The 54664-nt window shown below is 69.2% G+C and carries 60 protein-coding genes and 2 pseudogenes (2 of these 62 cut by a window edge); 35 read left to right on the top strand and 27 right to left on the bottom strand.

Features of this window, described 5'->3' with window-relative positions:
• Together G6N56_RS03880 and G6N56_RS28755 are read left to right on the top strand one after the other, a co-directional pair.
• Nucleotides 1-308, top strand: partial view of an SRPBCC family protein gene (locus tag G6N56_RS03880; RefSeq protein ID WP_085257195.1) — the 3' portion only. Its footprint begins 187 nt before the window's first position; 308 of the gene's 495 nt are visible here — the last part of the coding sequence; its start codon lies beyond the left edge, outside the window; it ends in the stop codon at nt 306-308.
• Between the two features lie 268 nt (nt 309-576).
• A pseudogene (locus G6N56_RS28755) lies at nt 577-1071 on the top strand (Fur family transcriptional regulator); the annotation flags it as partial.
• Between the two features lie 312 nt (nt 1072-1383).
• On the opposite strand, the gene G6N56_RS03870 reads toward G6N56_RS28755, so the two are convergent.
• Nucleotides 1384-1785 (bottom strand): hypothetical protein, encoded by a 402-nt coding sequence (locus G6N56_RS03870; protein WP_142280733.1) that lies wholly within the window; start codon nt 1783-1785, stop codon nt 1384-1386.
• A 32-nt stretch (nt 1786-1817) separates the two neighbouring features.
• Between G6N56_RS03870 and G6N56_RS03865 the strand changes: the two genes are divergently transcribed.
• Together G6N56_RS03865 and G6N56_RS03860 are read left to right on the top strand one after the other, a co-directional pair.
• Nucleotides 1818-2279, top strand: coding sequence for an Rv1352/Rv1906c domain-containing protein (locus tag G6N56_RS03865; protein ID WP_085257192.1), 462 nt, complete (start codon nt 1818-1820; stop codon nt 2277-2279).
• 16 nt (nt 2280-2295) lie between these two features.
• A complete protein-coding gene (locus G6N56_RS03860) occupies nt 2296-3267 on the top strand; it encodes an FAD-dependent oxidoreductase (RefSeq protein WP_085257191.1) in 972 nt (323 codons plus the stop codon).
• Here the strand turns inward: G6N56_RS03860 and G6N56_RS03855 are convergent.
• Together G6N56_RS03855 and G6N56_RS03850 are read right to left on the bottom strand one after the other, a co-directional pair.
• Nucleotides 3254-3646: a phage holin family protein gene (locus tag G6N56_RS03855; RefSeq protein ID WP_085257190.1), complete on the bottom strand. Its 393-nt coding sequence runs from the start codon at nt 3644-3646 to the stop codon at nt 3254-3256. The genes G6N56_RS03860 and G6N56_RS03855 overlap by 14 nt on opposite strands.
• Before the next feature lie 46 nt (nt 3647-3692).
• On the bottom strand, nt 3693-4757 hold the full coding sequence (locus G6N56_RS03850) for an amidohydrolase family protein (protein WP_085257189.1): 1065 nt from the start codon (nt 4755-4757) through the stop codon (nt 3693-3695).
• A 161-nt stretch (nt 4758-4918) separates the two neighbouring features.
• Between G6N56_RS03850 and G6N56_RS03845 the strand changes: the two genes are divergently transcribed.
• Nucleotides 4919-6115, top strand: coding sequence for an MFS transporter (locus tag G6N56_RS03845; protein WP_408632685.1), 1197 nt, complete (start codon nt 4919-4921; stop codon nt 6113-6115).
• 2 nt (nt 6116-6117) lie between these two features.
• On the opposite strand, the gene G6N56_RS03840 is transcribed toward G6N56_RS03845, so the two are convergent.
• Nucleotides 6118-7395 carry a competence/damage-inducible protein A gene (locus G6N56_RS03840; RefSeq protein WP_085257187.1) on the bottom strand — a complete coding sequence of 426 codons (1278 nt, stop codon included), beginning with the start codon at nt 7393-7395 and terminating at the stop codon, nt 6118-6120.
• A gap of 34 nt (nt 7396-7429) precedes the next feature.
• Nucleotides 7430-7741: an MTH1187 family thiamine-binding protein gene (locus G6N56_RS03835; protein WP_085257186.1), complete on the bottom strand. Its 312-nt coding sequence runs from the start codon at nt 7739-7741 to the stop codon at nt 7430-7432.
• Nucleotides 7742-7781: 40 nt separating this feature from the next.
• On the opposite strand from G6N56_RS03835, the gene dtd reads away from it, so the two are divergent.
• The 3 genes from dtd to G6N56_RS03820 are packed head-to-tail and all read left to right on the top strand — an operon-like array spanning nt 7782 to nt 9974.
• On the top strand, nt 7782-8213 hold the full coding sequence (gene dtd / locus G6N56_RS03830; protein ID WP_085257185.1) for a D-aminoacyl-tRNA deacylase: 432 nt from the start codon (nt 7782-7784) through the stop codon (nt 8211-8213).
• Between the two features lie 55 nt (nt 8214-8268).
• A complete protein-coding gene (locus G6N56_RS03825) occupies nt 8269-9180 on the top strand; it encodes a class I SAM-dependent methyltransferase (protein WP_085257184.1) in 912 nt (303 codons plus the stop codon).
• Nucleotides 9177-9974 (top strand): HAD-IB family hydrolase, encoded by a 798-nt coding sequence (locus G6N56_RS03820; protein WP_085257183.1) that lies wholly within the window; start codon nt 9177-9179, stop codon nt 9972-9974. The genes G6N56_RS03825 and G6N56_RS03820 overlap by 4 nt, the downstream gene beginning before the upstream one ends.
• Before the next feature lie 16 nt (nt 9975-9990).
• On the opposite strand, the gene G6N56_RS03815 is transcribed toward G6N56_RS03820, so the two are convergent.
• Nucleotides 9991-11016: a zinc-binding dehydrogenase gene (locus tag G6N56_RS03815; RefSeq protein WP_085257182.1), complete on the bottom strand. Its 1026-nt coding sequence runs from the start codon at nt 11014-11016 to the stop codon at nt 9991-9993.
• On the bottom strand, nt 11004-12962 hold the full coding sequence (locus tag G6N56_RS03810) for a flavin-containing monooxygenase (protein ID WP_085257181.1): 1959 nt from the start codon (nt 12960-12962) through the stop codon (nt 11004-11006). The genes G6N56_RS03815 and G6N56_RS03810 overlap by 13 nt, the downstream gene beginning before the upstream one ends.
• 328 nt (nt 12963-13290) lie before the next feature.
• On the opposite strand from G6N56_RS03810, the pseudogene G6N56_RS03805 reads away from it, so the two are divergent.
• The 3 genes and pseudogenes from G6N56_RS03805 to G6N56_RS03795 all read left to right on the top strand — a co-directional run.
• Nucleotides 13291-13443, top strand: a pseudogene (locus tag G6N56_RS03805) (PE family protein); the annotation flags it as partial.
• A 70-nt stretch (nt 13444-13513) separates the two neighbouring features.
• Nucleotides 13514-13978, top strand: a complete 465-nt coding sequence (locus G6N56_RS03800; RefSeq protein ID WP_085257180.1) for a hypothetical protein — start codon at nt 13514-13516, stop codon at nt 13976-13978.
• Between the two features lie 149 nt (nt 13979-14127).
• The gene (locus G6N56_RS03795) at nt 14128-15258 is read left to right on the top strand and encodes a nitronate monooxygenase (protein WP_085257179.1); all 1131 of its coding nucleotides are present in this window, start codon (nt 14128-14130) and stop codon (nt 15256-15258) included.
• Between the two features lie 6 nt (nt 15259-15264).
• On the opposite strand, the gene G6N56_RS03790 is transcribed toward G6N56_RS03795, so the two are convergent.
• Genes G6N56_RS03790 through G6N56_RS03780 form a run of 3 tightly spaced genes read right to left on the bottom strand, consistent with a single transcriptional unit; the run spans nt 15265 to nt 16252 of the window.
• Complete coding sequence (locus tag G6N56_RS03790) at nt 15265-15489, bottom strand: Rv1893 family protein (protein ID WP_085257178.1); 225 nt, start codon at nt 15487-15489, stop codon at nt 15265-15267.
• 56 nt (nt 15490-15545) lie between these two features.
• Nucleotides 15546-15836 (bottom strand): hypothetical protein, encoded by a 291-nt coding sequence (locus tag G6N56_RS03785; RefSeq protein ID WP_085257177.1) that lies wholly within the window; start codon nt 15834-15836, stop codon nt 15546-15548.
• An 11-nt stretch (nt 15837-15847) separates the two neighbouring features.
• Nucleotides 15848-16252: a hypothetical protein gene (locus tag G6N56_RS03780; RefSeq protein ID WP_085257176.1), complete on the bottom strand. Its 405-nt coding sequence runs from the start codon at nt 16250-16252 to the stop codon at nt 15848-15850.
• A gap of 302 nt (nt 16253-16554) precedes the next feature.
• Here G6N56_RS03780 and G6N56_RS03775 point away from each other — a divergent pair, with 302 nt between their 5' ends.
• From G6N56_RS03775 to G6N56_RS03760, 4 genes are all read left to right on the top strand, one after another.
• Nucleotides 16555-17826: a cytochrome P450 gene (locus tag G6N56_RS03775; RefSeq protein ID WP_085257175.1), complete on the top strand. Its 1272-nt coding sequence runs from the start codon at nt 16555-16557 to the stop codon at nt 17824-17826.
• Between the two features lie 9 nt (nt 17827-17835).
• Nucleotides 17836-18849: an alcohol dehydrogenase catalytic domain-containing protein gene (locus G6N56_RS03770; protein ID WP_085257174.1), complete on the top strand. Its 1014-nt coding sequence runs from the start codon at nt 17836-17838 to the stop codon at nt 18847-18849.
• Between the two features lie 13 nt (nt 18850-18862).
• On the top strand, nt 18863-19411 hold the full coding sequence (locus tag G6N56_RS03765) for a YceI family protein (protein WP_085257173.1): 549 nt from the start codon (nt 18863-18865) through the stop codon (nt 19409-19411).
• A gap of 93 nt (nt 19412-19504) precedes the next feature.
• Nucleotides 19505-20437 carry a class I SAM-dependent methyltransferase gene (locus G6N56_RS03760; protein ID WP_085257172.1) on the top strand — a complete coding sequence of 311 codons (933 nt, stop codon included), beginning with the start codon at nt 19505-19507 and terminating at the stop codon, nt 20435-20437.
• 16 nt (nt 20438-20453) lie between these two features.
• Here the strand turns inward: G6N56_RS03760 and G6N56_RS03755 are convergent, their stop codons facing one another.
• Nucleotides 20454-21575 (bottom strand): DUF7159 family protein, encoded by a 1122-nt coding sequence (locus tag G6N56_RS03755; RefSeq protein ID WP_085257382.1) that lies wholly within the window; start codon nt 21573-21575, stop codon nt 20454-20456.
• Nucleotides 21576-22116: 541 nt separating this feature from the next.
• On the opposite strand from G6N56_RS03755, the gene ag85B reads away from it, so the two are divergent.
• Nucleotides 22117-23109 carry a diacylglycerol acyltransferase/mycolyltransferase Ag85B gene (ag85B, locus tag G6N56_RS03750; protein ID WP_085257171.1) on the top strand — a complete coding sequence of 331 codons (993 nt, stop codon included), beginning with the start codon at nt 22117-22119 and terminating at the stop codon, nt 23107-23109.
• A 71-nt stretch (nt 23110-23180) separates the two neighbouring features.
• Here ag85B and G6N56_RS03745 read toward each other — a convergent pair whose 3' ends face one another.
• A complete protein-coding gene (locus G6N56_RS03745) occupies nt 23181-23819 on the bottom strand; it encodes a lipoprotein LppJ family protein (RefSeq protein ID WP_232069204.1) in 639 nt (212 codons plus the stop codon).
• A 77-nt stretch (nt 23820-23896) separates the two neighbouring features.
• Between G6N56_RS03745 and G6N56_RS03740 the strand changes: the two genes are divergently transcribed.
• From G6N56_RS03740 to G6N56_RS03695, 10 genes are all read left to right on the top strand, one after another.
• Nucleotides 23897-24475, top strand: a complete 579-nt coding sequence (locus G6N56_RS03740; protein WP_085257380.1) for a chorismate mutase — start codon at nt 23897-23899, stop codon at nt 24473-24475.
• A gap of 103 nt (nt 24476-24578) precedes the next feature.
• Nucleotides 24579-25016, top strand: a complete 438-nt coding sequence (gene rpfC, locus G6N56_RS03735; protein WP_085257170.1) for a resuscitation-promoting factor RpfC — start codon at nt 24579-24581, stop codon at nt 25014-25016.
• Nucleotides 25017-25051: 35 nt separating this feature from the next.
• Entirely contained in the window at nt 25052-25525 is a 474-nt protein-coding gene (locus G6N56_RS03730; protein WP_163645080.1) for an SRPBCC family protein, read from the top strand.
• Between the two features lie 6 nt (nt 25526-25531).
• A complete protein-coding gene (locus tag G6N56_RS03725; RefSeq protein WP_085257169.1) occupies nt 25532-26365 on the top strand; it encodes an SDR family oxidoreductase in 834 nt (277 codons plus the stop codon).
• A gap of 10 nt (nt 26366-26375) precedes the next feature.
• The gene (locus tag G6N56_RS03720) at nt 26376-26798 is read left to right on the top strand and encodes a lipoprotein LpqH (RefSeq protein WP_085257168.1); all 423 of its coding nucleotides are present in this window, start codon (nt 26376-26378) and stop codon (nt 26796-26798) included.
• 37 nt (nt 26799-26835) lie between these two features.
• Complete coding sequence (locus tag G6N56_RS03715; RefSeq protein ID WP_085257378.1) at nt 26836-28164, top strand: cytochrome P450; 1329 nt, start codon at nt 26836-26838, stop codon at nt 28162-28164.
• Between the two features lie 131 nt (nt 28165-28295).
• A complete protein-coding gene (locus tag G6N56_RS03710) occupies nt 28296-28568 on the top strand; it encodes a FeoA family protein (RefSeq protein ID WP_085257167.1) in 273 nt (90 codons plus the stop codon).
• Complete coding sequence (gene feoB / locus G6N56_RS03705; RefSeq protein ID WP_085257166.1) at nt 28565-30502, top strand: ferrous iron transporter B; 1938 nt, start codon at nt 28565-28567, stop codon at nt 30500-30502. Before G6N56_RS03710 ends, feoB begins: the two co-directional genes overlap by 4 nt.
• 2 nt (nt 30503-30504) lie before the next feature.
• Nucleotides 30505-31065, top strand: coding sequence for a NifU family protein (locus tag G6N56_RS03700; protein WP_085257377.1), 561 nt, complete (start codon nt 30505-30507; stop codon nt 31063-31065).
• Nucleotides 31066-31097: 32 nt separating this feature from the next.
• Nucleotides 31098-31556, top strand: a complete 459-nt coding sequence (locus G6N56_RS03695; RefSeq protein WP_085257165.1) for a nuclear transport factor 2 family protein — start codon at nt 31098-31100, stop codon at nt 31554-31556.
• 97 nt (nt 31557-31653) lie between these two features.
• On the opposite strand, the gene G6N56_RS03690 is transcribed toward G6N56_RS03695, so the two are convergent.
• The 8 genes from G6N56_RS03690 to bfr all read right to left on the bottom strand — a co-directional run bounded on the left by G6N56_RS03690 (nt 31654) and on the right by bfr (nt 39600).
• Nucleotides 31654-32088, bottom strand: a complete 435-nt coding sequence (locus tag G6N56_RS03690) for an SRPBCC family protein (RefSeq protein WP_085257164.1) — start codon at nt 32086-32088, stop codon at nt 31654-31656.
• Nucleotides 32088-32930: a lysophospholipid acyltransferase family protein gene (locus G6N56_RS03685; protein WP_085257163.1), complete on the bottom strand. Its 843-nt coding sequence runs from the start codon at nt 32928-32930 to the stop codon at nt 32088-32090. Before G6N56_RS03685 ends, G6N56_RS03690 begins: the two co-directional genes overlap by 1 nt.
• Before the next feature lie 31 nt (nt 32931-32961).
• Nucleotides 32962-34056, bottom strand: a complete 1095-nt coding sequence (locus G6N56_RS03680; RefSeq protein ID WP_085257162.1) for an amidohydrolase family protein — start codon at nt 34054-34056, stop codon at nt 32962-32964.
• Between the two features lie 6 nt (nt 34057-34062).
• A complete protein-coding gene (locus G6N56_RS03675) occupies nt 34063-35427 on the bottom strand; it encodes a type I glutamate--ammonia ligase (protein WP_085257161.1) in 1365 nt (454 codons plus the stop codon).
• Between the two features lie 42 nt (nt 35428-35469).
• Nucleotides 35470-36351 (bottom strand): TIGR03854 family LLM class F420-dependent oxidoreductase, encoded by an 882-nt coding sequence (locus tag G6N56_RS03670; protein ID WP_085257160.1) that lies wholly within the window; start codon nt 36349-36351, stop codon nt 35470-35472.
• 109 nt (nt 36352-36460) lie between these two features.
• Entirely contained in the window at nt 36461-36955 is a 495-nt protein-coding gene (locus tag G6N56_RS03665; RefSeq protein WP_085257159.1) for a carboxymuconolactone decarboxylase family protein, read from the bottom strand.
• A gap of 42 nt (nt 36956-36997) precedes the next feature.
• Nucleotides 36998-39085: an MDR family MFS transporter gene (locus G6N56_RS03660; RefSeq protein ID WP_085257376.1), complete on the bottom strand. Its 2088-nt coding sequence runs from the start codon at nt 39083-39085 to the stop codon at nt 36998-37000.
• A 35-nt stretch (nt 39086-39120) separates the two neighbouring features.
• Nucleotides 39121-39600: a bacterioferritin gene (bfr, locus tag G6N56_RS03655; RefSeq protein ID WP_085257375.1), complete on the bottom strand. Its 480-nt coding sequence runs from the start codon at nt 39598-39600 to the stop codon at nt 39121-39123.
• Nucleotides 39601-39930: 330 nt separating this feature from the next.
• Between bfr and G6N56_RS03650 the strand changes: the two genes are divergently transcribed.
• Nucleotides 39931-40110: a (2Fe-2S)-binding protein gene (locus G6N56_RS03650; protein ID WP_085257158.1), complete on the top strand. Its 180-nt coding sequence runs from the start codon at nt 39931-39933 to the stop codon at nt 40108-40110.
• 12 nt (nt 40111-40122) lie between these two features.
• Here G6N56_RS03650 and G6N56_RS03645 read toward each other — a convergent pair whose 3' ends face one another.
• From G6N56_RS03645 to G6N56_RS03630, 4 genes are all read right to left on the bottom strand, one after another.
• Nucleotides 40123-40875: an enoyl-CoA hydratase/isomerase family protein gene (locus G6N56_RS03645; protein WP_085257157.1), complete on the bottom strand. Its 753-nt coding sequence runs from the start codon at nt 40873-40875 to the stop codon at nt 40123-40125.
• Between the two features lie 104 nt (nt 40876-40979).
• Nucleotides 40980-41423 (bottom strand): TIGR03618 family F420-dependent PPOX class oxidoreductase, encoded by a 444-nt coding sequence (locus G6N56_RS03640; protein ID WP_085257156.1) that lies wholly within the window; start codon nt 41421-41423, stop codon nt 40980-40982.
• Between the two features lie 9 nt (nt 41424-41432).
• Nucleotides 41433-42134: an EthD domain-containing protein gene (locus tag G6N56_RS03635; protein ID WP_085257155.1), complete on the bottom strand. Its 702-nt coding sequence runs from the start codon at nt 42132-42134 to the stop codon at nt 41433-41435.
• Nucleotides 42135-42161: 27 nt separating this feature from the next.
• Nucleotides 42162-43097 (bottom strand): hydrogen peroxide-inducible genes activator, encoded by a 936-nt coding sequence (locus G6N56_RS03630; RefSeq protein ID WP_085257154.1) that lies wholly within the window; start codon nt 43095-43097, stop codon nt 42162-42164.
• Between the two features lie 108 nt (nt 43098-43205).
• Here G6N56_RS03630 and G6N56_RS03625 point away from each other — a divergent pair, with 108 nt between their 5' ends.
• Genes G6N56_RS03625 through G6N56_RS03615 form a run of 3 tightly spaced genes read left to right on the top strand, consistent with a single transcriptional unit; the run spans nt 43206 to nt 45661 of the window.
• The gene (locus G6N56_RS03625) at nt 43206-43793 is read left to right on the top strand and encodes a peroxiredoxin (protein ID WP_085257153.1); all 588 of its coding nucleotides are present in this window, start codon (nt 43206-43208) and stop codon (nt 43791-43793) included.
• Nucleotides 43794-43803: 10 nt separating this feature from the next.
• Entirely contained in the window at nt 43804-44340 is a 537-nt protein-coding gene (locus tag G6N56_RS03620) for an alkylhydroperoxidase, AhpD family (protein WP_085257152.1), read from the top strand.
• A gap of 10 nt (nt 44341-44350) precedes the next feature.
• A complete protein-coding gene (locus G6N56_RS03615; protein WP_085257151.1) occupies nt 44351-45661 on the top strand; it encodes an alpha-amylase family glycosyl hydrolase in 1311 nt (436 codons plus the stop codon).
• Here the strand turns inward: G6N56_RS03615 and G6N56_RS03610 are convergent.
• The gene (locus G6N56_RS03610) at nt 45658-46095 is read right to left on the bottom strand and encodes a DUF1810 domain-containing protein (protein ID WP_085257150.1); all 438 of its coding nucleotides are present in this window, start codon (nt 46093-46095) and stop codon (nt 45658-45660) included. The two genes, G6N56_RS03615 and G6N56_RS03610, sit on opposite strands and share 4 nt — an antisense overlap.
• A gap of 36 nt (nt 46096-46131) precedes the next feature.
• Between G6N56_RS03610 and G6N56_RS03605 the strand changes: the two genes are divergently transcribed.
• From G6N56_RS03605 to G6N56_RS03585, 5 genes are all read left to right on the top strand, one after another.
• Nucleotides 46132-47394: an alpha-hydroxy acid oxidase gene (locus G6N56_RS03605; RefSeq protein WP_085257149.1), complete on the top strand. Its 1263-nt coding sequence runs from the start codon at nt 46132-46134 to the stop codon at nt 47392-47394.
• A gap of 175 nt (nt 47395-47569) precedes the next feature.
• Nucleotides 47570-49891, top strand: coding sequence for an endopeptidase La (gene lon / locus G6N56_RS03600; RefSeq protein ID WP_085257148.1), 2322 nt, complete (start codon nt 47570-47572; stop codon nt 49889-49891).
• Nucleotides 49892-49973: 82 nt separating this feature from the next.
• Nucleotides 49974-50306 (top strand): TfoX/Sxy family protein, encoded by a 333-nt coding sequence (locus G6N56_RS03595; protein WP_085257147.1) that lies wholly within the window; start codon nt 49974-49976, stop codon nt 50304-50306.
• A 134-nt stretch (nt 50307-50440) separates the two neighbouring features.
• Complete coding sequence (locus G6N56_RS03590) at nt 50441-51076, top strand: endonuclease (protein ID WP_085257146.1); 636 nt, start codon at nt 50441-50443, stop codon at nt 51074-51076.
• On the top strand, nt 51073-51798 hold the full coding sequence (locus tag G6N56_RS03585) for a DUF72 domain-containing protein (RefSeq protein ID WP_085257145.1): 726 nt from the start codon (nt 51073-51075) through the stop codon (nt 51796-51798). Before G6N56_RS03590 ends, G6N56_RS03585 begins: the two co-directional genes overlap by 4 nt.
• Before the next feature lie 4 nt (nt 51799-51802).
• On the opposite strand, the gene G6N56_RS03580 is transcribed toward G6N56_RS03585, so the two are convergent.
• Entirely contained in the window at nt 51803-53884 is a 2082-nt protein-coding gene (locus tag G6N56_RS03580) for an NAD(P)H-binding protein (RefSeq protein WP_085257144.1), read from the bottom strand.
• Between the two features lie 128 nt (nt 53885-54012).
• Nucleotides 54013-54664 carry the final stretch of an acetyl-CoA acetyltransferase gene (locus G6N56_RS03575; RefSeq protein WP_085257143.1) on the bottom strand. It continues 842 nt past the right edge of the window, so the window shows 652 of its 1494 coding nt (coding positions 843-1494); the start codon falls outside the window, past its right edge — the gene reads right to left on this strand; the stop codon is at nt 54013-54015.

The raw sequence follows: 54664 nt of genomic DNA, 5'->3' as shown, positions 1-54664 counted from the left end.
TGCCCAAGTACCTGTTGTCCCGCGGGAGGGCCCGGTCGTGGGAGACGGTGACAGAGGCCCAGATCAACAGGCTATCGCGGTACGTGGCGGTCGGTGCGCCGCTGTGGTCGCGGGCGGAGGGCTACCACGAGCTGGAGGAGCAGGCAGACGGAACCACCGTGCTCACCTTCCATGAGACCTACCACGCCTACAACCCGGTGCTGCGCTTCTTCCTCGAACGCCCCGTGCACGCCAAGATCTCCCGCGACAACCTCGAAACGTACGAGCACGCGCTCGGTTACGCTGGCCGGGTACGGCGGCTGACCTGAGTCTTGTTGGCTGGCAATGTGTTTCGCTAGTCCGCCAGACGCGCCGCGGCCCCTGCCGCTCGACACGGCGTAAGGGCCGTGGACCCGGTCAGGGGTGTTATGACCGGCGGTCATTTGACGGGTGCGTAAAACCCGAAGCTATTTCAGTGAAAGTGCAACGGCCAGAGTCGATCGGCCCTAGCCTTGGCTGCGCCATAAAACTATTTTCTTCGTATGATTCTCATGCCTGCGGCAGCGCCGGCGCGTTCCATGACATGCATTCCATGACATGAAGGAAGGGGACGTAGCTTTGACCGGCTCCAGAAAAGATTGGGCTTTCGTGCAGGCGTCCTCGGTCGCGGATTACTCAGCACGGTTGCGCACCGCCGACCTCCGCGTAACCCGCCCGCGAATCGCAGTGCTGCACGCGGTACACACGCATCCGCACTCCGACACCGAAACGGTCATCCGGCTGGTGCGCGACGGGCTGCCGGACGTGTCCCGGCAAGCCGTGTACGACGTGCTGAATGCGCTGACCAGTGTGGGTTTGCTTCGCCGGGTCCAGCCCTCGGGTTCGGCCGGGCGTTACGAGACCCGAGTGGGTGACAACCACCATCACGTGGTCTGCCGTACGTGTGGGGCGATTGCGGATGTCGACTGTACCGCCGGTGAGGCGCCCTGCCTGACCGCTTGCGCGGCGAACGGCTTCGAGGTCGATGAGGCCGAGGTCACTTTTTGGGGCCGCTGTCCGGGCTGTGGGGCTTCCGACGGGTCGCGAGCCAACGGCGCCCCCGATGCCCTCACGCAACTTCATGAAGAAGTCTCGTGCCCGGCCGACAACCGCCCCGCGCCGCACCGCAACGGCCATTCGCTCCCGACGTCACCGGCTGCGCCGGAGGGATGGCATTCCCCCGTCCCACTCGCAGCCATCACCGTTTTGAAGGCGGCGGGAATTGGTACCGGCGGGCTGGGAGCCAACGCCGGGTGGGCTCGCTACGACATCGCCGACCCGACCGTGGCCGGTAAAGCGCCCCACACCGAGCCCTCCACTCCGCGCTGGGGCGATGTTGATGTGACATGAGTTGCTCGCGCGCGCTCAGGCGAGCGCGGCCAGCAGGGCCACTACGGCGCCGACGCCCGCCACCACCGCGGCGAGCACGCACAGCGACCCGAGCGCGGTGAGCCGGTCGTCGCGACTGGCCTCCTTGTCGAGCATGACGCCCGCGATGCGCGGCATCCCACGGAAGACGTCCGACCATGCGACCCGGGAGCCGGCCCGTTTGATCCCGGTGGGGTCGTCTTTGGTGCGACGCTGCGGGGCGACCCCGGCGCCGTTCGCGTAGGCGACCCACCCGACGACGAACAATCCCGCGCCGACGACGGCGAGCACCACGGCCAGCCACAACATTGCGCTGAAATACCCGCCGGCCGGTGAGCGGAAACCGCGCGACCCTCGCTCGATGCGCCGTCGCTGCCGCTCCCCGAAGCGAGGGTGCACCGAGCCGCTCCACCCCGGTACGCTGATGTTTTATGTGGTCGAGGGCAGTGCTGGCGGCAAGAGTGGCCGTCGCGGGGGCGATCGTCGCGGTCTGGGCCGGGGCGGCGGGCGTGGCCGGTGCGGATCCGGAACCCTCGCCGGCGCCGGACGCCCCGAAGACGACCATCGACCACGACGGCACCTTCGCGGTGGGTACCGACATCGCGCCCGGCATCTACAGCACGGCGGGGCCGGCCGGCACCGGCACCTGCTACTGGAAGCGGCTCGGCAACCCCGACGGAAACCTCATCGACAACGCCATGACGAAGAAGTCGCAGGTGGTGCAGATCGAGGCGACCGACAAATCCTTCAAGACTTCGGGCTGCCAGCCCTGGCAGCTGACCCCCGACGCCGTTCCGCCGTCCACCACACCGCCGCCGGGCGTGCAGGGCACCCTCGGCATCCTCAACGGGCTGCTTGGCGGCCAGAACGGCCAGCAACCGCCCCACTCCTGACGGGAGCCCCGCCCTCGTGCCCGCTGCGCAACAGGTCGTCGTGGTCGGCGCCGGCGTCAGCGGCTTGACGTCGGCCGTCTGTCTGGCCGAGGCGGGCCGGCCAGTGCGGGTGTGGTCCGCGGCCGTCGGCTCGCGGACCACCTCTGCGGTGGCAGGCGCGGTGTGGGCACCCCCGCGTCCGGGCTCCGCAAAGACGCTCGAGTGGAGTGAGCACTCCCTGCGGGTCTTCGGCGAGCTGGCCGACGACCCCGGCACCGGCGTGCGGATGGCCCCGGCGTTGATTGCCGGCGGATTGCTCGGGGCCGAGGCGAAATGGTCCGGGGCCGACCTGATCCCCGACTTGCGCCCGGCCGACCCGGCCGACATACCCGAGGGCTTCGACGGCGCGCATCGCGCCACCCTGCCCATGATCGACATGCCGCAGTACCTCGGCTACCTGACGCGGCGGCTGGCCGCGGCGGGATGCGAGATCGAGCCGCACGAGGTGCGGTCGCTGGAGGAGGCCGCCGCCGCTGCGCTCGTCGTGGTCAACTGCGCAGGCCTCGGCGCCCGCGCGCTCACGGGTGATCGCACGCTGCGGCCCGTCTTCGGCCAGCACGTGGTCCTGACCAATCCCGGCCTGCGGCAACTGTGCCTGGAGATGCACCACGGCTCCGAATGGGTCTGCTACTTCCCCCACCCCCAGCGCGTGGTGTGCGGCGGGATCGGCATTCCCGGCCGCTGGGACACCACCCCGGACCCCGACATCAGCGAGCGGATCCTGCAACGGTGCCGGCGGATCGAGCCCCGTCTCGGCGACGCCGACACGATCGAGACGATCACGGGGTTGCGCCCGGACCGTCCGTCGGTGCGGGTGGAGGCGGAGCCGCTCGGGCCGGCCTGGTGCGTCCACAACTACGGACACGGCAGCAACGGCGTCACCTTGTCGTGGGGCTGCGCCCGCTACGTGGCGCGGCTCGTCGAAGAACGGCCCGCTAGCGGCGGCTGACGTCGCGGACGATCAGCGACAGCACCCAGCTCACGATCGACAAGACGATCGCGGCCCAGATGGCGGTCCACCAGAAGTGGTCGATCTGCAACCCCCAGTGGGTGGTGTGAGTCGTGATCCAGGCGGTGATCCACAACATCAGCGCGTTGACGACAACGTGGAACAGGCCCAGGGTCAGGATGTAGAGCGGGATCGACAGGAGCTGGACCACCGGCTTGATAAACGCGTTGACCAGCCCGAAGATGACGGCCACGACGAAGATGATGCCGACCCTCTGTAGCTTCGTGTCGCCGCCCACGAAGCTCATGCCGTGCACGAAGAGTGTGACCAACCACAGCGCGAAGCCGGTCAATGCGGCGCGGATCAGAAAAGGGCCCATGTCGGAAGATCCTGCCACTCGGATCGCGTTGAGGTGAGAGTCGCGCTCAGTTCAGGTTGTAGAAGCGCTGCGCGTTGCGCCCGCCGATCTTCTCGCGGGCGTCCTCGCTGATGTCGGCGCGGGTGCGCAGGTGCTTGGTGCTCTCCGGCCATTCGCCGTCCCAGTGCGGGTAGTCGCTGGCGAACATGATGAAGTCGGCGCCGAGGACGTCGATCACGCCGGGCAGGATCGGTTCCTCCGGTTCGCACGTCACCCAGATGTTGCCCGCGCCGAGGTACTCGTGCGGGTCGCGCCGCCAGCCGTGTTCGACCCAGTCCCCGCGTTTTTCGTAATGCTCGTGCAGGCGGTCGATGAAGAACGGGACCCAGCCCGCCCCGGCCTCCAGGAACGCGACGCGCAACTGCGGATGCCGTTCGAAGACGCCGCCGGAGACCAGCGCGGTCATGGCCGTCATCTGGTCGAACGGGAAGCTGATGCAGTGCACCTGGATGTAGTTGGTGAAGCGGTCGACGCCGATCTTCGGCAGGTGGATGCCCGGCGCGCCGTGGACGCCCAGCGGCATCCCGAGGTCGACCGCGGCGGCGTAAAACGGGTCGAGGTCGGGATGGTCCAGGTTGCGGGTCTTCAGCGCCGGCGGCACCAGCGTCGCGACCAGGCCGAGCTCCTTGGCCTCGGTCATGACGTCGACGGCCGCCCGGCCGTGCTCGATCGGGGTGACCGCGACGCCGCGCAGCCGGCCGCCCGACGAGGCGCAGTAATCGGCGATCCACTGGTTGTAGAGCCGGGCGAATCCAGCGGCGAACTCCGGATCCTCGAGCGTCGGCGTGCACAGTCCGAGGCTGGGATAGAGCACCATGGTGTCGATGTGGTCGCGGTCGGCGTCCGCGAGCACCCCGTCGGTCGAACGGCATTGAATGCCCGGCGCCTTGCTGATGCCGTGCTGGGGAGGACAGCCCGCGCCCGGGCCGCGGTCCTCCGGATAACTGCGACCCTCGAACGTCAACCGGCTGCCGTCGGCGGCGGGCTTGATGTGTTGCGGCCAGCGTTTGATCGCTTCGGTCGCGAGCGAGGGATTCTCGGCGACATGCCCATCCGCGTCGATGATTCGCATGTATCCGGAACTTACTCTCGCGCCACCGCGCTCGGTACTGCAACGATGCTGACGTGACTACTCAGAGCCCGGGGAAGAGTCCTGGAAAGAATCCAAGCCCCAGACAGAGGTTGAACGCCGATCAGCGCAACTCGTTTGTCGCCGCGTTGTTGGGCTGGACGATGGACGCCTTCGATTACTTCATCGTGGTGCTCGTCTACGCCGACATCGCGAAAACGTTCCACCACAGCAAGGCCGAGGTCGCCTTCGTCACGACGGCCACGCTGATCATGCGGCCCGTCGGCGCGCTCCTGTTCGGGCTCTGGGCCGACCGCGTCGGCCGGCGCCTGCCGCTGATGGTCGACGTCATGTTCTACTCCGTCGTCGGGTTCCTCTGCGCGTTCGCGCCCAACTTCACGGTGTTGGTGATCCTGCGGCTGCTGTACGGCATTGGCATGGGCGGCGAGTGGGGGTTGGGCGCCGCGCTCGCGATGGAGAAGGTCCCCGTCGAGCGACGCGGATTCTTCTCCGGGCTGCTGCAGGAGGGGTACGCCTTCGGCTACCTGTTGGCGAGCGTCGCGTCGCTGGTGGTGATGAACTGGCTCGGGCTGTCGTGGCGCTGGTTATTCGCCCTGAGCATCGTCCCGGCCCTGATCAGCCTGATCATCCGATACCGGGTGGAGGAGTCCGAGGTGTGGGAGGCCGCCCAGGACCAGATGAAGCTCACCAGCACCAGGATTCGCGACGTGCTGCGCGACGCGAAGATCATCCGCCGGTTCGTCTACCTGGTGCTGCTGATGACGGCCTTCAACTGGATGAGCCATGGCACCCAAGACGTCTACCCGACCTTCCTGACGTCGACCGCCAACCACGGCGCGGGCCTGTCCAGTGCCACCGTGAAGTGGATCGTCATCGTCTACAACCTGGGCGCCATCGCCGGCGGCCTGTTCTTCGGCACACTGTCGCAGCGATTCAGCCGCCGGTACACGATCATCTTCTGCGCCGTGCTCGGCCTGCCGATCGTGCCGCTGTTCGCCTACTCGCGCACCGCCGCGATGCTGTGCCTGGGCTCGTTCTTGATGCAGCTGTGCGTGCAGGGCGCCTGGGGCGTGATCCCCGCGCACCTGACCGAGATGTCCCCGGACGCCATCCGCGGCCTCTACCCCGGTGTGACATATCAATTGGGCAACCTGCTGGCGGCGTTCAACCTGCCCATCCAGGAACGCCTCGCCGAGTCGCACGGCTATCCCTTCGCGCTGACGGCGACGATCGTGCCGGTGCTGATCGCCGTGGCCTTCTTGACTCTGATCGGCAAGGACGCCACCGGAATTCGCTTCGGCACTGACGAAAGCGCTTTTCTGCCAACCGCGGCCAAGTGACGCTACTCGGCGCCGCTCAGGATCCGCCGCAGTAGGTGCATGGCCACCGTGGTCGAGCGCTCCCGCACGTCGGACCGGTTGCCGGGCAGGCGCAGCGTCCGCGTGTCGCGGCGGCCGTCGGCGAGCCCGACCGTGAAACATACCGTGCCCACCGGCTTTTCGGGTGTCCCGCCGCCGGGGCCGGCGATGCCAGTGATCGCGACGGCGGTGTCCGCGCCGAAGCGCCGCAGCGCGCCCTCGGCCATCGCCTCGGCGACCGGCTCGGACACCGCGCCGTGCCGTTCGATGAGGTCCGCGTCGACCCCGAGCAGCTCGGCCTTTGCCTCGTTGGAATAGGCCACCACGCCGCCCGCCACGTAGGCGGAAGAACCGGCGCGGTCGGTCAGGCGCGCCGCCACCAGCCCCGCGGTGCAGGATTCGGCCGTCGCGATGCGCCGGCCGTCCAGCAGCCCCGCGACCAGGTCGTCGATGCTGGAACCGTCCTCGGAGAAGATCTGGTGGCCGTGCTTGTCGCGCAGGAGCTGCGTCAGCCGTGCATAGGCGTCGGCGGCGTCGGGCTCGTAGCGCGTCACGATCTCGACCTCGCCGCGCCGCAGGCAGGTGGTGATCTCGAGCCGCTCGAAGCCGGGAATGGCCCGCTCGGCGTCGCGCAGCGTCTCGGCCAAGCCCGACTCGGGCAGGCCGAACATGCGAATCATCTTCTGCTCGTAGACCGTTCGGCCGGCGATCGCCCGCTGCGCCGCCTCCGTCTGGATCGCCGTGTGCCACATGGGCTGCAGCTCGCGCGGCGGCCCCGGAAGCACGATGACGGTCGGCGTGCCCGCAACCACGACGCCCGGCGCGGTGCCGACCGGGTCGAGCACTTCGGCCCCCGCCGGGACCATCGCCTGCTTGCGGTTGGCGGCGCGGACGGCGTCGAAGTCGCCCGCGCTGAAGGCCGGGTTGCGGGCCATCAGTTTCCTGAGGATGTTCGCGATCTTGTCCTCGGTGGCGGCGTCCAAGACGAGCTCGCGGCCGCAGAACCGGGCGACGACCTCAACGGTCATGTCGTCGGCGGTGGGTCCCAGGCCGCCGCTGGTGACGATCAGGTCCACCCCTTCGTCGGCCAGGAACCGCAGCTGCGCCTCGATGTCTGCGGGACGGTCGCCGCAGATGGTGATGTGCGCCAGCTCGATGCCCAGCTCCAGAAGGCGGTCGGCGATCCAGGGGCCGTTGGCGTCTCGAACGCGTCCGGTGAGGACCTCGGTTCCGGTGACGACGATGCCTGCGCGTGCGCTCACCGGGACGAGCCTACTGGGCGCTTCTGGACGCGGTTCACGCCTCGCGCTCGGACAGATAGCGCTCGACGGACGCCACCTTCCGCGTGATGGCGTCGTGGGTCCCGGCCCGCTGGTCCACCTTGATCACCGTGCTGACTCTCGGAGCCCGGGCGGCCACGGCCTCGACCGCACGCTGCACGACGGCCATCACCTCGTCCCAGGTCTCGCCCTCGATCTCGGTGAACATCGACCCGGTCTTGTTCGGCAGGCCGGAAGCGCGAACCACCCGAACCGCTTCGGCGACGATCTCGCCCACCCCCTCGCCTATGCCCAGCGGGGTGACGGAAAACGCGACAAGCACAGACACCCGACGAGCGTACCCAGCGGTCCTGGCAGCATCGAGGGCCATGCGGGTTCTGGTGCAGCGGGTGTCGTCGGCGGCGGTCTCGGTGGACGGCCGGGAGGTGGGCGCGATTCGGCCGAACGGGCAGGGTCTACTCGCCTTCGTCGGGGTCACGCACAGCGACGATCCCGCGAAGGCCCGCCGGCTCGCCGAAAAGCTCTGGTACTTGCGGATTCTCGCGGACGAGCGGTCCGCGGCGGATGTGCACGCGCCGATCCTGGTGGTCAGCCAGTTCACGCTGTACGCCGACACCGCGAAGGGTCGCCGGCCGTCCTGGAATGCCGCGGCTCCCGGCGCGGTGGCCGAGCCGCTGGTGTCCGCGTTCGCGGACGCGCTGCGGGACCTGGGAGCCGAGGTGCAGACCGGCGTCTTCGGCGCGAATATGCAGGTCGAGCTGGTCAACGACGGACCGGTGACGGTGTTTCTCGAGGTGTGAGCGCCCCGCCGCGGGTACCTTGGTGCTATCGGTGACGGTAACGGGAGGGGCCGATTTGAGCGCCACACCTGAGTTCGGGTCGCTACGGTCCGACGACGACACGTGGGACATCGTCAGCAGCGTCGGCTACACGGCCCTGCTCGTGGCGGGGTGGCGCGCGCTGTACGCCGCGAGCTCACAGCCGCTCGTCCGTGACGATTACGCCAAGGTTTTCATCGCCGCGGCGCAGGACCCGTACCTGGAGGGCGTGCTGGCCAACCCGGGGACGTCCGAGGGTGAAACAGCGTTCCCGCGCCTTTACGGCGTGCAGACCCGGTTCTTCGACGACTTCTTCATCTCCGCCGGCGATGCGGGCATCCGGCAGGCGGTGATCGTCGCGGCCGGGCTGGATTCCCGCGCCTATCGCCTCGATTGGCCTTCGGGCACAACGGTTTTCGAAGTCGACCTGCCCCAAGTCCTGGAATTCAAGGCCCGCGTGCTCGGCGAGCACGGTGCCGAGCCGAAGGCCCGCAGGGTCGAGGTCGGCGCCGACCTGCGCACCGACTGGTCGCGGGCGCTGGAAGCCGCCGGCTTCGACGTGGAACGCCCCAGCGCCTGGTCGGTGGAGGGAGTGCTCCCCTACCTCACCGACGACGCCCAGAACACGCTCTTCACCCGGATCAGCGGCCTCAGCGCGCCGGGCAGCCGGATCGCGATCGGCGCGTTGGGATCACGCCTGGACCACGACCAGCTCGCCGCTCTGGAAGCCGATCATCCCGGCGTGAACGTGTCGGGCGACGTCGACTTCTCCGCGTTGACCTACGAGCCGGAGACCGAGCCCGCCGAACGGCTCGCCGCGCACGGCTGGACCGTCGAACCCGTCCGCAACACGCTCGAGTTGCAGGCAGGATACGGCCTGACCCCGCCGGAGGTCGACGTCAAAATCGACAGCTTCATGCATTCGCAGTACATCACGGCAACGCGATGACGCCGTCGATCACCAGGCTCTCCCCCGCCGACGCCCTGGCGGAGATCGCGGCAAGCCCAGCCGGGCCAGGGATCGGTGCATTCTTCGACCTCGACGGCACCCTGGTCGAGGGCTTCACGGCGGCCATCCACGTCGGTGATCGAATCAGGCGGCGCCAGGCCGGCATCGGGGAGCTGCTGGGCGTGTTCGACGCCGCGCTGCGGTATCGATTCGGCCGCCTCGAGTTCGAGCGCCTCATCGTCCGTGCCGCCGGTTACCTACGGGGCGAAAGCCTGGCGGATCTCGACGAGTTGGGTGAACGGCTCTTCGTGGAGCGGGTGGCCTCGCGGCTGTATGCGCACATGCATGAGATCGTGCAGGCGCATCAGCGGCGCGGTCACACCGTCGTGCTGAGTTCGTCGGCGCTGTCCATCCAAGCGCTGCCCGTCGCACGCTTCCTCGGGATCACCAACGTGCAATGCAACCACTTCGAGCTCGACGGGGACGGGCGCCTGACGGGCGGAATCGTCAGGCCGATCGTGTGGGGCACGACCAAGGCCGCCGCTGTGCGACAGTTCTGTGCCGACAGAGTCGTTGCGGTGCAGCAGAGTTACTTCTATGCCGACGGAGACGAGGACGCGGCGTCGATGGCGCTCGTCGGGTTCCCGCGACCGGTGAACCCGCGCGCCGGGCTGGCCGCGGCGGCCGCCGCGCACGGCTGGCCCGTGATGTGCCTGGCCTCCGGCCGGCATGGCCCGGTCAGGAGGGTGCGATCGTTGGCCAGGCACGTCCGGAGCGAAGAGCGGGGCGTCTAGGCGCGTCTAGTGGCGGCTAGGGCGTGAGCAGGATCTTCACGTCGTCGCCGGACCGCGACGCCGCCGTCGCATAGCCCTTCGCCGCCTCGTCCAGGGGCAGTGTGGTGGTGAAGATTCCGTCGACATCGAGCCGGCCCGACTGAAGCAGCGGTATCAACTCCGGCCAGGTGCGTTGCACCGGCGCCGTGGTCATCCGCAGGGTGATGCTGCGGATCAGGCAGCCCAGCGCGGGAAGCGGGAACGGCTGCAGGTCGTGCACGCCGACGACCGACACCGTCCCGCCGGCCCGCACCGCGTTGAGGGCGTCGGTCATGGACGCGTCGGTGGCGACGGCATCGATCACGGCGTCGGCCCCGCGCCCGCCGGTGGCGGCCAGGATCGCCTCGACCGCCGGCGGCTTGACCGGGTTGGCTCCCCAGCGGGCTGCCCGCGCCAGCCGGCCGTCGACCCGATCGACGGCGAAGACCTGTGCGGCGCCCTGAACGAGCGCGCTGCGCACCGCGCAAAGGCCGACCGCTCCCAGTCCGATCACCGCCACCGTGCCGCCGAGCGGGATGTCGGCACGCTGAGCGCCCGCCCACCCGGTGGCGAGGTTATCGGTGAGCAGCAGCGCCTGCTCCGTGCTGATTCCCTCGGGGATCTTGAGCAATTGGAAATCGGCCGCCGGCACGCCGAGCAGGTCGGCCTGCGCACCGTCCAGCACACCGCCGCCGAAGATCTGAAAACCGTTGTGGCACATGACCGGGTCGCGGGTGGCGCAGCCGGGGCAGGCGCCGCAGCCCGTCACCGACGACACCAGCACCTGATCGCCGACCGCGACCGTGCGCACGTCCGGACCGATCTCGGCGACCGTCCCGACCGCCTCGTGACCGAGCGGCAGCGGGTCGCCGAGGGGAAAATCACCCTCGTAGAAATGCAGGTCCGATCCGCAGATGCCGGCCGCGATCACCTGAACGATGGCACCGTCGGGCCCGGGCAGCCCCGGGTCGGGGCGGGTGTCGACGCGGACGCTGTAGGGGCCGTCGACGACTACGGTGCGCATGTCTTTCCTTGTCGCAGAACGAATTGAGACCAATCGGGCTCGCGGACGGCGGCCCAGTACTCGGGGAGCCGCCACGGGCTGACGGTGTGGATCTCGCCGTCGGCGTTCTTGAAGTAGGAATGCTTGACGGCCGGGTGCGACCACACCATGTTCTTGATCTCCGCTTGCGTGCGTCGATGCCATTCGCCGGCCGCCTCGGCGGTCGGTTCCAGCGAATGCAGTTGCGCCTCGGCCAGGTGCTTCAGACACTGGTCGATGTAACGCATCTGGAGTTCGGACTGGAAGATCAGGCTGCCGCCGTGGGCGAGGTGTGTGCCCGGCCCGTAAATGATGAACAGGTTGGGGAACCGTGGAACCGTGATGCCGAGGTACGCGTACGGCCGCCGTCCCCACATCTCGTGCAGGTCGGTCCCGTCGCGACCGGTGATCTTCAGAGGCCACAGCACGTCGGAATGACGAAACCCGGTCGCGTAGACGATGACGTCGACGCCGTGCGTGACGCCGTCTTCGGTGACGACGCCGCGCGGGGTGATCGTCTTGATCGGCGTGCGCACCAGGTCGACGTTGTCGCGCTGCAGGGTCTGTAGCCAGCTGCCGTTGTCCTGCAGCGTGCGTTTGCCGGTCGCGGGATAGTCGGGCATGACCTTGTCCAGCAGATCGCTGCCCTCGCCGATCTGGCTGGTGATCCACTGGCTGAACATCATTCGGGCGGCGGCGTTGATGTCGCTGACGGCATAGTCGCGATCGGCGTCGGCGCGATCCGCGTAGTTCGGGTCGCCGCGCGCGGCGTCGAGCCCCTTGTCCGCGCCCGGCCACAGGACGAGGAACCGGTACCACCTGCCGTAGTAAGGCAGATGCTTCATGGCCCAACGCATCCCGTCGCCGACCTCGTCGTGATACATCGCGTTGGGGAACATCCACTGCGCGGTCCGCTGGAAGACGGTGAGGTGTTCGACGCGGTCGGCGATCGCGGGTGCGATCTGAAAGCCACTGGCGCCGGCGCCGACGAGCGCGACCCGCTTGCCGGTGAGGTCGACGGAGTGGTTCCATGCCGCCGAGTGAAACGACGGTCCCGCGAAGGTGTCGGCGCCGTCGAATTCGGGGACATAGGGCCGACTGAGCTGACCGACCGCGGTGATGAGGGCTCGGGCGCGCACCGTTCCGATCTGCCCGTCGGCGGAGCGCAGGGAAACGCTCCACATCCCGTCGTTGTCGTCCCACTCGGCCGACAGGGCCTCGGTCCGCCAACGCACATGCTCGGCCAGGTCGTGCTTGCCCATGACCCGGATGAAGTAGTCCTGCAGTTCGTGCTGCTCGGCGAAGTAGTGCGTCCAGTCGTTGTTGGGTTCGAAGCTGTAGCAATAGAAGTGGTTCGCGACGTCGACGCGGGCGCCGGGATACCGGTTCTCCCACCACGTTCCGCCGGGACCGGCATTCTTCTCGACGATCGTGAACGGAATGTTGGCCTGCTTGAGGCGGATTCCGGCCAGGATGCCGGATTCGCCGCACCCGACGACGAGGACGGGTAGCTTAGCCGCGCACTCGGTGGGCACGGCCGTGGGGCGGCGGGGGTCGACACCGTCGAGGTCCATCTCCTCCAGGATCAGGGGGAGGTACTCGTCGGTGACGTGTTCGCAGGCGGCCCAGTCCATCATTTCCCCGATGAGCTCGGGCCTCAACGGCGTTGGCTCCGGGCAACCGCGGTCGCGGTACTCCGCGATCACCGGCAACGCCGTCGCGCGGGCCCGGGCCTTGTCCTCCTCCGACATGAACCCTTGAACTTCGTTGAGGAAGATGCCCATGGGCTTGAAGTCGCGGATGAACCGTGGATCGCCGGTGATGTGAACGAGCGAGAGCAGGAGCGTCGGAATGCTGACATCCTCGAGCGCGGCGGCGATCTCGTCGGTCGAGGTGGTGAACGGACGGCCGGCATACGGGCTGCGCATCGAGCCGATCCTTTCGGTGGGGCCAGGAGCAGCAATTACGCTACTAGCGGTTCCGTAATTGGCAGCACCACGCTACCCGCTGCCGTTGCGGGGGATCAAGGGGCGCGCCGAGGATCACGACCCTACGATCCGGGCTTTCCCGGCGTGCCGCCGTGGCTGCCGGCCTGGCCGCCGGTGCTGCCGTTCACGCCGTTGCCACCGTTGCCGACGTGGCCGCCGCCGCCCCCGATGCCGCTCGCGGCGCCGCCCGTCCCGCCGGCAGCGCCGGCGGCGCCGTCCCTCGCTCATCGCATGAAGAGGCACCGAGCCAATCATTGGAGGTATTCGGGTGTCAGTTGTGGTTGCAGTGCCGGACCTGGTCGCTAAGGCGGCAGCGAATGTCGCAGGTATCGGCACATCGCTGAGCGCGGCCAACGCCGCGGCTGCGGCCCCCACCACCGGAGTGCTGGCGGCCGCTCGCGATGAAGTATCGACCGCGATCGCGTCCGCACCCGTAGCGGCTGACCAAGCCGCCACACTGGCGCCCGGAAGAACCGGAGATAATCGGCGTCGTGGCGCCGCTACTCATGGCTTGCAGTGGCTTTCTGCTCGCAGTCTTGTGGATGGATCTGATATTCGACGTCCAGGTTCTGCAAGCTCGAAGGGACGTCCGGGAATTGCCCGATACCGTGCTGGCTTCCATCGCGGATTACTACCACCGGGCGACGACCACATCACGGCCGATGAGCCGGCTCATCGCCGTGGCAATGCTCGTCTTGTCGGCCGCGCTGGGGTTCGAGGCAGAGCGCGGGCGCGACCCCGGATGGCTGTTGGCGACGTCGGCGGCGCTCGCGGGTTTCCCGATGCTGCTGGCCTTGACGCGGACGGTTCCCCGCGCCGTGCGGCTCGGGCGCCGGACCGACGGCTTGGCCGAGCAGAGCCGTCTGGCGCGATCCATCTGCCGGGACCATGTGGTGTCTTTCGCCTGCATGCTGGCGTTCCTGGTCGTGTGGCTGATGCGCCTCATCGCCATCTGACACTTCGCCATCTGACACTTCGCCATCTGACACTTCGCCATCTGACACTTCGTAGTGCCGACACGCAGCCGAGGGCGGGCTGGCCACGTCAACGGGGCGCGTACTAAACTAGAACACGTTTCAATTCTGCGACCGTCCCAGGAGTAGGCATGCACACCGCGATCTGCGATGAGCTTGGTATCGAGTTCCCCATCTTCGCGTTTACCCACTGCCGCGATGTCGTGGTCGCGGTCAGCAAGGCCGGGGGGTTCGGCGTGCTCGGCGCGGTCGGCTTCACCCCCGAGCAGCTGGAGATCGAGCTCAACTGGATCGACGAGAACATCGGCGACCACCCGTACGGGGTCGACATCGTCATTCCCAACAAGTACGAGGGGATGGACTCTCACCTGTCCGCCGAGGAGCTGGCCGAAACGCTGCGCAAGATGGTGCCCCAAGAGCACCTGGACTTCGGCAAGAAGATCCTCGCCGACCACGGCGTGCCGATCGAGGACAGCGACGGTGACAGCCTGCAGCTGCTCGGTTGGACCGAGGCGACCGCCACGCCCCAGGTCGAGGTGGCGCTCAAGCACCCCAAGGTGAAGATGATCGCCAACGCGCTGGGCACCCCGCCGGCCGACATGATCAAGCACATCCACGAGGCCGGACTCAAGGTGGCCGCGCTCTGCGGCTCCCCGTCGCAGGCCCGCAAGCACGCCGACGCCGGCGTGGACATCATCATCGCCCAGGGCGGCGAGGCGGGCGGTCACTGCGGCGAGGTTGGCTCGATCGTGTTGTGGCCGCAGGTCGTCAAGGAGGTCGCCCCGGTGCCGGTGTTGGCGGCGGGCGGTATCGGCAGCGGCCAGCAGATCGCAGCGGCGCTGGCGTTGGGCGCCCAGGGGGCGTGGACGGGCTCGCAGTGGCTGATGGTCGAGGAGTCCTCGAACACGCCGGTGCAGCAACAGGCTTACGTCAAGGCGGGCAGCCGCGACACAGTCCGCAGCCGCTCGTTCACCGGCAAGCCGGCCCGCATGCTGCGTAACGACTGGACCGAAGCCTGGGAGCAGCCGAACAACCCGAAGCCGCTCGGAATGCCGTTGCAATACATGGTTTCCGGCATGGCGGTGCGCGCGACCAACCGGTACCCCAACGAGTCCGTCGACGTCGCGTTCAACCCGGTCGGGCAGGTTGTCGGTCAGTTCACCAAGGTGGAGAAGACGGCGACCGTCATCGAGCGGTGGGTGCAGGAGTACCTCGAGGCGACCAACAGGCTCGACGAGCTCAACGAGGCCGCCGCCGTCTGACGGCCGCTAGACGTCGTCCTCGTCCTCGCCCTTGCCGGTGAAGACCTCTTTCGTGCGGTCCACCGCGTAGGTGCCGATGTCAATCGAGTTCTGGACGATGCCGCTGGCGCCGCCGGCGATATCACCCCGGATGATGTCGCTGGCATGTTCGACGATGTCCGAGGCCTTCTCGACCGCATTGGTTGCGATGTCTCGGGCGGCGTCGACTGCGTCTTTCGGGTTGAAGCCCATCGCACTCTCCTTTTGGTTGCACGGTCGTTTGGTACGACTCTAGACGCGGCGATCACTCAGTAATTGACCAAACTGCGCCAGTAGTCCTCGGGGATTTCGGCGCCCGACCGCAGGATCCGCGCCAACCCAACGGCCATCGCGATGCCGAGCAGGCCAAGCCAGAGCCCGGCCAGGCCGATGACGACCCACAGAGCGGCCGTCACCACCGGCCACGGCGACAGCACGGCGAGCGCCGGCGCGAAGAAGAACCCCATCCCGACGTACCAGGCCGACCCGGCCCGGTCGGAGGCCAGGACGAAGTGCAGCCAGCGCGGGACCAAGGCCTCGGCGGGCTGACGGCCGGTCATGGCTCAGCCGGTCATCCGGCCGGGGGGAAGAAGCCGGCGCCGGTGAACCAGCCCTCCTGCCAGCCGCGATCGCCGAGGCAGAGCATGGGCAGCCCGGCGTCCGACTGCGCCGCCGTCTGCGGGCCCGGGCACTTGGCACCCGCCTGCTGCACGCCGTAGAGCGGGTACGACATCACCCAATAGCCCGTGGTGGCCGCGGGGAACTGGTTGGGGGGCGGGAAGTGGCAGGCCTCGGCCTGGCCGCTGGGACCGCGGCCGAAGATGAAGTGCTCGTAGTTGTCGCACGGGGCGCCCAGCGACGCTTGGTAGTTCATGCCGGGCACATCGCCGTCGTAGTGCGGGTCGGCCGCCGCGCCCGGCGCCAGGCCGATCGCGCCGCCGGCCACCGCCGCGGTGGCGAGAAGTTCGCGAATCATGGTCCACCCTTCGCCTCGATGTCACCTTTGCCCCGAGTGCCGGCTGCAAACAGCCGCCTGTGACCTGCACCAAAGCATATCGAGTGGGCTGCGGGCCACAAGATCCTTTCCGACCGGGCCGGGGCGTGCCGCGGGCCCCACTTCAACTGGGGTTCGGGGTGCGCCGCGGCCCCGCAACTCACCGCAACTGAACACGTTGCAATTTCAGCGCGGCGATCTTGCCCGGACGCTTCCCATCCGTGGTGTGGCAATGGTTTATTTGCACAAGAAGGACTAGACGACTTCGTTTCAAGGAGTGGGCCTTGTCAGAGCAGACCGCCACACCTGTCCCCAACCTGCCGCCCGGGTTCGACTTCACCGATCCCGACATCTACGCGGAGCGGCTTCCGGTCGAAGAACTGGCCGAGATGCGCAAGGTCGCGCCGATCTGGTGGAACGAACAACCGCTCGGCGCCGGAGGGTTCGACGACGGCGGCTTCTGGGTGGTGACCAAGCACAAGGACGTCAAGGAGATCTCCCTGCGCAGCGACGTCTTCTCCAGCCTTCAGAAGACCGCCCTGCCGCGGTACAAGGACGGCACGGTCGCCGAGCAGGTTGAGCGGGGCAAGTTCGTCCTGCTGAACATGGACGCGCCGCAGCACACGCGGCTGCGCAAGATCGTCTCGCGGGCCTTCACGCCCCGGTCCGTCGAGCGCCTGCGCGACGATCTCTGTGAGCGCGCGCGCCGCATCGTCGAGACGGCCGCCGCCGAGGGTTCGGGCGACTTCGTCGAACAGGTGTCCTGCGAACTGCCGCTGCAGGCCATCGCCGGGTTGATGGGCGTGCCACAGGAAGACCGCAAGAAGCTGTTCCACTGGTCCAACGAGATGGTCGGCGACCAGGATCCCGAATTCGCGAGCAACGACGCCATCACCGCGTCCGTCGAGCTGATCATGTACGGCATGCAGATGGCCGCGGACCGGGCGAAGAACCCCGGCGAGGACCTCGTCACCAAGCTGGTGGAAGCCGACATCGACGGCCACAAGCTCTCCGACGACGAGTTCGGCTTCTTCGTCATCCTGCTGGCGGTCGCGGGCAATGAGACCACCCGCAACTCCATCACCCAGGGCATGATGGCATTCACCGAATTTCCCGACCAGTGGGAGCTTTTCAAGCGCGAGCGGCCCGTCACCGCGGCCGACGAGATCGTGCGGTGGGCCACCCCGGTCACCTCGTTCCAGCGGACGGCGCTGGAGGACTATGAGCTGTCCGGGGTGCAGATCAAGAAGGGCCAGCGGGTCGTGATGTTCTACCGGTCCGCCAACTTCGACGAGGACGTGTTCGACGACCCCTACACGTTCAACATCTTGCGTGATCCCAACCCGCACGTCGGGTTCGGGGGCACGGGCGCGCACTACTGCATCGGTGCCAACCTGGCCCGGATGACGATCGACCTCATGTTCAACGCGATCGCCGACGTCATGCCCGACCTCCGGTCGGTGGGCACGCCGGAACGTCTGCGCTCGGGCTGGCTGAACGGGATCAAGCACTGGCAGGTCGACTACGGGGCCGCGAAATGCCCTGTGGCGCATTAGGCTGAGCGAATGCCAACGCATCAAGCCGTCCGGGTGCAATCCGCAGCTGGCCCCTTGGAACTCGTCGACGTCGAAACACAGCCGCCCGGTCGTGACGAGGTGCGGATCGCGGTCACCGCATGCGGGATATGCGGCACCGATCGCGAATTCGTCAACGGTGGCTTTCCGAACATGTCCTGGCCGCTGACCCCGGGGCACGAAATCGCCGGGCGGATAGCCGAACTCGGCGACGGCGTCGAAGAGTTCAAGGTCGGCGACCGCGTCGCGGTCGGGTGGTTCGGCGGCTGCTGCTACCACTGCGACCCGTGCCGCAAAGGCATGTTCATCAACTGCGTGGACGGCAAGGTGCCCAGCTGGCACTACCCCGGCGGCTACGCGGAATCGGTGACCGTGCCGGCCAATGCGCTGGCCCGGATTCCCTCGGGGCTCACGGATGTGGAGGCCGCCCCCTTGGGCTGCGCCGGGGTCACGACATACAACGCGCTGCGCCACACCAAGGCGCTGCCCGGGGACCGGGTGGCGATCCTCGGTGTCGGCGGGCTCGGCCACCTCGGCGTGCAGTTCGCTCGCGCAATGGGTTTCGAGACCATTGCGATCGCGCGCGGCGCCGGCAAGGCCGAAGACGCGAAGAAATTGGGCGCGCACCATTACATCGACTCCTCCAGCGGTGACGTCTCCCAAGCTCTGCAGGCCCTGGGCGGGGCGACGGTCGTCCTGGGCACCGTCGGCAACTCCCAGGCCATGGCCGGCACGGTCGGCGGGCTTGCGCCGCAAGGAGAGTTGGTGACAATCGGCGTGACCGCCGACCCGCTGCCCATCAGCCCCGTGCAACTGATCACGCCGGGGGTCCGCATCGTCGGCCACGCCTCCGGCACGTCCAAAGAGGTCGAGGACACAATGCATTTCGCCGTCCTGTCCGGGGTGCGGGCCTGGATCGAGGAGCTGCCGCTATCGCAGGCGGCCGAAGGTTACGCGGCGCTGGAGCGGGGTCGCGCACACTACCGCACCGTCCTGACGATGTGACTACCATCGGCCTGTGACCGACAAATGGGCGTTCGACGCATCCGACGGTGAGCTGGTGGTCCACACCGGCGTGACGGGCCGGGCAGCCCGCATGGGTCATCGGCTCACCATCGCCGTCACGCGGTGGCGCGCGACGGTGAACTGGGCCGGCACCGAGCCCGTCGGCGTGGAACTGGTCGCCGAGACCGAGTCGTTCGAGGTGCTCCGCGGCGAGGGGGGCGTCAAGGGCCTGTCCGGGCCGGAGAAGGTCATGGCGAAGTCGAACGCGATGAAGTCGCTGGACGCCGGCCGCTATCCCGAGATCCGCTACGCCGCAACGGACATCGCAAAGAACGACGGCGGCTACCGCCTGACCGGGGCCCTGCAGATCCATGGGAAGTCGCGGGATCACGTCGTCGACGTCCGCACCGAGGATCTGGGCGATTCGTGGCGGATGTCGGCCGAATCCCTCGTCCGCCAATCCGACTACGGGGTCAAGCCGTACTCGCTGCTGATGGGTTCGGTGCGGGTGGCCGACGAGGTGGCGGTCTCTTTCACCGCGGTTCACGCCAAGGACGACTGATCGCACGCAGCCGTTAACGTCGGCGCGCGTACCCTCGGATTGGGATCCTTAATTCCGCTAAGTACCTATTAGCCCGAAACCGAGGGGGTTGCGTTGGCGCGCACAGAGAATGATTCCTGGGATTTGGCGACGAGCGTCGGGGCGACCGCCACCATGGTGGCCGCCGCCCGGGCCGTCGCGTCGAAGGGTGACTCGCCCCTGATCGACGACCCGTTCGCCGAGCCGCTGGTGCGGGCGGTGGGCGTCGAGTTCTTCGCCCGCTGGGTCAACGGGGACATCGCCGCCGCCGACGTCGACGGGCCCGACGACGTCTGGGGCCTGCAGCGGATGGCGGACCTGATGGGCGCCCGGACCCGGTACTTCGACGCGTTCTTCCGCGACGCGGTGGCGGCCGGCATCCGCCAGGCCGTGATCCTGGCGTCCGGCCTCGACGCCCGCGGCTACCGGTTGTCCTGGCCCGACGGAATGACCGTTTTCGAGATCGACCAGCCGCTCGTCATCGAGTTCAAGGCGACGACGCTGGAGGGTCTGGGCGCGCGACCGACAGCCGATCTGCGCGCGGTGCCCATGGACCTGCGGCACGACTGGCCAACCGCCTTGCGGGAAGCCGGTTTCGACGCCGAACGGCCCAGTGCGTGGATCGCCGAAGGCCTCCTCGCGTTCCTGCCGCCGGACGCCCAGGATCGCCTGCTGGACAACATCACCCAGCTCAGCGCCCCGGGCAGCCGACTCGCCGCCGAGATCTTCGTCAATCCGCCGGACGCGAACGGGGACCAGGCGCCCGATCTGCTGCAGACCGCCAGCGAGCGGTGGCGGGAGCACGGGTTCGACATCGAGCTCTCCGACCTGCGCTACGACGTCGATCGCAATGACGTCGCCACGTACCTGGACGGCCATGGCTGGCAAGCCGATTCGACCAAGCTGAACGAACTGCTGGCGCAGCACGGTCTGCCGGAGATTCCGCACACGGCCGCCGGCGCGGCGTTCGCCGAGAACTACTACTGCACGGCGGTCCGCCGCGGCTAGGTTCCGCTGACGGAAGTCACGGCTGCGCCGGTGCCTGCGGCTCCGGGTTGGCCGCCGCATCGCCGGCGTCGCCGGGGATGTGCTCGAGCACCCGCGTCAGGTAAGGCTGCCGGCCGCTGGCGTCCGGCTGCTGCTCCGCCGGAGCGGCCTCCTGCTCCACCGGCTGCCCGGCCGGTGCGCCGTCGGGCGCCTGCGCGGTGGGCCGGGCGGGCTGGGGCGGCGGCGCGGCGGCGGGAGCGACGGCCGCGGCCACCTGGGGCGTCGGCGCGTGCGCGGGGTGCTTCGGTGTGGCGGGCGCACCGGTGGGAGCGAGCTCGATGCCCACCGCGACCGACAGTGAGGTGACGAACGTGATGGCCCCGGCGGCCAACGCGGTGACCGCCCCGGTGTACGACCACCGGCGGGATCGCGCGGGGGCGGACGCGGGTGCGCTCCCGGGGGTCACGAGTCGCTCATCGGTGAACTCGGTGCTGCGGGCCGCGGCGAGCGCCGCGCCCCGGGCCACGGTCACCTGCGCCATCGTCTGCGCGAAAACCGGTACCGGCAAAGCCTTCTCGAGTTGCCACGACAGGCCGTTGATCTCGCTATCAGCGCCGACGACCACCACGCCGCCCGGTCGCCAGCCGTCGCGGTCGAACATCCCGGTCAGCCAGGCGGTCAGCCCGTCGAAGCCGCCGGGCACCTGCTTCGTCGCCGTCTGCGTCTCGCCGTCCCGGGTGTCGACCATGACGACGGTCGACCACTCGTGTTCGAGGATGCAGACCGCGGTCTGTTCGTAGCCGATCACCGGCGCGATGGCGCGCGCCAGCGTGTCCACCGCCTCGAGCAACCGGACGGGCACGACGTTGTCGAAACCCGCGTCCGTCAGGGTCTCCAGCACCAGCGCCGCCTGCGCGGTCGCGTCGTCGTTCCAGGTGACGCCGACGACACGGACATGGTGATCGGTCTCGGCCGCCTGCGCGTCGACCCGCAGGACCTCGTCCGCCACCTGTTCCGCGGTGTTCACCGCCTGGACGCCGCGTCCGGCGTGCAACGGCATCTGCCGGTGGTCCAGGATCGTGCCGTCGGCGCCGTGCCCCTCTGCGAGGACCCAACCGACGGCGGTTGGCGTGACTGATAGCCCTAGTACCGTATCCAAATTCTGCACCTCAATCGGTCCCGGTCCACCGACTCTCATACGCACGACCGCGCACCGTAGAGCCGCGATGCGGTGTTCGTGAGAGCCGGAACGGACCCGGGATGGCGTGGTCTCCATCGGCTTGCTCCGAGAGAGCCTACGCGTTCTACGCGAGTTCAGTAGCACCGGTTTGAAATCGCCTGAGAAACCCGCGGTGGCCGGTGCGGCGACGCGCCGAATCGCCTTCGCCGACGGGCGAGGCGGACGGGGCTCGATCGGTGCAGACCGGTGGAGGCCGTCCTCGTCTCGCGGCGCGCGGGGGGCGTCGGTCCCGCGCATCGGTGGACGGCCACGCGTCGCCCGGCGGGCCGGCGGTGCCGCTGCCTGCCCTTTTTCCGTTTGCTGGAAGCGGCGACGGGCCGGTTCGTCTTTATCCGTGCTGCGAAATGGCCGGGGAAAAGCGATATGAAATCGATATAACACCGCGTCCAGATCGACATTCGGGCGATTCGCACGGTAAATTCCTGCTGAGAGCAGGATCACAAAGCGACAAGGGGCAGGTATGACAGATGTGAGCTCGAGGGTCCGGGCCTGGGGGCGCCGGCTTTTGGTCGGCGCGGCAGCGGCTGTCACCCTGCCCGGCCTGATCGGTCTTGCGGGCGGCGCGGCGACCGCAGGGGCGTTCTCCCGCCCCGGTCTGCCCGTCGAATACCTCCAGGTCCCGTCGGGTGCGATGGGTCGCAACATCAAGGTGCAATTCCAAAGCGGCGGCAACGGTTCGCCCGCCGTCTACCTGCTCGACGGGTTGCGGGCCCAGGACGACTACAACGGCTGGGACATCAACACCCCGGCGTTCGAGTGGTACTACAAGTCGGGCCTGTCGATCATCATGCCGGTCGGTGGCCAGTCCAGCTTCTACGCCGACTGGTACCAGCCCGCGTGCGGCAAGGCCGGCTGCTCGACGTACAAGTGGGAGACCTTCCTGACCAGCGAGCTGCCGGAGTGGCTGAACGCCAACCGGAGCGTCAAGCCCACCGGCAGCGCGGCGATCGGCATCTCGATGTCCGGTTCGTCGGCGATGATCCTGTCCGTCTACCACCCGGGGCAGTTCATCTACGCCGGCTCGCTGTCCGCCCTGATGGACCCGTCGTCGGGCATGGGGCCGTCGCTGATCAACCTCGCCATGGGTGACGCCGGCGGCTACAAGGCCGACGCCATGTGGGGCCCGTCGAGCGACCCGGCCTGGCAGCGCAACGACCCGATGATCCAGATCCCGCAACTGGTCGCCCACAACACCCGACTCTGGGTCTACTGCGGCAACGGCACGCCGTCCGAGCTGGGCGGTGCCAACATGCCGGCCGAATTCCTCGAGAACTTCGTCCGCAGCAGCAACCTGAAGTTCCAGGACGCCTACAACGCGGCCGGCGGCCACAACGCGGTGTTCAATTTCAACGCCAACGGAACGCACAGCTGGGAGTACTGGGGAGCCCAGCTCAACGCCATGAAGGCTGACCTGCAGGGCGCTTTGGGCGCGACCCCCGGTGGCGGCGGATAACCCAACCGGCTTTCCCGACGTCGGCTGCTGCGCCTGACCGAAAGTCAGGCGCAGCAGTGCGTTATGGGTGATCAGCGAGGTGCGGCGAGTTCGGCGGTGATGTCGGTCCACCCGGTCGCATCCTGGCGGTGGTCGTTCATGTTGCGGCACTGGCCGTAGAGGCGCAGGACGCCGGCGCCGGGGTTGTCGTCATCGCGATACACCGTCGTCGTGACCGCGTCCTGCGAGAAGATCCGCGCGAACACGTGGTTGTTGGGCGGCGGGCCCTCCGACCAGCCGTGCGTTCGCAGCGTGGACGCGAGGGTTTGGAGGTAGGTGTCGGCCCGTTGGTCCGCGGGCAGCGTGAAGGTCAGGTAGACGGCGCCCTGGTAGGGCGGGTCGTCCCGGTTCTTGCAGGACATCAACAGGTAGCCCGCCGACGCCGTCCGCAGCCCGGTGAGCGCGGCGATTCGGCGGGCCGGCTCGACGACCTGGTCCTTGCTCTGTTGGTCGGTGACCGGGCTGGCGGGGTGTTCGAGGACGTCGGCGGGCGTCGAGCGGAGCCGGTCCACCGAGACCAGGGCCCCGCCCATCACCAGCGAGACCGCCAGCGAGGCGCCGATGAGCGCCCGAATGCCGTTCGAACGCAAGGATTCCGGCGGCCTGCGGCCATTTCCTGCGGGAACACGGCCGACGGGCGGGTCATCGGCGGCAGCGGGTGCGTCGGACATCAAGCAGCCAGGCTAACCCCGCGTCGGCCGGGGTGGCGGACGGTGATCGGCTCGACGGGCACGCCAGAATTGTCGCCATGAGCCGTGCCCGCAGGCGATACCTCGGCGGGGCCGCGGCCGCGCTCGCGGCGGCGATGCTCACCACCGCGCCCGCACCGCACGCGCGAGCCGACATCAGCCCGCTGACCCCGCTGGTCGACGCCGCCGCGCAACGATTGCAGACCGCCGACCCGGTGGCGGCCGTCAAGTGGCACACGCACGGCGCCGTCGAAGACCCCGGCCGCGTCCGGGACGAGTTGAGCGAGCTGAGCGCGGCCGCCGCCGCGCAGCACCTCGACCCCGGCTACGTCACCCGCCTCTTCGGCGATCAGATCGACGCCACGGAAGCGATCGAATACGGCCTCTTCGCGGAGTGGAAGCTGAACCCCGCCGCGGTGCCCGCCGCGCCGCCGGACCTGTCGACGTCGAGGTCGGCGATCGACCGCCTCAACCGGACGATGCTCGCGCAGATCGCGGCCGACCGGGACGCGTTGCATGCGCCGGCCTGCGCCGCGCAACTCGACGCGGCCCGCGGGGAGGTCGTTGCGGAGCGCGGGCTCGACGGGCTTCATGAGCGGGCGTTGCAGGCGGCGACCCGGTCGTATTGTGAGGGTTGATTTAACCATTTCTCATTGATTTCTAAATCGGCAATTCGGCCGCAGTCGACTCATTTCCGCCGATAGAGGGCCAATATCGCGCCATTTTCAAATCGGTAACGCTTTGAACACGGTCGCCGAAATCCCTGGCATGAGAAAGCTCTGCAAGTCCTTCGTCAAGTCAGCGGTGATCGGCGGGTTCGTTGCAGCGTCGCTGACGTCATCCGCCATCGAGGCCACCGCCGCGCCCACTCCCAACTGGGACGCGATCGCGCAGTGTGAGTCGGGTGGCAACTGGCACGCGAACACCGGCAACGGCGAGTACGGCGGCCTGCAGTTCAAGCCGGGCACCTGGTCCCAGTACGGCGGCGTCGGCAACCCGGCGACCGCGTCGCGCGAGCAGCAGATCGCCGTCGCCAACCGGGTTTTCGCCGATCAGGGCATCGAGGCCTGGCCGAAGTGTGGTGCCAACTCGGGCCTGCCGATCGCCTGGTATTCGCACCCCGCCCAGGGCATCAAGCAGATCATCAACGGCCTCATCCAGGCGGCGGTCCCGCACTGATCGGCCGCGTCCGCGGGCTATGACGCGGTGCCGCCATGTGCTTGGATCAGGCCATGGAAGGTTCGGCCACGGTCCACATGGTGGCGCCCGCGGACAAGATCTGGAACCTGATCGCGGATGTCCGTAACACCGGCAAGTTTTCTCCCGAAGTATTCGAGGCGGAGTGGCTTGGTGATGCGACCGGGCCGGAGCTCGGCGCCAAGTTCCGTGGGCACGTTCGGCGTAATGAAATCGGCCCGGTGTATTGGACGACGTGCCAGGTGACCGCATGTGAGCCGGGACGCGAGTTCGGATTTGCCGTGCTGCTCGGCGACCGGGTGGTGAACAACTGGCACTACCGGCTGGCACCCATGGGCGGCGGCACGGACGTCACGGAATCGTTCCGCCTCAACCCGGCGCCGTGGCTCGGGGTGTACTGGTTGTTCGGCGGCTTCCTGCGCAAACGCCGCAACGTCCGGGACATGACCAAGACGCTCAACCGCATCAAAGATGTCGTCGAGGCGGGCTGACCGGACGTGAAGTCGGTCTTCATCACGGGCGCGGGCAGCGGCATGGGCCGCGAGGGGGCGAAGCTCTTCCATGGCAGGGGCTGGCGGGTCGGCGCGGTGGACCGCAGCGAGGACGGCCTGGCGGCGTTGCGGCGCGAGTTGGGTGACGATCGGCTGTGGACCCGCACCGTGGACGTGACGGACAAGGCGGCGCTGGACGGTGCCCTGGCCGACTTCTGTGGCGGCAACCCCGGCGGCGGCCTGGACATGATGTGGAACAACGCCGGCGTCGGCGAGTCCGGCTGGTTCGAGGACGTGCCCTACGACGCCGCGATGCGGTTGGTCGACGTGAACTACAAGGCGGTCCTCACCGGCGCCTACGGTGCCCTCCCCTACCTCGGGAAGGCGCCCGGCAGCCTGATGTTCTCGACGTCGTCGTCGTCGGGAACGTATGGGATGCCGCGCCTCGCGGTGTACTCGTCGACCAAGCACGCGGTCAAAGGGTTGACCGAGGCGCTGAGCGTGGAGTGGCAGCGCCACGGGGTGCGCGTCGCCGACGTACTGCCCGGGCTGATCGACACCGCCATCCTGACCAGCACCACGAACCACTCCCGCGACGGCGCGGCACCGGCCTCCGCCGAGGAACTGCGCGCCCGCGCCCCCCGCAGGGGCATGTTCCGGCTGATGCCCGCGACGGCCGTCGCCGAGGTGGCGTGGCGGGCCTACCACCACCCGACACGCTTGCATTGGTACGTGCCCAGGAGCATCCGCGTGATCGACGTACTCAAGGGCCTGAGCCCGGAATTCGTGCGGGGCCGCATCGTCAAGACCCTGCCCGCCCTGACGTCGAAGCGGCAGTGAAGGAGGACTGGTGCGAAACCGCTTGCCCGCAATTGCTTTCGTCCTGACGGCCGGGGCCGCGTGCGTCGTGGCGTGCGGTCAGCCGGAGACGATGCCCCGCAAGGCCGCCCACCTCACCCTCGACGGCGCGACGCACACCACCCGTCCCCCCGCCTGTAGCCAGGACCAGTCGTACCGGACCATCGACCTGCGCGACCGCGACGGGCAGGTGGAAGCGGTCGTTCTGTTGTCCGGTTACCGGGCCATCCCGCAATGGGTCAAGATCCGCAACATCGACGGGTTCACCGGGAGCTTCTGGGAAGGCGGGGTGGGCAGCGCCCGCGCGGACGTCACCAACAGCGTCTACACGATCAGCGGCAGCGCCTACGGCATCAACAGCAACAATCCCGACAAGGTTGTGACGACCGACTTCAAGCTCACCGCCGAGTGCTGAGCCCGGCTGAGGACCGGCCTGAACCATGGAGGACCGCGTGAAGGAAAGACTGCACTGGCTGGCCATGCACGGGTTCATGCGGGGCGTCGCCGCGATCGGGGTCCGGCGGGGCGACCTGCAGGCCCGGCTGATCGCCGATCCCACGGTGGCCGCCGACCCCGTGCCGTTCTACGAACAACTTCGCGCCCTGGGGCCGCTGGTCAGGGGCCACGTCAACTACCTGACCACCGACCACGCGCTCGCCCACGACTTGTTGCGCTCGGACGACTTTCGCGTGGTGAACATGGGCTCCAACCTGCCGGCGCCGCTGCGCTGGCTCGAGGGGCGGACCCGCGACGATCTGCTGCATCCGCTGCGCGCGCCGGCGCTCCTGGCCGTGGAGCCGCCCGACCACACCCGCTACCGGAAGACCGTGTCGGCGGTGTTCACCCCGAGGGCGGTCGCCGCCCTGCGCGACGGTGTCGAGCAGACCGCGGGCAAGCTCCTGGACGGGTTGGCCGACCAGTCCGGCGTGGTCGACATCGTGGGCAGGTACTGCTCGCAACTCCCGGTCGCCATCATCAGCGACATCCTCGGGGTGCCCGAGCAGGATCGGCGGCGCGTCCTCGAGTTCGGCGAGCTGGCCGCCCCGAGCCTGGACGTCGGGCTGCCCTGGCGGCAGTACCGAAGCGTCCAACGGGGTATCGCCGGCTTCAACTTGTGGCTGGCCGAGCACCTGGGCCGGTTGCGGCGCAACCCCAGCGACAACCTGATGAGCCAGCTCATCCAGATGGCCGAAAGCGGTTCGGCGGAAACACGTCTGGACGAGGCCGAACTGCAGGCGATCGCCGGGTTGGTCCTGGCGGCGGGGTTCGAAACCACGGTGAACCTGTTGGGCAACGGTATTCGCATGCTGCTGGACGAGCCCCAGCATCTGGACACCTTGCGCCGTCGTCCCGAGTTGTGGCCCAACGCCGTCGAGGAGATCCTGCGGCTGGATTCGCCGGTGCAGCTGACGGCGCGGGTAGCGCTGCGCGATGTCGTGGTGGCGGGCATGCGGATTGGGGGTGGCGACCTGGTGGTGATCTACCTGGCGGCCGCCAACCGGGACCCGTCGGTGTTCGACGACCCGCACCGCTTCGACATCGAAAGGACCAACGCGGGAAGGCATCTCGCGTTCTCCGGAGGTCGCCACTTCTGCCTGGGCGCCGCCCTCGCGCGCGCCGAGGGGGAAGTCGGGTTGCGGACGTTCTTCGACCGGTTCCCCGAGGTGCGTTCGGCCGGTAACGGCAGCAGGCGGGACACCCGGGTGCTGCGGGGCTGGTCGACGCTCCCGGTGACCCTGGGACCGGCGCGGTCGCTGGCGTCGGTCGATAGCTCACGCTAGGGCCGTTCGACCACAACTCGGGCGACCGAAGCCTTCCGGCCACGGGCGAAGGTCCCGACCTCGGGTGACGGTCTGGCCCGCGGTGCGCGCAACGAACTAAGCTTTGCCTAACCAAACAGAAGGGTGGGCAGGTGGCACGGTCAGGCGATAAGCAGGTCGTCAGGCGCCCGCGCACGCTCGCCGACCTGCCCGAGGGGGCCCCGGGCGAAATCGTCGCGTTGGATTCCGCTGCGCCCGCGGACGTGCTGATGCGGTTGCGCCACCTTGGGTTTCGGACCGGTTGCCGGGTCGCCAAGGTTCGCACCGCCCCGCTGGGCGACCCTTCCGTGTACCGGCTGCTCGGATACGACACCTGCCTGCGCCGCCACGAAGCCGCGTACATCCAGATAGCCGAAGATTCGTGACCGCGTCCTGCCACCACGAGCAGCAGGCCACAGCGCCGGCCGGCCGGTCCCGCGTGGCGCTGGTCGGTAGCCCCAACGCGGGCAAGACCAGCGTGTTCAATCACCTGACCGGACTGCGGGCGCGCACCGGCAACTACCCGGGCGTGACCGTTGCGCGGTTCGTCGGCACCGGCCAGTACCGCTGCGCCCACGGCACGACCAAGTTCACCGTCGAGGACCTGCCCGGCTGCTACAGCCTTCACCCCGTGAGCCCCGACGAGAAGGTGGTCGCGGACCTCGTCCACGGGAAGCTTCCGGGCATCTCGGCGCCGGACGCGTACGCGGTGGTGGTCGACGTCACCGTGCTGGAGCGGTCGTTGTCCCTGGTCGCGCAGGTGCTGGCGCTGGGAAAGCCGACGATGGTGGTGCTGACCATGATCGACGAATTGGCGGCGCGCGGCGGACGGCTCGACATCGATCGTTTCGCCGCGGCGCTCGGTGTGCCGGTCGTCGGCGTCATCGGGAGCCGCGGCAAGGGCTTCGAACCCCTGCGCGCGCTTCTCGCCGCCCCGCAGCAATGGGCGCGAGTGCCCATCGCGCCGCCCGATGACGACGCCGAGTTCCTCAGTTGGGTCCGCTCGACCCTCGAGGCCGGCCGCTACCGTCTCCCCGAACCGGACGCGCGCAGCGCCAGGATCGATCGCGTGCTCCTGCACCCGCTATGGGGAACGCTCAGCTTCCTCGCGGTGATGTTCCTGTTCTTCCAGGCGATATTCACGGTCGCGACGCCGCTGCAGGACGGCATCAGGGATTTCTTCGACTGGATCGGGACGCTGGCCGCCGACATCATCCCGAACCAGGCGGTGGCCGGACTGATCAACGGTGGCATCATCGGTGGCGTCGGGGCGGTCCTGGTGTTCCTCCCGCAGATCGTGTTGATGTTCTTGCTGATCGCCCTGCTGGAGAACGTCGGCTACATGGCGCGGGCCGCCTTCATGGTCGACCGCGTGATGGCCTCCACCGGGCTCGACGGCCGGGCGTTCGTTTCGATGCTGTCGTCGCTGGCCTGCGCGGTGCCCGGGATCATGGCCACCCGCACGCTGCCGTCGTCCCGCGACCGCATCGCGACGGCCATGGCCGCGCCGCTGATGACCTGCTCGGCGCGCCTGCCGGTCTACGTCCTGCTGATCGGGGTGCTGGTGGACCCGAAGGCCCGGTGGGGCCCACTGTCGCTGCAGGGTCTGACCATGTTCGGCCTGTATTTTCTCGGTGGGGTGTCTGCCATGTTCACGGCGTGGCTGTTCAAGTCGGTGGTGCTCGGCGGTGACCTGTTGCCGTTCTACATGGAGATGCCGCCGTATCGCTTCCCGTCGCTCAAGTCCGTGCTGCTGACCATGTGGGATTCGGCAAAGTCGTTCCTGCGCAAGGCCGGAACCATCATCCTCGCGGCCTCGGTGGTGCTGTGGCTGCTGCTGAACCTGCCGCCCCGCACCGCTCAGGTCGCCGGCGCCGACCAGGCCACCGCAGCGGCGTACGTGATCAACAACTCCTACGGCGCGGACCTGGGCAAGTTCGTCGAACCGCTGTTTGCGCCGCTCGGGTTCGACTGGCGTATCTGTGTCGGACTGATCGGCGCGCTGGCGGCCCGCGAGGTCTTCGTCGCCACCATGGGGCAGGTCTTTGCCGCCGACGGTCCCGAACACCTCGGCCCCGCGGTGCAGTCGGCCACGTTCACATCGGGCCCGCACCACGGGGAGCTGGTGTTCACCGCCCCGACCGTTGTCGCGCTGATGGTGTTCTTCGTCTACGCGCTCCTGTGCATGGCCACCGTCGCCACCATCCGCCGCGAGACCAACTCGTGGAAGTGGCCGTTGGTGGCTTGGGGATACCTGTTCACGCTGGCGTGGGTGGCCGCGTTCGCCGCTCGCAACATCACCGCCTGGGCGACGGGCTGACCATGTCGATCCCGCCCCTGCACCCCGAGAGCACCGGCGACCCCCGCGAGTTGCGGTGGGCAACCGGTGCGCGCCAGCTGCCCGACCGACCCCCGCAGCTGACCGCCTTGATCGACGAGGGCGTGCTGGAACGCATCCGGATCGGACCCGGCGAAGCGCGAACCTGGTTGGCCGACGACAGGTCCTGGGCCGTCGACGGTCCGCGGGTACGGTCGGCGCTGTTCGACGCGTTGTCGTCCCTCGACGACTCCGCCGACCTCGGGGATGACGAGCTGCGGCTGCGGATCGAGGAAATCCTGCGGCGCGACGTCGCGCCCGTCGCGGACTCACACGGTGGCGCCGTCGCCGTGCACTCGGTGCACGACGGGGTGCTCACGGTGACGCTGGCCGGGGCGTGCCACGGATGTTCGGCGGGCGAGCGGACCATGAGCGATCTGGTGGCCCGCGCCGTGCAGGCGCGCTACCCGCAGATCCGCGAGGTTCGGGCGGCCAAACCGCGCCGGACGTGGCTGACGCTGTCACGCCGACGCGACTGGCACCCGCGGCAACCGGGGAGTGGTTGACACCTGTTCGGTCACCGAGTTTATTTGCCGCTATGACAGGGGCCTCTACGATCGCCGTCGACGACGTGGTGCTCGGGCTGTGGCGGGCGCTTTCCCGCCGGGACTGGCCGGCCGTCAAGACATTTCTCTCCGACGACTGCCTCTACGCGGACATGCCGGTCCCCGCGCTGTCGGCGCACGGTCCCGAGAACATCGTGAAGCGGCTCAAGATGGGGCTCGAGCCGCTGGCCGGTTACGAAAACCACGACGGTCTGCTGGTGTCCAACGGACCCGACGCCATCTACGAGCACTCGGAGACCTGGACCTTCGCCACCGGCGAGCGCGGCGTGCTGAGGTTCGTCACCGTGCACAAGGTCGTCGACGGGAAAGTGACGGTCTGGAAAGACTATTGGGACTTCAATAGCCTGGTGGCGTTCGCTCCCCCGAACCACTTCGAGAACCTCGCGAACGCCGACACCAGCTGGGTGTTCGACGCGACCGGGCTGGTCTGACCGGCTACTTGAACAGGTTGCTCAGGCCGAAGAAGCCCGAGATCAGGTTGCCGGTGTTCAGTCCACCGCCGGTTGTGGGCGCGATCCCGGGACGCCGTCACGACTCCGCAAACTCCTTGAGCCGCTTGAGCGTCGCGGACAGGTTGCGTCCCACCTGGCGCACGGCGATGCGGTCGGCGATATAGGCGATCAGCCCTCCCGGCGCCTGATACGAAAGCCGGAACACCACCTTCGTTCGTCCCTCGCCGCAGTCCCGCAGCCGGATCCGGCCGCGCACCGTGATGCCGGTGATGCCCACGAAGGCGACATCGCGCCTGTCGTCGTACTCGACCACCTCGATCAGGCCGCCCACCGGCACCGAACCGATCTTCCAGTGCACGGTGTAGCGCGCCCCGACGCCGGCGCGCTTGTCGCCGGACGGCTCCCAGCGTTCAAGGTTCGACATGAAGGACGGGTAGCAATCCGGCTCGCCGACGATCTTCCACACGGTGTCGCGGTCGGCGTCGATGACGCACCGGCGTTCGACGCGCATCAGCCGATCACCGGGAATCGGCGTTCGGCGGCCAGGCGGTCGACGCCGCCCTGGAGGCTGGCCATCACCTTGTCGTGCACCGCCTGATCCTCCAACTCCGAGCCACCGACCTCGATCGGCTCCTGGACCTCGATGACGATCTTGGTCGGCAGCGGGATGTGGCCCGCCAGGTCGCTGATGTTCAAGCCCCACGGCAGCGCCAGTGAGATCGGAATGCTCTTGAGCCGCAACAGTTTGTCGGCCATCAACAGCTTGGCCAGCCATTGCCCGCGGTTGAGGAACAGCGCGCTCTCCTGCCCGCCGACGCTGGCGACGGGAACGATCGGCACGCCCGCCTCGCGGGCCAGCCGCACGTAGCCCATGCGACCGCCGAAGTCGACCTTGTGGCGTTCCCAGGACGGCCGGAAGACCTCGTAGTCCCCGCCGGGGTAGACCAGCAGCGCCGCCCCGGAGTCCAGGGCCAGCCGGGCGTTCTCGGGGTTGGCGGCGACGGTGCCGAACTTGCGCAGCCAGCCCAGCGGCGGTGCCGAGACGACGAGGTTGTGGGCCAGCTGATAGAACGGCCGCTCGACGCCGAAGTACGAACAGAACGCCAGCGTGAAGACGAACGTGTCGGGCGGGACGTTGCCGCCGCTGTGATTGCCGACCAGCAAGACCGGCCCCTCGGCGGGAATCCGGTCCAGGTGCCGCACGTCGGCGCGGAAGTAGAACGACGCCAACAGCCACGTTCCGGGCAGCTGGTCGCGGATGTAATCGGGGTCGCGCTGATCGAGATCGGCTTTCGGGACCCGCGACACGACCTGCTTGCGAGCCCAGTCCAGGACGTCCGCCATGGTCGCCATAGCCGCGGGTATACCCCCGCGTCGACGCACGTCAAACCTGGTAGAGGCGCGCCGCGTTGCCGCGGGCGATCAGGTCGACGACCCGCATGGCGTCGCCCTCGCTCCAGTCCCCGCTGGCGACGAATTCGCCGACGGCGTGGCGAATCCCCTTGCGCCACAGCGCCGCTCCCAGGAAGTGTAACTCGGCCGGGCCGAAGCCGTCCGACGAGTACAGGACCTTGCCGAAGGGCGCCATCTCCAGCAGACGGGCGAGGAAGGCGGGCGCGCGCGCCCCGAGATGGTTCACGCTCAACCCGCCGTCGACGTAGACGTTGTTGAACGCCTGCGCCAGGTAACCGGCCTCCCGCTCGTAGGGATAGCAGTGCAGCAGCACGATCGGCGTGCCGGCGGACTGGCGCACGAAGTCGAGCAGCAACAACGGATTCGCCTTCAGCAGGTCGCAGTCCCGGTCGCCGAACCCGACGTGGAACTGCAGGGGCTTGCCCAGCCCCAGCGCCTGGTGCAGGCCGAAGCGCAGCAACACCCGATCCTCGAGGCGGACACCGCCGCAGTCGCGCCACCGGCGGGCGGCCTCGGCGACCTCCCGTGGCGACGGCTCGCTCAGGTCACCCTCGAACCCGCCCCGGTAGGCCAGGATCGACTTGGTGCCTGCCGCGGAGGCAGCGCGCCGGTGCAGGATCTCCCCGAACGCCGCCGCGTAGTCGCCCGGTGCCCGCGCGGCCTCTTCGGCCACCTGTTCCAGACGCACGATCTCGTGCGCGCGGCCGCCCGACAGCGCCGCCACGTCGGCCACGTCGGCCACGCCGGGGGTGCCGGTGTCCACCAGCCAGTCGCTCACTCCGGCGCCCGGCAGGAACAGGCGGGCCAACTCCCGCTCGTCGAACTGGCTGCGGCGCTCCCAATACGCTTCGAGATCAACGTGTTTCGGCAGTCCGAGCACCGGGCCGCAGTGGGCGCGGACGGCGAACCCGAGCTGGGAGTCGAAGCCCGAGCCCGTCAGCGGCTCGGTGTTCGCCTCGTTCAGCGCGTTCTCGAACCGCCGCCGATCCCCCGCTTCCACCCAGCACCCGTGGACGTGCTGGTCGATCAGGGCCACGCCGTCGACGTGCCGCGCCAGGTCGGTCACGGGCGCTCACACGCTCCAGGCCATCCGGAACTTGTCCGCCAGCGGCTCCGGGTCGAGGTCGCCGTAGCGCTCCTGTTCCAGGCGCCGAACCGCGACCACCATGTCGACCGCGGGGTCGCCCAGGATGCCGCGCAGCAGCTCCGAGCCGTCGAGCGCCGCGATGGCGTCGGCCTGCGCCGCCGGGAGCAGCGTGATGCCGGCGCGATCCCGCTCGGCGTCGGACAGCAGTGCCGGATCGACGGTGGTTTCCGGCGGCAACGTCGCCCGGCGCGTGATCCCGTCGAGCGCGAGCCCGAGGATCGCCGCGGTCGCCAGGTACGGGTTGGCCGATGGATCGACGACCTTGACCTCGACGTTGCCGCCGCGCGGGTTGGCGGGCCCGCCCCTGATGAACCGCACGGCCGCCTCGCGGTTTTCGGTGCCCCAGCAGGCGTAGGCCCCGGACCAGTTGCCCGGCCGCATCCGCAGACCGGACACGACCGACCCGCACAGGACGGCCTGGGCCTGCGGCAGGCCGCGAAGGACACCCGCCACCGCGCTCTCTCCCGCAGGGCTCATGCCGTCGGCGGCGGTGCCGTCGGTGAACAGCGGACCCCCCGGCTCTCCTTCGACCCGTGTGAGCGAAAAGTGTTGGTGGGCCCCCGATCCCACGCTGCCGGCGAAGGGCGTCGGGGAAAGGCTGATGCGCAGCCCGTGGCGGCGGGCGACCCGGCCGATGATGAGCCGCATCAGCACCAGCTGGTCGGCGGCGGCCTGCGGGGGTTGCGGCGCCAGGGAGATCTCGAACTGGTTGGCGCCGTACTCGGGGTGGAACTGCTCGATCGAGATGCCGGCCGTCGTCGCCGACCGGGTGACGTCGCGGACGAACTCCTCGCGTTCGAGCACCCCGGCGAGGCCGTACTGCGCCCACAGGGTCGATGGCAGGCGGGCGCCGTCGGGAGCCACCAGGAGGAACTCGATCTCGTGGCCGATGGCCGCCTCGATGCCGGCTTCCAGGAGCGCGTCCTGGATGCGGCTCAGGGTCCCGCGCGCGCACGCCGCGACGGGGGTGCCGTCCTGCTCGAAGAACGCGGCGGGCGCCCAGGCCAGCCCGTCGCCGACGATGCGCAGCGCGGACAGGTCGAGCCGCAGGCGCTGGTCGCCGATCACCCCGACGGTGTCGGTGAAGGCGATGCCGCTCTGGTCGATGGCGAAGGCGTGCCACGAGGGGCTGGCGCCGAGGCCGGGGTCCGCGAACGCGTTGGTCCGCCGGATCGGCACCGTCTTGGCCAGGGTGAGCCCGGCGGGGTTGACGACGGTGCCGATGACCGTGTCGACGCCCTCGGCCTCCAGCTGGGCGATCGCCGCGGCGGCCAGCGGTGTGGTCGTCACGCCAGTCCTGTCATGGCAGTCATTGTGCAGCCTGGCGCCGGATCAGTTCTGGCGGCCGATCAATTCGGTGGCGAACCTTTCGATGAAGTCGCCCACGGGCGTGCTCCCCGCCGGCCGGATGACGAATTTCGTCAGTCCCGCGTCGATGTAGGCGTCGAGCTGCCGGTGCAGCCGATCCCAGTCGGGGGCCACCAGCTCGCCCGGATCGACGTCCGGACGGCGCCGCCGGGCCACCGCGACCAATTCCGGGGACAGCTCGCCGTCGGCGACGGCGAGCGAGATACCGAAGTGGTCCGGCTCGATCCGCCGGCCGGCGTCGGTGGCGGCCCGTTCGATCGCCTCGCGCCCCGCCCTGGCCTCGGCCGGGGTGAGGAAGCTGCCCAGCCAGCCGTCGGCGAGCGCGCCGATGCGCCGAAACGCCGCGGGTGCGGAGCCGCCCAGCCAGATGTCCAGCGGCGGGTCCGGCCGCGGGGCGACCGCGGCTCCGGTCACGGTGAAATAGCGCCCGGCATACGATGCCGGCGCGTCGGTCAGCGCCGCGCGCAGCACCCGCAGCGACTCGTCGAACACGGCCGCGCGTTCACCCTCAGGAACCACGAACACCTCCCGCTCGGCCGGTATCGCCGAGTGCAGGCCGAACACGGGGAGCACGCGCCTGGGCGCGACGGCCGCCAGCGACGCCAGCTGCTTGGCGACCAGCACCGGGTGGCGCCCCGGGAGGATGGCGACCGAGGTGCCCGCCTTCAGCCGGGTGGTCCGGGCCAGCGTGTAGGCCATGCCCACCACCGGATCCACGGCCGGGGAGTAGACCAACTCGGAGAACCACAGCGAGTCCACTCCGCTGCTCTCCAGATGGTCGACAATGCCGGCGAGCTCGTTGGGAGCAGTGTTAGCGCCGAGCCCGACGCCGAAGCGAATCTTCATGAGATCCTCTCACATGTCCTCCCATCTGACCGCGAAACATCAACGGCTGCACCGTTTTTCGGTGTATCGCTCGCGGCAATCGAGGTATCGCGGGGCGCGCTGGCGGCAGCTAGGCGCGGCTGGGCAGCGTCAGCTTGCAGGCCTGGCCGATGTCGAGCGTCCGCAGCATCCGGCCCATCCCGACCCACAGGGCACAGGACATCGCGAGGTCGGCGAGCAGTTCTTCGGAGAAGTGTTCGCTGCACCGGCTCCAGAAGTCCTCGTCATCGCGCAGCTTGGTGTGTTCGGTGCCGAAGCGGTGGGCGAACTCGGCGGCCAGGCGCTCCTGCTCGCTGTACCCGGGCCAGGTGCGCCACTCCAGTGCGTGCTCGTAAAGATCCTCGTCCACGCCCGCGGCGGGGCCGTCGGCGTCGCGGGTGTTCAGGCACACGGTGCATTCGTTGTCGTGGGCGATCACGGCCCGGGCGATTTCGCGGGTGCGCAGGGGCAGCCGGTTCTTGGTGTAGACCGCCTGGCTGAAGTTGGCGATCGCGCCGCCGAGGTCGGGCGATTTGGTGGCCCAGCTGTAGATGTCGTCGTCGGCGAATGTTCCGATTCGGCTCATGGCGTGATGGTACGCCCGGGCCGCTGATTTGCGGAGACCGCGCTACCGGCCTGCGCCCACCGGGATCTTGGTGGTGGGCGGCTCGTCGTGCCATTCGCGTTGCGCCAGAACGCGTCCCGCCACCCGGCCGAGCGCAGCCTGGACCGCGCGGCTGTCCGGGCGGCCCTGGAAGCCCGGCGACCGGGTCAGCTTGTCGACCAGCCAGGCCACCAGAAGCGAGTGCACGTAGTCGACCTGCTGATGCCCGGCGGGTGTCAGCCACATCTGGTCCCCGTCGCCCTGCGCGTAGCCCGCGGTGACCAGGCGGTTGAAGACCGGCTCCAACACCTCGAACGGTATTCGAAGGTAATCGGCGATATCGGTCAGCCGTGCGGCGCCGTACATCTGGGCGTACCGGTTGATACGCAGCACTCCCCAGAGCCCGGCGACGTCGAGCCGGCAGTCCGGCCGCATCGCGATGCTGCGCAGCCGCATGCCCGGGGCCCCGCGCAGCATCCGTTCGACCGCGCCCTCCAGCATCTGGTCGGGCGTCTCGGTGGTCGGCATGCCGAACCCGTCGCCGAGATCGACCGCGCTGTCGCGGATCTCGCGCAGGGGAATTTCGCGCAGGAACAGGGCCAGCACGAAGCCGACGAGGGCGACCGGCGCCGCCCACAAGAAGACTTCGGTGAGCGACTGGCTGTAGGCCGCCACGATGGGCGCCGCGACGTTGTGGGGCTGGCGGTGCAGGGCCCCGGGGGAACTCACCGCGCTCGGCGGTGCGCCGCTGACCGCCAGGGCCGCGCCGATCCTGCTGTTGAGAAAGTTCACGAACAGCGACCCGAAGATGGCGGCGCCGAACGAACTGCCGATCGTGCGGAAGAACGTCACGCCCGAGGTGGCGACGCCGAGGTCCTCGAAGTCGGAGGTGTTCTGCACGATGAGGACCAGCACCTGCATGGACAACCCGATGCCGGCCCCCAGGACGATCAGGTAGGCCGACTGCAGCAACGCCGACGTGGACGGGTCCATCCGGGACATCAGGAAGAACGCGAGCGCCATCAGCGCGGTGCCGGCCACCGGGAAGATCTTGTAGCGGCCGGTGCGCCCCACGATGGTGCCGCTGCCCGTCGAGGTGATCAGCATCCCGACCACCATGGGCAGCGTGCGCAGGCCCGAGGTGGTGGCCGAGACGCCGTCCACATATTGCATATAGGTGGGCAGGAACGTCATGGCGCCCAGCATCGCGAAGCCCACCACGAACGACAGCACGCAGCACACCGTGAAGACGGGGCTGCGGAACAACCGCGTCGGCAGGATCGGCGCGGCGGCGCGGCTTTCGACCGCCACGAACGCGGCGAGCGCCGCCAGCGCCCCCACGAACAACCCGATGATCGTGGGCGAGCCCCACGGGTAAAGGGTGCCGCCCCAGCTGGTGGCGAGCGTCAGGCCGGCCGCTCCGAGGCCGACGAGGACGATGCCGGCGTAGTCGATGGCGGGCTTGGTGGACGCGGTGAGCGCCGGAATCGCCGCGGCCGCGACGAAGATGACGGCCACCGACACCGGCACGTTGACCCAGAACGCCCACCGCCACGTCAGGTAGTCGGTGAAGTACCCGCCGAGCAGCGGGCCGACGACGGTGGTGACGCCGAAGACCGCGCCCAGGATGCCCTGGTAGCGGCCGCGCTGCCGCAGCGGCACCACCTCGCCGATGAGTGCGCTGGCCGTCACGGTGATTCCGCCGCCGCCGATCCCCTGCAGCGCCCGCGACCCCACCAGCATCGCCATCGACTGGGCGAGCCCGCACAACACCGACCCGACGACGAAGAACAGCACCGCGGCCTGGAACACCCGCTTGCGGCCGAACAGGTCGCCGAGCTTGCCGACCAGGGCGGTGACGATCGTGGAGGCCAGCAGGTAACTCGTGACCACCCACGACTGGTGGCCGGCGTCGCCGAGGTCGGCGACGATGGTCGGCAGCGCGGTGGCGACGATCGTCTGGTCCAGGGCCGCGAGCAGCATGCCCAGCACGATCGCGACGAAGATGAGGTTGCGCCGCTGCGGGCTGATCTCGGCGCTGCCGGGGACCGGGGCAGGGACGGGATCGGGGCCCGGGGTAGCGGGCGTCGCTGCTGCTCTCGGGCTCGTCATGTTTCCTGTCGGGGCCTGCTGGTCCCCGCGCCGGGTCAGCTCGGGGGCCGCGAGACGCACTGGGCGGAGTACAGCTCCTCGCCCAGCTTGTCCATCAGCTCCAGTTGGGTCTGCAGGTAGTCGACGTGCAGTTCCTCGTCCGCCACGATCTTCTCGAGCAGGATGGCGCTGGTGGTGTCTTGCTTCTCCCGGCACATGATGATTCCCGGCTTGAGGCGGTTCAACACATCGAACTCGATCGCCAGGTCGGCCTCGAACTGCTCGCGCAGCGTCTGCCCGACGCGCAGCGAGCCGATCCGCTGATAGTTCGGCAGGCCGTCGAGCAGCAGGATGCGATCGGTGATCGCCTCGGCGTGCCGCATCTCGTCGAAGGACTCTTCGCGGGTGTGCTTCGCCAACTCGGTGAAGCCCCAGTTGTCCTGCATCTTGGAGTGCAGGAAGTACTGGTTGATGGCGGTGAGCTCGCTGGTCAGCTGCTCGTTGAGCAGGCGCAGAACGTCGGGGTCACCTTGCATCGTCACTCCTCGCGGGTTCACTGGCTTGTTCGGCTGCGGACGGGAGGGCGGGGCTGAAGCGCCCCGTCCGCGGCCCGTAGCAGCACTTTGCCATGCCGGCATCGAATCTTCCAGGAAGGTATGCCTCGGCTGAGTGCGTGGCGGGAGCCGCGGAGTCGGGCGCTGGTTAGGTTAGACTCAACTAACCTTCTTAGGTTAGACTCTACTAACATGCGGCAAGGTGATTCAGCGCGTTCGTCCGGGATTCCGGTGCCGGGCGTGCCCGAATCGCGGTCGCAGGGCTGGACTTTCGTCATGGGTGATGGTGTCGGCGTGCGAAGGGTGTGCTGAATGTACGTGTGCCTGTGTGTCGGGGCCACCAATCAGACCGTGTCCGACGCCGTGGCGCAGGGTGCGTCCACCTCCAAGGAGGTCGCCGCCGCGTGCGGGGCGGGCGCCGACTGCGGACGTTGTCGACGCACGCTGCGGGCGATCATCGCGGCCTCGTGCAAGCTCGAGCCCGCGTCCTAGCGGCCTATCCGTTCAGCTCCGGTTGTTGAAATCCGCCAGGGCGGCGGCGTTGGCTTGTGCGCCCATCAGCTCGGCGAAGTGAGCGTTCTCGCGCGCGCTGGCCGCCGCGATCTCGGGGCGAACAGGTTCCAGCATCGTGTGCTTGACGGCCATGAGGCTCGAAATAGGCCGTGCGGCAAGGATTTCGGCGTGCCGCCGAGCCTCGGGTAATAACTCTTCGGGTTCGCAGACCCGCCACACCAGCCCCATCCGCAGGGCCTCTTGGGCGTCGATCCACTCCGACGACAGCAACAGCCAGGCGGCGTTCTGCCGCCCGACCAGCTGCGGCAGCAGGTATGACGATGCCGCCTCGGGCGCGACGCCCAGGCTGGTGAACGGGCACTTCAGCCGCGCGGTCGAGGACATGAACGCCAGGTCCGCGTAGCCGAGGATGGTGGCGCCGATCCCCACGCCGACGCCGTTGACCGCACAGATCAGCGGCTTGGGAAACGCGCTGAGGGCATCGATCAGCCCGGGGAAACCGTGCTTCCCGGGGGTGAAGCCCGGGTCGGTGATGCGCGCCTGCATCTCGGCCAGGTCGGTGCCGGCGGAAAAGCCGCGGCCGGCGCCGGTCAGCAGTACGACGGCGACCTGCGGATCGTCGGCGGCGGCCAGCAGCGCCTCGGCGGTGGCGTCGTAGAGGGCTTCGTTGAATGCATTCAGCGCCTCGGGCCGGTTCAGCGTGAGCGTGCGCACGCGCTTGTCGTCGTCGATGTGCAATATCACGAGACTGCAGCCTAGCTTTGCGGCGGCGGTCGACGAACGTCGAGTTGTTTGCACCGAAACGGCCAAACGCCGACAACGAGTCGACGCTGGGTGAGGGCGGACGGTCAGCCGTTGCTATAGACGCGGGTCGGCGCGACCAGGACCACGGCCCGTCGCTCGCGGGCCATGACGCGGTCGTATTCTTCCCAGTCGTCGTGGCTTCCGCCCGCGGCGGTGAAGACCTCGCGAAGCAGGAGCCGCAACTGGTCGTCGCCGGCCAGCCAGGGTTGCGGGTCGTCGGGTCCCGCCAGTTCCGCGCGGCCCTCGACGGTGGCCCACCTCCACCCGTCGCGGAAGGTGACGGCGAGCTGCGGGCGGGCCCGCAGGTTCGCCAGCTTGACCTTGCCGTAGGTGGTGAAGCCCAGCACCGGTTGACCGGTCGCCGGATGCGGCAACAGTCCGACGTTGACCAGCGAGGCCTGCACCGTGTGGTCGGCCCGGACCGTCGAGACCACCGCCAGGCCGTTCTCCCCCGCCGCCAGTGCCACGGCTTCGCCCAGTGTTGTCATGTGGCTCCCTTACTGTTCGAACGGCGCCTTGAAGACGTAGCGACTGGTGGGCACCGTGTCGATGTTTTCGTTGGCACCGAATGCGGTTGTGCTGGCGACCATTCGGGCGAGGCGGTCCTGCAGCTCGTTGTCATCGGACGCCCCGAAGAACGCCTTGATGTCGGTGATCGCCTCCGCCGGGAACAACTCCTCGACGATGCCCGCGATTCCCGGCGCATCCGGGGTGAGGGCGCGGACGACGCAGTTCTGGGCATAGCCGAACGTCGACTGCGTCTCGATGGCCACCGGGGTGTGGTCGCGCTGCCATCGGGTCAGCCACGTCGCCTGGTCGAGGGCGGCGGGGCGGCGCAGCAGCGCGATGTTGGCCAACCCGGGCGTCCGGTCGCCGGGAGGGACCGCCGGCGCGGCGAGCGGGACCGACTCGGTCACCAGGTAGGCGGCGAGCCGCTCGCATTCGCCGGCGAGGAGATCGAGCGCCGCCGTGGTCTGATCGCCGTAGCACTGCTGCGTCCACAGGCTCACCACCGCGCCGACCGGCGGATCGAGCGTGGTGAGCGTCATCAGCGAATGCCGCACCGCGTCGTCGCGGACGTTGACCGCGAGCCCGCGGACGCCCAGCTCCAGGAGCGCGTCGGCGACCGGCCCGCGCTGGCGGGCGCACCACTTGTCGTCCGAGTCGGGCCGCATGAGCACCACGATGACCTTTTCCATAGGGGTGAACCTACGTCTTCCGGGGCCCTACTTGACCAGCCGCACCTGGTGTTCGCTGCCGATCAACCTGCCGATCGTGTCGGCGAGCCGGCGGTAGGACTCGTCGCGGCCGCTGGACGCGCGAAATACCAGGCCGATTCGCCGGCCGGGGCGCGGTGCGGCGAACTGCGCGAGGTCCAGGCGGCTCCTCGCCGCCTCGACCGGCACCGCGGTCTGCGGGATCAGCGTCACCCCCAGGCCGCCGCTGACGCACTGCACCGCCGTCGCCAGCGACGCCGCACGCGTGTTGGCCAGGTCGGCCCGCACACCGGCCTTGTGGCACACGTCGAGCGCCTGGTCGCGCAGGCAGTGGCCCTCGTCCAGCAGCAGCAGCGGCAGGTCGGCGAGCGCCGTCGCCGGCACCCGGCGCCTGCCCGACAGCGGGTGGCCGGGCGGTAGCGCGAGGACGAAATCTTCGTCGTAGATCGGGATCGCGGTGACGCCCGCCGCCTCGGCGGGCAGCGCGATCAGGGCGGCGTCCAGCGATCCCTCGCGCAGGACCGTCAGCAGCCGCTCGGTCTGGTCCTCGATCACCCGCAGGGTCAGATCCGGGAACTGTTCGGTGAGTCCGGCCAGCACCGTCGGCAGCACGTAGGGGGCCACCGTGGGGATGAGCCCCAGCCGGATGCCGGCGCGCAACGGGTCGGCGGACCCGGTGGCCGCCGCGGTGAACTCGTCCACCGCCTCGATGACGGCCTGGGCGCGCGGCAACAATTCCGTGCCCTCGGTGGTCAGGAACATTCGCCGCGTGGATCGCTCGATCAGCGGCATGCCGAGGCCCGTCTCCAGCGCTGCCAGCGCCTGGGAGAGGGTCGACTGGCTCACGCCGAGAGCCGTTGCGGCACTGCTGAAATGCCGCTTCTCGGCGACGGTCACGAACGCGCGGAGGCCGGCGATTGTGGGCTGATAGCTCTTATCGGTCATTCTTATCAGTGTAGTGGCAAATATCACCTTTACCTGACAATAAATGCCAGGCACCATTATTTGGGTACACACCAAACCGATTACGGATCTTGCACTTAAAGGAGAGACATGGCTTTGCTCACCATCGGTGACCAATTCCCGGCCTACAACCTGACCGCGCTGATCGCCGGCGACCTGTCGAAGGTCGACGCCCAGCAGCCCGGTGACTACTTCACCACCATCACCAGCGACGACCACCCCGGCAAGTGGCGTGTGATCTTCTTCTGGCCGAAGGACTTCACCTTCGTGTGCCCCACCGAGATCGCGGCGTTCGGCAATCTCAACGACGAATTCGCCGACCGCGACGCGCAGGTCCTCGGGGCTTCGATCGACAGCGAGTTCGTGCACTTCCAGTGGCGCGCGCAGCACGAGGACCTCAAGAAGCTGCCGTTCCCGATGCTTTCGGACATCAAGCGCGAACTGTGCCTCGCCACCGGCGTGCTGAACGACGACGGCGTGGCCGACCGCGCCACCTTCCTGGTCGACCCCAACAACGAGATCCAGTTCGTCTCGGTGACCGCCGGGTCGGTGGGCCGCAACGTCGACGAGGTGCTGCGGGTCCTCGACGCGCTGCAGTCCGACGAGCTGTGCGCCTGCAACTGGCGCAAGGGTGACCCGACCATCGACGCCACCGAGCTGCTCAAGCAGTCGGCTTAGGGGGGGCGAGATGGGCATCGAGAACCTCAAGGGCGCGCTTCCGGAGTACGCCAAGGACCTGAAGCTCAACCTCGGCTCGATCGCGCGCAGCACCGAGCTGGGCGAGGAGCAGCTGTGGGGCACGCTGCTGGCCAGCGCCGCTGCGACGCGAAACACCCAGGTGCTCGCGGAGATTGGCGGCGAGGCGGCCGACATCCTGTCCGCCGAGGCGTACAACGCCGCGCTGGGTGCCGCGTCGATCATGGCCATGAACAACGTGTTCTACCGTGGTCGCGGCTTCCTCGACGGTAAATACGACGACGTGCGAGCGGGCTTGCGGATGAACATCATCGCCAACCCCGGCGTCGAGAAGGCGAATTTCGAGTTGTGGTGTTTCGCCGTGTCGTCGGTCAACGGATGCCCGGACTGCGTTGCCGCACACGAGCACACGCTGCGTGAGGCGGGCGTAAGCCGGGAGGCGATCAACGAGGCGCTGAAGGCCGCGGCGATCGTGGCTGGCGTGGCACAGGCGATGGTCGCCTCGCAGACGCTGGCCGGCGTCGGCTGAACGCGACGCCGTGACGGACCGGGTGCCGGGGCCAGGCTGGATCACACACGCGATCTGGTGGCAGGTCTATCCCCTCGGTTTCGTCGGCGCATACCCAGCGGCGGAGCCGCCGCGGCCGGATGAGCACCGGCTGCGGCGGCTCGCCGACTGGTTCGACCACGCCATCGAACTCGGCGCCTCGGGGATAGCGCTGGGTCCGGTATTCGCCTCGCGGACACACGGTTACGACACCACCGACCACTACCGCATCGATCCCCGCCTCGGGGACGACGCCGACTTCGACCATGTCGTCGCCGAGGCGCATCGCCGCGGGTTGCGCATCCTGCTCGACGGCGTGTTCAACCACGTCGGCCCGGACTTTTCCCGTTACCGGGACGCCGCGAACGACGGGGCCGCCGCCCGCTGGTTTCGGGGACGCCCGGGTCGGTTTCACACGTTCGAGGGCCACGAAGGCCTGATCACTCTCAATCACGACAACCCCGAGGTCGCCGACTACGTCGTCGACGTGATGGCGCATTGGCTGGAGCGCGGCGCCGACGGCTGGCGCCTGGACGCGGCTTACGCCGTGCCGCAGGCCTTCTGGGCGTCGACCTTGCCGCGGGTGCGCGACCGGCACCCGGACGCCTGGTTCGTCGGCGAGCTGATCCACGGTGACTACGCCGCGGTGGTCCGGGCGGCCACATTCGACTCGGCCACCCAGTACGAGCTGTGGAAGGCGATCTGGAGCAGCCTGAACGACGGCAACTTCTTCGAGCTCGACTGGGCGCTGCAGCGGCACAACGACTTCCTCGGCAGCTTCGCTCCCCTGACCTTCATCGGCAACCACGACGTCACCCGCATCGCCAGCCAGCTCACGCGCCCCGAGCACGTCGCGCACGCGCTGGTGATCCTGCTGACCGTCGGCGGGGTGCCCAGCGTGTACGCCGGCGACGAGCTGGGGTTTCGCGGGGTGAAAGAGGAGCGGTACGGCGGGGACGACGCCGTGCGCCCCGAGTTCGGTTCGCCGCCAATGCAACTGGACGCCTTCGGCGTCGAGATGTGGGAGCTGCACCGCTATCTGATCGGGCTGCGACGCCGCCACCCGTGGCTGCACAGGGCGTCCACCACCGCCGTGCGACTGGAAAACCGCGGTTACCTCTACGAGACCCGCAGCGGCGACGACGCCCTGCTGGTCGCGCTCAACATCGCCGACGAGCCGCAGCTCTTCAAGGTGGGCTCGGGCCGGGCGGAGGTCGTCGCGGGGTCGGCGGCCCCTCCGCCGGAGGTCGTCGACAGGGTGACCGTCGAGCCGCACGGCTGGCGGATCCTGCGCCCGGTCTAGGCGCCGGTCAGGAGCTTCAGCGTCAGCTGATCCTGCCGGCCGCCGTAGTACTTGCCGAGCAGCGCGACGAAGTCGGCGTTGTCGGCCGTGGCCCGTGCGAACAACGTCATCGACGAGCACAGCTTGAGGTCGTCCGGCGCCCCGAAGATCTGACCGATCGAGCGGCCTTGGACCTCGTTGACCAGGCGCGCGCACTCGTGCAGGCGCGGCCCGAGCACGGGGTGCCGTAGGTAGGCGCCGGCCTCGTCCAGCGAGGAGATGCCGTACCGCTCGGCCGTCGGGCTGCTGCCCAGGCCGCGCAGCTGCGGGAAGACGAACCACATCCAGTGACTGCGTTTGCGCCCCGCCCGCAACTCTTCCACCACCCGGTCGTAGACCGGGGCCTGCGCTTGTGTGAAGCGCCGCAAATCGAAGGGATCGTCCGCCTTTTCCATGTGACTACCGTGGCACATATGACTTCTAAACCTCATATGGCTTTTGGACAACCAGCGGCGGTTAGACGACGAGTGCCCAAGGTGCGCGACTTCGCGCCGTTGATTCACTTCAAGCGACCCGAGTTCGACGCGACCAAGCGCCGCCTCGACGCCGCGTACACCATCGACGACCTGCGCCGCATTGCCAAGCGCCGCACCCCAAAGGCGGCCTTCGATTACACCGACGGCGCCGCCGAGGAGGAGCTGTCGATCGCGCGCGCCCGGCAGGCGTTTCTGGACATCGAATTTCACCCGACGATCCTTCGTGACGTCACCAACGTGACCGCCGGCTGGAACGTCCTGGGCGAACCGGTCGTCCTGCCGTTCGGCATCGCGCCGACGGGATTCACCAGACTGATGCAGACCGAGGGCGAGATCGCCGGCGCAGCCGCGGCGGCCCGGGCCGGGATCCCGTTCTCGCTGTCCACCCTGGGGACCACCGCGATCGAAGACCTGGTGACCGCGGTACCGCAGGGCAGGAAGTGGTTTCAGATGTACATGTGGCGCGACCGCGACCGGTCGATCGCGCTCGTGCAGCGCGCGGCGGCCGCCGGCTTCGACACCCTGCTGGTCACGGTCGACGTCCCGTCCGGCGGGGCGCGGCTGCGCGACAACCGCAACGGCATGACGATCCCGCCCGCCCTCACGCTGCGCACCGTGCTCGACGCCGTGCCGCACCCGAAGTGGTGGTTCGACCTGTTGACCACCGAACCGCTGTCGTTCGCGTCCCTGGACCGCTGGCCGGGCACCGTCGCCGAATACCTGAGCACGATGTTCGACCCCAGTGTCACCTTCGACGACCTCGAATGGATCAAGTCCCACTGGCCCGGCAAGCTCGTCGTCAAGGGGATCCAGACGCTGGAGGATGCCCGCGCCGTCGTCGAGCGCGGCGTCGACGGCATCGTCCTGTCGAACCACGGCGGTCGTCAGCTGGACCGGGCGCCGGTGCCGTTCCACCTGTTGCCGGCGGTCGCTCGTGAACTCGGGAAGGACACCGAGATCTTGCTGGACACCGGCATCATGGCCGGGGCGGACATCGTGGCCGCGATCGCGCTGGGCGCGCGGTTCACGCTCGTCGGGCGGGCATACCTGTACGGGCTGATGGCCGGCGGCGAGGCGGGGGTGACCCGCGCGATCCAGATCCTCGAAGAGGGCGTGATCCGCACGATGCGGCTGCTCGGCGTGACCTGCCTCGAGGAGCTGACGCCCAAGCACGTGACGCAGCTGCGGCGATGGGGGCCCGTTTCGCCGCCGGAATGACGCCTCGATAACGCCTCTGACACGCCGGTGAGGACGAGATTGCCGCCAGGGCTGCGGTGAGGGCGCCGCCTGAACGACCATGTAAGCAATTTCGGCGGCTTGCCGAGATGGCGGCACGGGAACAAACCGGCGTCCGGCTAGGTTAAGCGCATCAGACTCAACTTTTGGAGGACTGATGGCTGAAGCCAAATCGGTGCCGGTGCTGTTTGTTACCGACACCATCGTGCTGCCCGGGATGGTGGTCCCGATCGCGCTCGACGACGCAGCGCGGGCGGCGATCGACGCCGCAAAGGCCAGCGAATCGGGGCAGCTGCTCATCGCGCCCCGCCTGGACGACCGCTACCCCACGCACGGCGTGATCGCGAAGATCCTGCAGGTCGGGCGTATGCCGGGCGGCGGCACCGCTGCCGTCGTGCGCGGCGAGCGCCGGGCGCAGATCGGCGCGGGAGCGTCGGGTCCCGGTGCGGCGCTGTGGGTGGAGGTGACCGAGGTCGCCGACACGGTGCCGACCGACGAGGTCAAGGCGCTGGCCGCGGAGTACCGCAAGCTGCTGCTGGCCATGCTGCAGCGGCGCGAGGCCTGGGAGATCGTCGACTACGTCAACGGCCTGACCGACCCGTCGGCGCTGGCGGACACTTCCGGCTACGCGTCCTACCTCAGCAGCGCGCAGAAGCGGCAGCTGCTGGAAACCACCGACGTCGCCGAGCGGCTGCGGGCGCTGATCGACTGGACCAGCGATCACTTGGCCGAGGTCGAGGTCAACGACAAGATCGCCGAGGACGTCCGCGAGGGCATGGAGAAGACGCAGAAGGAATTCCTGCTGCGCCAGCAGCTGGCCGCGATCCGCAAGGAGCTCGGTGAGGGCGAACCGGACGGTTCCGAGGACTATCGGGCCCGCGTCGAGGCGGCCGACCTGCCCGACAAGGTGCGGGAGGCGGCGCTGCGCGAGGTCGGGAAGCTGGAACGCTCCAGTGACCAGAGCCCCGAGAGCGGCTGGATCCGCACGTGGCTGGACACCGTGCTCGACCTGCCGTGGAACGTGCGGACCGAGGACTCGACCGACCTGAAGGCCGCGCGCGAGGTCCTCGACGCCGACCACCACGGGCTGGACGACGTCAAGGACCGGATCGTCGAATACCTGGCCGTGCGCACCCGACGCGCGCAGCGCGGGCTGCAGGTCGTCGGCGGTCGCGGCTCAGGTGCGGTGATGGTCCTGGCCGGTCCCCCCGGGGTCGGCAAGACGTCGCTGGGTGAGAGCGTGGCCCGGGCGCTGGGCCGCAAGTTCGTGCGCGTGGCCCTGGGCGGCGTGCGCGACGAGGCAGAAATCCGCGGGCATCGGCGCACCTACGTGGGCGCGCTGCCGGGCCGGATCGTGCGCGCGGTCGGCGAGGCGGGAACGATGAACCCCGTCGTGCTGCTCGACGAGATCGACAAGGTCGGTTCGGACTACCGCGGCGACCCGTCGGCCGCCCTGCTCGAGGTTCTGGACCCCGCGCAGAACCACACGTTCCGCGACCACTACCTGGATCTGGACCTCGACCTGTCCGACGTCGTGTTCCTGGCCACCGCGAACGTCATCGAGAACATCCCGTCGGCGCTGCTGGACCGCATGGAGCTCGTGCAGATCGACGGCTACACCGAGGACGACAAGGTCGCCATCGCCCGGGACTACCTGCTGCCGCGGCAGCGGGAGCGGGCGGCGCTGACCGACGACGAGGTCGTCGTCACCGACGCCGCCCTGCGCAAGATCGCCGCGGACTACACCCGCGAGCCAGGAGTGCGGCAGTTCGAGCGGCTGCTGGCCAAGGCGCTGCGCAAGGTGACCACCAAGTTGGCGGACGGTGCCGGACCGATCACGGTCGACGAGCCCGACCTGGTCGGCTACCTGGGCCGCCCGCGGTTCACCCCCGAATCGGCCGAACGCACGGCCGTGCCGGGCGTGGCCACCGGCCTGGCCGTCACGGGCCTGGGCGGCGACGTCCTCTACATCGAGGCTGGGGCGACCGACGGCGAGCCGGGGCTGCAACTGACCGGGCAGCTGGGCGACGTCATGAAGGAGTCGGCGCAGATCGCGCTGTCCTACGTGCGCTCGCACGCCGCGGAGCTCGGTGTCGACCCGAAGGCGCTGGACCGGCGGATCCACGTGCACGTGCCGGCGGGCGCGGTGCCCAAGGACGGCCCGTCGGCCGGTGTCACGATGGTCACCGCGCTGGTGTCGATGGCCACCGGACGTCAGGTCCGCTCGGACGTCGGCATGACCGGCGAGGTCACGCTGAACGGCCGGGTGCTGCCGATCGGGGGCGTCAAGCAGAAGCTGCTGGCCGCGCAGCGCGCGGGCCTGTCGACCGTGTTCATCCCGGCGCGCAACGAGCCCGACCTCGATGACGTGCCCGCCGAAGTGCTCGACGCGCTGACGGTCAAGCCGATGACCGACGTCGCCGAAATCGTCGCGCAGGCGCTGGAGCCGGTGACCGACGCCGCCTCGGTGGCTGCTTGACCCCTGCCGCGAACGTGACGCTGGTGTCTACGTTCGGCGCCGAGCGTGACAGTCCCGTCACGCTCGGCGCTATGGTCTGCGGATGGCCTACGACGAAGATCTGGCCAACGGGATACGTGAACTCCTCGGCGCCGAGCGCGGCGTCGACGAGAAGCGCATGTTCGGCGGCCTGGCCTTCCTGATCAACGGCAACATGTCCGTGGCCGTGAGCGGCCAGGGCGGCCTGCTGGTGCGGGTGCCGCCGGACGACACCGACGCGCTGCTGCGACGTGACCATGTCGACCCCATGGTGATGGCCGGGCGGGAGACCCGCGGGTGGGTACGCGTCGCGGTCGGCGGGCTGCGGACCCGGCGCCAGCTGCAGGGTTGGGTGACCCGCGGCGTCGGCTACGCGCGCAGCCTGCCGCCGAAGTAAGCGGCACCCGTGCCGCGAGCGTCCGCAAATGTACCGGCTACGCGGCGTGTCGCCGTACCGACACGCGCGCTCGCGGGTAGAGGGGTGCTGGTGGGCCGGGTTGGCGGGGGTAAACCCCGGGTAAGCGGTGCAGTGTGGGCAAGCGCGACGAGACGGTGAAACGGCTGCTGGACGCGGCCGGTACCACCTACGCGGCGGAGGCGCGCATCAAGATCGCCGACAAGCCGATGCCACTGTTCCAGCTGCTCGTGCTGTGCATGCTGGCCAGCAAGCCGATCGATGCCGCGATCGCCATGGCTGCCGCGCGCGAACTGTTCGCCGCGGGCCTGCGCACGCCGAAGGCCGTGCTGGATGCGGACCGCCGGACCATGATCGACGCGTTCGGGCGCGCCCACTATGTGCGCTACGACGAGAGCTCGGCGACCCGCCTCGTCGACATGGCCGCGCTGGTCCGCGACGACTACTCGGGTGATCTGCGCGAGCTCGCCGAGCGCAGCGGGCACGACGTCGCGGCGGCGAAACGCATGCTCAAGAAATTCAAGGGCATCGGCGACACCGGCGCCGACATCTTTCTGCGCGAGGTGCAGGACGTGTGGCCCTGGGTGCGGCCCCACTTCGACGACCGGGCCGCCGGTGCCGCGAAACAACTGGGCCTGCCCGTCAAGCCGGCACAGTTGGGAGCGCTTGCGCCGCACGACAATGCGCGCCTGGCCGCGGCGCTCGTGCGGGTGTCGCTGGACGACGAGGTGCGCCGGCGGGTGACCGGTTGACGGTCCGGATCGGCACGTCCGGGTGGTCCTACAACCACTGGGTGGACGTGCTCTACCCCAAGGGCCTGCCGTCCGCGCGGCGGCTGGCCCGCTACGTCGAGGTGTTCGACACCGTCGAGCTGAACGCCAGTTTCTATCGCTGGCCCAAGGATTCGACGTTCGCCGGGTGGCGCGCCCAGCTGCCGCCCGGCTTCACGATGTCGGTCAAGGCCCATCGGGGGCTCACCCACTATCGCCGCCTGGCCTCGCCGGAGCCGTGGATCGAGCGGTTCGAACGGTGTTGGCAGCTGCTGGGTGACCGGCACGGGGTGCTGCTGGTGCAACTGCATCCCGAGCAGCAGCGCGATGACGGCCGCCTGGACGCGTTCCTGCGCGCCGTGCCCGCGGCCATCCGGGTCGCCGTGGAACTGCGGCACCCGTCGTGGAACGACCCCGAAGTGTACGAGCTGCTCGAGCGTCGGCGCGCCGCCTACGTGGTGATGAGCGGCGCGGGGCTGCCGTGCATCCCGCGGGCCACCACCGACCTGGTGTACGTGCGGATGCACGGTCCCGACCCGAACGCCATGTACGAGGGTTCCTATCCGGACGAGGACCTGCGCCGGTGGGCCGGCCTGGTCGCCGAGTGGGACGGCGACGGCAGGGACGTTTGGATGTACTTCAACAACGACCTCGGCGGCCATGCCGTGCGCAACGCGATGCGATTGCGTGAGCTGCTGGGCTGATCCGTCAGTCGGCGTCCGGGTCGACGGGGGTCCACGTCCCGTCGATCACGTCGGGTGGGCGCTGCGCCTGCAGCCGTTCCCGCTCGGCGCGCCGGCGCTTGATCCGCAGCCGGGCGTCGACCGGCATGGTCAGCAGTTCGTCGCAGGTCAGGTAGTACACGTCGTCGGCGGCGTCGAAGGCGTCCGCGGAAACGCGTCGCGACCCCAGCTCCCGCAACGTCCTTCGCATCTCGTGGGTGAACCGGAGGGTGGCGTCGAGGGCCGGCTCCCGCAAGCCGCGGGCACCGGGCGATAGCCGCCGCGGCCGGGGCGCCGGCGGCTGGCCGGGATCGGCGGGCTCCGCGGCGAATTCGGAGACCGCCGTCAAGAGCATGGCCGGGTCGTCGGCGAACGTGGCGCTGGCCAACTCCGCCTCGCCGGGCCCGCGGTGCCCCAACCGCGCGACGGCCGCATCGACGGCGGCGGCGGTCTTCGGGGACAACGCCCGGATGCTGGCCAGGTTGCCCTCTCTGGCCAGCGCGCACAGGGGCGGGTCGGCATGCAACAGCCCGGCCAGCTCGGTGGTCTCCGTGATGATCCGGCGGCTTTCCATGATCATGCCCAGCCCGGACGTGACCCCGGCGTCGATCAGGCCCAGCGCGGTGAGGATCCAGCCCTGGTGGATGCGGTCCCGCAGCAGCCGGAGCCGCACCTCGAGGGCGGCGTCGGGCAGCGACGCCAGCTGGGCCGCGTCGAGGCGTTCGGCCTCGGCGGCGGCGCCGAACGCCTCGGTGTCGGACTTGAGGTGGCGCAGGAGGGCCAGGGACCGCACCGCGACCACCGCCTTGGCGACCGATCCCAGTGCCCCGCCGGCCAATTGCGGCTCGCCGAACGGCAGGGGGTCGCCGACGTGCGGCTGCCCGACGAGGGCGTCGCGGGCGATGGCGTCCGGATCCCAGCCCGGCAGCTGCGCCGCGGCGACGATGCCGGCCGATACGCCCACGTAGGCGCGGTGGCCGAACACCGCGACGGCCCGGCTCCCCCACTCGTCGTCCACCGCGCCGCCGAGGGCGAGCACCTTACCCATCACGCGCCCGGCCGTGCGCAGCCCGCTCAGCTGCACGTCGAGCGTCAGCGGTGTCAGCGGCCCCGGCAGGGCCCCGGCAAGGCCGGCGGCGCTGAAGACGGGGAACCGCGGATCGATCCGGTCGTCGAACTCGCCCTCGAGCCCCTCGGGGGCCGCGCTGCGCAGCTCCCCCGAGGGCCGGGGCCGCGGGAGCACCTCGACCGGCAGCGGCGCCTGACCGCCGTGACCCGCCGCGCCCGCGGCGGCGATGCGGCGACCGACGAGCCCGCGTGCGGTGTCGGCGACGGCCTCGGCCGCCTGCCAGCCGAACTCGAACGTCCAGTCCTCGTGCAAGGCGGTGAGGTCCATCTCGGGAGCCAGCTGCGGCCAGCTGAGCACCTGATGCGGCGCCCGGGACCGAGGGTCGACGGAACGCAGCAACCGCCAGGCGGTGATGACGTTGACGGTGTCCGGGGTCGCCAGGTCCACGACGCCGGTGCGTTCGGTGGTCACCGCCGACACCAGGAAGCGCACGAGGTCGTCGAGATGCAGTACCCGCATCGGCTGTGCGGAGGCCTTCGACATCTTCGCGCGCAGCAGGGTGGCCACCGTGCGGCACACCATCCAGTCGAGCTGGCGGCCGACCGGCGGCGCGATGCGGACGACCAGAGTGGGGCCCCAGCTGCCGGAGACCAGCGCCTCCGCGGGGCGGTACAGGTCTTGCGGGCCCGCCGCCTGCGAGAGAAACAGCAGCCGGGCGCCCACGCGCGCTGCGGCGTCGGTCACGTGCGCGACCCCGTTGAGGTCGGCGCTGCCCGGCGCGCTGTCGTCGACCGGCGCCAGGTGGATGACCGCGTCGGCCTGGTCGGTCAGACTCTGCAGGACCGGGTCCCCCAGCGGTGCGCAGACGAGTTCGACGGCCGGGTCAAGGCCGGGGTGGGGGCGCCGCGCGATGCCGGTGACCGTGTGCCCGGCGGCGATGAGCTGCCGTGCGACCAGCCGCCCGACCGCGCCGGTGGCGTCGGTAACCAGGATCCGCACCCGGTCTCACCTCCACTCACCTCCGCTCACTTGCCCAGCGTCCCCGTCGACAATAGGCAAGTTGGCATGGCCTTAGCGACCGCTGATCCAGAAATAGCGCCCTGAGCTGGCGCAATGACGCAAAACCGTTACTGCAACGTGGCGCTGCCGTCAGCGGCGACGGCGACGCTGGCGCCACTGATATCTTCGCTCACGGTCGCACGCGCCGCCTCCGGATCGGCGATCACGGCCAAGGCCCGGGCCCCGTCGGGGGTGCGAACGGCCAGGAAGGCCTTCTCCGGCTCACCCTCGCGGTCGAACGGCGTGGTCCATGACTCGACCGTGCCGATGCCCGCCCACTCGACCAGCGCCTTCCGCGTGGGTTCGGAGTCCACCGCGCGCTGCACGTCCTCCCAGCGGAACTCGGCGGGCGGCTCGGTCGCGTACACGCCGAAGCTGTGCTTGGTCAGGTAGCCGCCGTTGGCGGTGATCAGCCCGCGCCGCCCGGGGTTTGCCACCAGCAACCCGGCCATGGTCGCGATGGAGTGCATCACGTAGTTGCTCCATGGGCCGCCGGCGAACGTGAGGCCGCCGGTGACGGTCAGGGGGCGGGCGGGATCGTCGGCGGGCAGTCCCAGTTCGGTGGCCGCCACCTGCACCGCCGACGGGAAGCACGAGTACAGGTCGACGTAGTCGACGTCGTCAATGCCGCCCGCTCCCAGGCCGGCCAGTTCCAACGCCCGCGCGCCGGCGATCCGGATGGCGGCCGACCGGTGCAGCTCGTCGCGCTCGGCGATGGAC

Origin of the sequence: Mycobacterium saskatchewanense (assembly GCF_010729105.1) — a bacterium.
GTDB lineage: Bacteria > Actinomycetota > Actinomycetes > Mycobacteriales > Mycobacteriaceae > Mycobacterium > Mycobacterium saskatchewanense.
This window is presented reverse-complemented; position numbering and strand designations above follow the sequence as displayed.

What these genes read in the sequence shown, in the direction of transcription:
- G6N56_RS03865 (WP_085257192.1), top strand. Translation starts at nt 1,818, where the DNA reads ATGTGGTCGAGGGCAGTGCTGGCGGCAAGAGTGGCCGTCGCGGGGGCG.
- G6N56_RS03855 (WP_085257190.1), bottom strand. Translation starts at nt 3,646, where the DNA reads ATGGGCCCTTTTCTGATCCGCGCCGCATTGACCGGCTTCGCGCTGTGG.
- G6N56_RS03850 (WP_085257189.1), bottom strand. Translation starts at nt 4,757, where the DNA reads ATGCGAATCATCGACGCGGATGGGCATGTCGCCGAGAATCCCTCGCTC.
- G6N56_RS03845 (WP_408632685.1), top strand. Translation starts at nt 4,919, where the DNA reads ATGGACGCCTTCGATTACTTCATCGTGGTGCTCGTCTACGCCGACATC.
- dtd (WP_085257185.1), top strand. Translation starts at nt 7,782, where the DNA reads ATGCGGGTTCTGGTGCAGCGGGTGTCGTCGGCGGCGGTCTCGGTGGAC.
- G6N56_RS03820 (WP_085257183.1), top strand. Translation starts at nt 9,177, where the DNA reads ATGACGCCGTCGATCACCAGGCTCTCCCCCGCCGACGCCCTGGCGGAG.
- G6N56_RS03815 (WP_085257182.1), bottom strand. Translation starts at nt 11,016, where the DNA reads ATGCGCACCGTAGTCGTCGACGGCCCCTACAGCGTCCGCGTCGACACC.
- G6N56_RS03810 (WP_085257181.1), bottom strand. Translation starts at nt 12,962, where the DNA reads ATGCGCAGCCCGTATGCCGGCCGTCCGTTCACCACCTCGACCGACGAG.
- G6N56_RS03795 (WP_085257179.1), top strand. Translation starts at nt 14,128, where the DNA reads ATGCACACCGCGATCTGCGATGAGCTTGGTATCGAGTTCCCCATCTTC.
- G6N56_RS03790 (WP_085257178.1), bottom strand. Translation starts at nt 15,489, where the DNA reads ATGGGCTTCAACCCGAAAGACGCAGTCGACGCCGCCCGAGACATCGCA.
- G6N56_RS03785 (WP_085257177.1), bottom strand. Translation starts at nt 15,836, where the DNA reads ATGACCGGCCGTCAGCCCGCCGAGGCCTTGGTCCCGCGCTGGCTGCAC.
- G6N56_RS03780 (WP_085257176.1), bottom strand. Translation starts at nt 16,252, where the DNA reads ATGATTCGCGAACTTCTCGCCACCGCGGCGGTGGCCGGCGGCGCGATC.
- G6N56_RS03770 (WP_085257174.1), top strand. Translation starts at nt 17,836, where the DNA reads ATGCCAACGCATCAAGCCGTCCGGGTGCAATCCGCAGCTGGCCCCTTG.
- ag85B (WP_085257171.1), top strand. Translation starts at nt 22,117, where the DNA reads ATGACAGATGTGAGCTCGAGGGTCCGGGCCTGGGGGCGCCGGCTTTTG.
- G6N56_RS03745 (WP_232069204.1), bottom strand. Translation starts at nt 23,819, where the DNA reads ATGTCCGACGCACCCGCTGCCGCCGATGACCCGCCCGTCGGCCGTGTT.
- G6N56_RS03740 (WP_085257380.1), top strand. Translation starts at nt 23,897, where the DNA reads ATGAGCCGTGCCCGCAGGCGATACCTCGGCGGGGCCGCGGCCGCGCTC.
- G6N56_RS03730 (WP_163645080.1), top strand. Translation starts at nt 25,052, where the DNA reads ATGTGCTTGGATCAGGCCATGGAAGGTTCGGCCACGGTCCACATGGTG.
- G6N56_RS03700 (WP_085257377.1), top strand. Translation starts at nt 30,505, where the DNA reads ATGTCGATCCCGCCCCTGCACCCCGAGAGCACCGGCGACCCCCGCGAG.
- G6N56_RS03695 (WP_085257165.1), top strand. Translation starts at nt 31,098, where the DNA reads ATGACAGGGGCCTCTACGATCGCCGTCGACGACGTGGTGCTCGGGCTG.
- G6N56_RS03690 (WP_085257164.1), bottom strand. Translation starts at nt 32,088, where the DNA reads ATGCGCGTCGAACGCCGGTGCGTCATCGACGCCGACCGCGACACCGTG.
- G6N56_RS03685 (WP_085257163.1), bottom strand. Translation starts at nt 32,930, where the DNA reads ATGGCGACCATGGCGGACGTCCTGGACTGGGCTCGCAAGCAGGTCGTG.
- G6N56_RS03670 (WP_085257160.1), bottom strand. Translation starts at nt 36,351, where the DNA reads ATGAAGATTCGCTTCGGCGTCGGGCTCGGCGCTAACACTGCTCCCAAC.
- G6N56_RS03665 (WP_085257159.1), bottom strand. Translation starts at nt 36,955, where the DNA reads ATGAGCCGAATCGGAACATTCGCCGACGACGACATCTACAGCTGGGCC.
- G6N56_RS03660 (WP_085257376.1), bottom strand. Translation starts at nt 39,085, where the DNA reads ATGACGAGCCCGAGAGCAGCAGCGACGCCCGCTACCCCGGGCCCCGAT.
- bfr (WP_085257375.1), bottom strand. Translation starts at nt 39,600, where the DNA reads ATGCAAGGTGACCCCGACGTTCTGCGCCTGCTCAACGAGCAGCTGACC.
- G6N56_RS03650 (WP_085257158.1), top strand. Translation starts at nt 39,931, where the DNA reads ATGTACGTGTGCCTGTGTGTCGGGGCCACCAATCAGACCGTGTCCGAC.
- G6N56_RS03640 (WP_085257156.1), bottom strand. Translation starts at nt 41,423, where the DNA reads ATGACAACACTGGGCGAAGCCGTGGCACTGGCGGCGGGGGAGAACGGC.
- G6N56_RS03635 (WP_085257155.1), bottom strand. Translation starts at nt 42,134, where the DNA reads ATGGAAAAGGTCATCGTGGTGCTCATGCGGCCCGACTCGGACGACAAG.
- G6N56_RS03630 (WP_085257154.1), bottom strand. Translation starts at nt 43,097, where the DNA reads ATGACCGATAAGAGCTATCAGCCCACAATCGCCGGCCTCCGCGCGTTC.
- G6N56_RS03625 (WP_085257153.1), top strand. Translation starts at nt 43,206, where the DNA reads ATGGCTTTGCTCACCATCGGTGACCAATTCCCGGCCTACAACCTGACC.
- G6N56_RS03620 (WP_085257152.1), top strand. Translation starts at nt 43,804, where the DNA reads ATGGGCATCGAGAACCTCAAGGGCGCGCTTCCGGAGTACGCCAAGGAC.
- G6N56_RS03610 (WP_085257150.1), bottom strand. Translation starts at nt 46,095, where the DNA reads ATGGAAAAGGCGGACGATCCCTTCGATTTGCGGCGCTTCACACAAGCG.
- G6N56_RS03605 (WP_085257149.1), top strand. Translation starts at nt 46,132, where the DNA reads ATGGCTTTTGGACAACCAGCGGCGGTTAGACGACGAGTGCCCAAGGTG.
- lon (WP_085257148.1), top strand. Translation starts at nt 47,570, where the DNA reads ATGGCTGAAGCCAAATCGGTGCCGGTGCTGTTTGTTACCGACACCATC.
- G6N56_RS03595 (WP_085257147.1), top strand. Translation starts at nt 49,974, where the DNA reads ATGGCCTACGACGAAGATCTGGCCAACGGGATACGTGAACTCCTCGGC.